Genomic DNA, 55,152 nt, shown 5'->3' with positions numbered 1-55,152 from the left:
TGCGTCCAGTCACGCCACACAACATCGCCGCTCATGCAATTCACGTTCGGGCAGTCACCAAAGCTTGGGAGTCGAACCCCGGGGAACAACTTGTCCCAGTTTGGTAACTCCAGCGTGGGTCCTCCCAGATCCCCTAGGGAAATTTTCGGCTGATCGGCCCCGTCCGCTCGCGCGCGGGCCGGCGCTGACAGTCCGTTGAATGAGTAGAGGATCCCGCGGTCAACGCCCAAGTCCTCAAGTTTGCCTGCAAACTCATCGACTTTGCCGATGCCAATCTTCTTCGAGTATCGCTTGCACTCGATGGCAATAGTGAAGTTCTCGCCAGCCACCGTTCCCGTCACCAACACATCGACCTGACGGTTCGTATTGCTCCTCCGTCCGAGGAGCTCCACGTCGTGCTCCACTTTTGCGTTGCTATCGAGTTTCTTGGCGTGCTTCTCGACGTCGAGCTCGTAGGCCCTCCAGAGTGGGGGACTTATTTCCTCGGTGGCATTTTCGTCGTCGGTCGTGGATTCTGTTTCCTCAGTCACTGCACTATTCTGCGGCATCGCGGGACGCGGACAGGCTTGGACCAGCTCTATTGGCTGAGCTAAGCGTTCTCGCCGCCCAGTGAACGTCTTTGTCCCGCTGTTCCAGCGCAGCCTCACCCTGGACACAACCGCGGTTTGCGGTTTCGTTCGCGTGATCATGCCGCCGCTAGGCTGACACCCATGACGAGTCCGACACCCCAGGAAGATGCACTGCTGACTTTGGCCTTCTCAATGAGGGCGAATCCGGGCGCCTACGCCGTTCTGGTCGGGGCGGGTGTCTCGGCGCCAAGCGGCATCCTGACGGCATGGGGTGTTGTCAACGACCTGATCTCGAAAATCGCATTCTTGACCGGCGAACCGGAACCAGCAGATCCCGCCCGGTGGTACCTGGACCGTTACGGGGAGCCTGCTCGCTACGAGAGCCTTCTCGAGAAACTTGCACCCTCTCCGCTAGAACGGCAGCGGCTGCTCCGGGAGTATTTCGAGCCCGCCGATCCCGAATCTGGAAGCGAGGACAAGAAGCCCACCCTCGCTCACAAGGCCATTGCCCGTCTGGTAAAACAGCGCATCATACGTGTCTTGGTCACGCTCAACTTCGACCGCCTCCTGGAGCAGGCCATCAGGGCGCAGGGGATCGAGCCGACAATCGTTGCGTCTGCCGGTGACGTCCACGGACTTGCACCGTTGCACACGCTTGACTGCTGCATCGTCCACCTGCACGGCGACTACCTGAACCCCAGCTCCATGCGGAACACAACGCTCGAGCTGGATGCATACGATCCGGAGATGCTCGATCTGTTGCACCGAATTCTCAAGGACTACGGACTCATCATCGCCGGCTGGTCCGCAACCTTCGATCCGGCCCTAATGGACGCGATCAAGGCTCACTACCCCGCGCGTTACACGCTGGCCTGGGTCGAACCGAGACCCCAGTCTGAGCCCGCAAAAGAGTTCCGTACCCTAATGAACGGACATCTCGTCCCCACCGACGCGGATACAGCCTTCGGGCGATTGGTAGACGCAGTAACGTCGTTGAGCACCCGGCGTGCCCGCCATCCGCTCACGGTGCCAGTGGCAGTAGACACAGCCAAGAGGGAATTGTCAGGCCGCTGGGTGGCGATCGGGCTTCACGACACGTTGGCGGCTGAGTTCGAAAGACTCCGCAGCCTCCCTGAACTCAACTTGTCGAACTACGGGCAGGAGGCGCCCGACGGTTACGCAGCCATGGTTCAGCGGGTCGAAGAAGGCAGTAAAGTGCCGGTCGCTCTGGTCGCCGCCCTCGCCTACTGGGGCGATGAGAAGACGGACGAGTGGTGGGTTGATGAGATAGAACGTTTTTCCCGTCAGGTCCGCGCATCGGGTATCACACGGTTGATAACGTTGCCGATGGTGGCCGGGTCCGCGCTGTTTTACGCCGCCGGAATCGCGGCCCTGGCTGGCAGACGCTACCGGCTGCTGAACCGACTGCTCAATCTCCGGCGGCAAACCCCATACCGCGGCGAATACGAACCGTTGGCCGAGGTTCTTGAAGCCGATAGCGCCTTGGAGGGCGTCCCTCAGCGCCACTACGAGTTCCTACGTCCCCTCATGCTGGAGGCACTCTCACTTGGGTCGGAGCCGCTCGATGACTTCTGGCAGCAGTTTGAAATCCTGCGGACAGCGAAATTGCTCGCGGTCGACTCAAGCTTCCGTTCACTTGTACCGGTCCTGAGGCGGCAAGATGATGCCCTGAGCGAGGCCAAGGACGCCTACGACGAGGCTGGGGCGGCCGGAACTCCACTGGACGACGTTCGAGTCGCCCGCGCCGAGGCGGCCCGTGGACAGGGTCGCGTGCTCGGACAGATTGCGAATAGCGTCCATCTTCATAGGCCGCATCTCTTTGTGACAGACGCCCGCGGCGATTTTCGATGGCATAGCCCCGTAGCTGAGCGTCTCGTGAGAGAACTGGACGCCGAACGCGAAAATCATCCTTTAGTCCAGGAGAGTCTGGGCAGCGCCAACGACCTTTCCATGGCGATCCGCGCTGTGAGCGCTGCTGCTGGTCAGGTGGGACACAACCTTACGTTTGGCCGATCCGGTGCAGTGCCAGACCAGATATGGATTGATACGGGCAAAACCCCGCATGAATTAGCTCAAGAACGGTAAGATCACCCTGCGCCCCTTGAACTTGACGTGCCCCTGAGTCGTCCTAAGTGGCATCTCCATGCCTGTCGCGCCGTGTGACAGTCATGCCACCGGACGCGGCGCGCCAAGTCCCAATTGCCACTCACTTTCGGGCGCCCGGACTGGTCAGTCCCTTCTAGAGGCGAATGCCGCGCGGACCAATAATCATTCTCGGTGGCGTCGGTGGCGTCGGTGGCGTCGGTGGCGTCGGTGGCGTCGGTGGCGTGGGTGGCGTGGGTGGCGTGGGTGGCGTGGGCGGTCTCGGGGTGGCAATACGTGTTTTCGGGTTGCAGAAAGGGCGAAAAACCCTGAAATCTAGCGGTTTTTGCCTAGAACGACACGCCGCGAAGGGGGTTCAAATCCCCCCTCGCGCACGCATCAGAACCCCGGGAATCATTGATTTCCCGGGGTTCTTTTTTTGTCTCCGGAGGGTCGCCGCATTGCCGCCCGCCCGCGCTCTGTACTCTGAGGTCCGTCGGCGTGCCTACGCCTGAGCCATTGCGGGCGAGCCTGCCCCGGACCTGGAGGAACCTTGCAGACTTACCGCTCCATCGAGCCCACGCCGGCCAGCCGGCGTCGGAACACGATACTCTCCGCTTTGGCCGCCACCGCCCTGGCCGGCGTCGTGGCGGTTTCCGTCTGGTCCGGCCCGCCCGCAGCCGCCGCCCTCACCGCCTCAAGCGTCGTGGACGCCACGCCGGCCGCGACCGGTTGGCTGCACACCGACGGCGGCACCATCCGCGACTCCAACAACAACCCGTACACGATCAAGGCCACCTCCTGGTTCGGGCTGGAGACCCCGGACTGCGTCCCGCACGGCCTGTGGGGAACCCTGACCATCGACGAGGCCCTGGCCAACATCAAGTCGATGGGCTTTAACACGGTCCGGCTGCCGTACTCCAACGAGTGCCTGGCCGCGACGTCCATCAATGGAAATGTGAACTACTGGGCCAACCGCGCCTATAACCTCCAGGGCAAGACGCCGCTGGATGTCATGGATACGGTGATCGCGCGGGCCAAGGCCAACGGCCTCCAGATCATCCTGGACCGGCACCGCCCGTCCTCGGCGGCACAGTCGCCGCTCTGGTACACGACGACGGTCCCGGAGTCGAAGTGGATCTCCGACTGGAAGATGCTGGCCGATCGGTACAAGAACGACCCGACGGTGATCGGCGCCGATCTGCACAACGAACCGGCCGGGGCCGCGACCTGGGGCGGCAAGGCGGCGACGGACTGGCAGGCTGCGTCCACCCGCGGCGGCAACGCCGTCCTGGCTTCCAACCCGAACCTGTTGATCATCATTGAGGGGATCGAGAACCAGGCCATCGCCGGCGGCACCTGGTGGGGCGGCGGACTCGCCGACGTCGGCGCGAACCCGGTGGTCCTGAACACCGCGAACCGGGTGGTCTACTCCCCGCACGACTACCCGGCGTCTCTGTTCGCGCAAAAGTGGTTCAGCGACCCCGCGTACCCCGCCAACCTGCCGGCCGTCTGGGACCGGAACTGGGGGTACCTGCAGAAACAGGGAATCGCCCCGGTCCTGCTCGGCGAATTCGGCTCCGCGCTGGCCACCGACTCGGACAAGGCCTGGATGAAGTCGATCGTGGGCTACCTGAAGACGAACGGCATATCCTACGCCTACTGGGCCTTCAATCCAAACTCAGGCATCACCGGGGGCCTCGTCCAGGCTGACTGGCGGACACCGGAGCGGGCCAAGCTCGATGCCCTCGCCCCGATCCTCACGGCCGCCCCGGTTGTAACCGTCCCCGTTCCGACGCCGACCGTCAGCCCGACGCCGACTCCCACCGTCACGCCGACGGCCAGCCCGACGGCCACTCCCACCGTCACGCCGACGGCCAGCCCGACGGCCACTCCCACCCACGCCGGCGACCCCGCGATCAGCGCCATTTGGCGGCTCACCAGTTCCTGGACCGGCGGCTACGTCGCCAACATCGACGTCACCGCGCTGCGTGCGGTGCCGTCCTGGTCCGTCACGTGGAGCGACCCGAACGTCACCTCGATCGCCAACTCCTGGGGCGTCAAGTGCACCGCAGTTCCGAAGACCTCGGTTACCTGCACCGGATCGGACTGGACCACCAAGCTCACAGCCGGGCAGAAGGCCACCGTCGGCCTGCAGGTCAACTCGCTGAAGGCGCCCGCGATCCCGGTGCTGGCCACCAAGTAGCGCGCGGGTGGGTCACTCAACGAACGGCGGGCCCGGTAGGCACTGACCCGCCGTCACGGACCAGCCGGAACGGTTCAGTGTTGGTCCCCCGCGGCGCCGGTAACCGCCGCATCCGCATCCGCGTCCTCGGCCAAGGCCTTACGCCGGCGATAGAGCTGGGCCGCCATCACCGCAGGGATCGCGGCGAACGAGACTGCCCGCATCCAGGGCCGGTCCAGGACATGGCCGGTGAGCGCGTCCAGGGAGTAAAGTCCCGGACCGCCAATGGTGAACGAGGCTGCCGCCAAGCCCAGCACGGCGGGGTACTCAAAACCACCCTCCGTTGCGAAGAAGCCGTTGTGGGCGTGGAGGCCGGCTGCGACGCCCATGGTGGTTGCGGCGACCGCGCCCGCGGCCGGGGTTGCCAATCCGAGGGCGAGAGCGAGACCAGCCCCTGCTTCGCCGGCGCCGGCGAGCACGGCACTGGGCGTGGCGGGCCGGAAGCCCATCGCGTGCATGCCCTTGCTGGTACCTTCGATGCCTCCTCCGCCGAACCATCCGAAGAGTTTTTGGGATCCGTGGGCGATGAGCACGCCGCCGAGGGCAACCCGGAAGAGGGTTTGTGCGGCAGCAGCAGCCTCCGCGCTGGTCTTTGCCTGGCTCATGAGAGACCTCCTGGGGTTGGCTGTGCCGAGGCGCTGGCTGGCGCTCTCTGTCCACCACGATTCTACGTCGGTGACACGACCGGATCACGGGGGAGTCGGTGTCACTTTGCCGCTCCGAGGTCAGGGTCCAGGCGTACCTCTTCGGCAGTTCCCGTAATATCTTTGGCCTCGGAGCCCTACGTCCGGAGCGCCCCGAATCCCGCAATGAGCGCCTCGAGGCCGAGGCTGAAGGCCACATCCGCCTGGTGTGCGTAGCCCTGCTCGCCAAGACTGTCGACGGCGGCGGAGAAGTTCGGCGTCGACGCCGCCATGCTGCCGGAAGCAAAGATGTCCGCCGGGGCGTTCACGTCGTAAGCGGAGCCGAAGATAAAAGACTCGAGGGCCACGATGGCTGCAACGATGCGTTCCTGCGGGAAGCCCGCCCGGCGCAACCCCGTGCTGACGGCCTCGTACATGGCGAGGGTCTTCGGCGCATCCGCCACCGGGAGCACGGCAATGACAGGGATCAGCGGAGTGTGCCGCGCGAACACGGCCCGGTAGCTCCAGGCCCAGTCCCGCACGGCCTGCTCCCAGGGCGCGGTCCCGAAGGCGGACACGTCCACCAACGAGGTCAGGTGGTCCTGGATGAGGACCAGCACCTCCCGCTTGGACGATACGTGGTTGTACAGGGCCGACGGCGCCACATTCAGGGCACGGGCCAAGGCTGCCATGGTGAACGCGTCGTAGCCGCTCTTACGCACCAACTGCAGGGCGGCGGCGGTGATGCCGTCCTGGTCGAGGACGGCCGAGGGGGGCCGGCCCGCACGCCGGCGCGGCTTGGCGTCGGGGCGGTGCGGATCCGCGGTGGCGCTGGTGGCTGCCGGCATTCCGGGCCTTTCTACTGGGCTGTCCCAAGGATTATTCCACCGCGGGCAAAGTTTTCCTGCGGGTCTTCCCTCCATTCAACGTTACCGCTATAGTCGTCACAAATGAATGGCATTCATTTAGTGGTACGCATCACTGCGGCGGCCACGGAAAGGACATCATGCTGGAACTTGACCGCGACGTCGTCATTGTCGGAGCCGGGCCCGCAGGCCTCACCGCAGCCCGGGAACTCCGGAAAGCGGGGCTGAGCGTGGCCGTGCTGGAGGCGCGTGACCGCGTGGGCGGCCGGACCTGGACGGACACGATCGACGGCGCCCTGCTCGAGATCGGCGGCCAGTGGGTCTCGCCGGACCAGACGGCGCTGCTCGAGCTCCTCGATGAGCTCGGCCTCCAGACCTACAGCCGCTACCGCAAGGGACAGTCCGTCTACATCGGTGCCGACGGCAGGCGCACCCTGTACTCCGGCGACTCCTTCCCGGTCAGTGAGGCCACCGCCGCCGAAATGGATAAGCTGACGGCGCTGCTGGACTCGCTCGCGGCGGAAATCGGCGCTACCGAACCGTGGGCGCACCCGAAGGCCCGCGAACTGGATACGATCTCCTTCCACCACTGGCTGCGTGAACATTCCGCCGACGAGGAAGCCTGCAACAACATCGGCCTGTTCATTGCCGGCGGCATGCTGACCAAGCCCGCGCACGCCTTTTCCGCCCTGCAGGCCGTCCTGATGGCGGCATCGGCCGGTTCCTTCACCCACCTCACCGATGAGGATTTCATCTTGGACAAGCGCGTCGTCGGGGGCATGCAGCAGGTCTCGCTGCTGCAGGCGGCGGAACTGGGGGACGACGTCGTGCTCTCCAGCCCGGTGCGCACGATCAACTGGGAAGGCGACGCCGGCGGCGGAACCACCGCCGAAAACACCGGCGAAAACGCCGGCGGTGACGTCGCCGGACAGCGGGTGACGGTGGTGTCGGACCGTGCCACCGTGAACGCGCGTTTCCTGATCATGGCCGTGCCCCCGAACCTCTATTCCAGGGTCTCCTTTAACCCACCGCTGCCGCGCCGCCAGCACCAGATGCACCAGCATCAGTCGCTCGGCCTGGTCATCAAGGTGCATGCCGTCTACAGCACGCCGTTCTGGCGCGAAGACGGCCTGTCCGGAACCTGCTTCGGCGCTGACGCGCTGGTCCAGGAGGTCTACGACAACACCAACCACGCGGATCCCCGCGGCACCCTCGTGGGCTTCGTCTCGGACGAAAAGGCCGACGCCATGTTCGAGCTCAGCGCCGGGGAGCGCCGCCAGGCCATCCTGGCGTCCATCGCCGATTTCCTGGGCGAGGAGGCCCTCGAACCGGAGGTCTACTACGAGTCCGACTGGGGCTCCGAGGAATGGACCCGCGGCGCCTATGCCGCCAGCTACGACCTCGGCGGCCTGCACCGCTACGGCAAGGACCAACTCGCCCCCGTGGGGCCGATCCACTGGGCGTGCTCCGACCTCGCAGCCGAGGGCTACCAGCATGTGGACGGCGCCGTACGGATGGGGCGCCGGACCGCGGCCCGGATTGTCGCGGCCGCCGACCGCACCCCGGCTGTCTAGTACTGCTTCCCCTGACCAGCAATCCCTAACCAACCAGAGAGGTCGGCCAGATGCGTTACGTAGTGGGGTATACCGCCAATGCGAGGGGCCGTGATGCCCTCAACCTGGCCGTCTCGCTGGCCCGCGGCCGGGGAGCGGCCCTGGACCTGGTGATGGCCATCCCGGACGCCGGGGTGTTCAACGCGGCCCATGCACCCGCGGCCGGCTATGACAGCTATCTCCACCGGCAGGCGTCGGAGTGGCTCGATGAAGCGCTGGCGCTGGTGCCGGCGGATGTCCCGGCTAAAGCCCACATCCGCAGCGGTGAATCCGACGCGCAGACCCTGATCGATGCCTGCGATGAGTTTCAGGCGGACATGCTCATCATCGGTGCCACCAGCAGCGGGCTGTTCAAGCGCTTCACGGTGGGCTCGGTGGCCGGCGCCCTGCTGCACGCGGCGACCGTCCCGGTGGCGCTGGCCCCGCACGGCTACCATCGCCGCGAGGCCTTGACCAGGCTCAGCTGCGGCCTCGGGGACCGCCCGGGCGCGGAAGAGCTGCTCCAGGTCGCCGTCTCAATGGCCAAGCACCGGGAAGTGCCGATGCGGGTAGTCTCGCTGCTGACCCTTGACGGCGGCGACTCGGCGGCCGCGGCCGACGCCGCCCGCGACTACGCCGCGCAACGGGTCACGGCGGCCCTGCCGGGCGACCCGTCAGGGGACCCGGCCGCCGCCCAGCTGGCCGACAAGATCGAAGTCGTCGTCGCGCACGGTGGCAGCGTCGAGGAGGCGGTGGACCGGCTGGACTGGGAAGACGGCGAGGTTCTGCTGATCGGATCGAGCCGCCTCGCCCGGAGCAGCTCCATCTTCCTGGGCAGCACGGCAAACCGCATCCTGCGGGCCCTGCCGGTGCCGATGATCGTGGTCCCCAGCGACTACGAGTTCAAACAGCCCAACCATTCAACGTCGAATGAACCCTCCCGAGAGGCACAAGCATGAGCACCGAACAAGCGACCTCCACGGCCCACGCCGAGCAGCACGGCCTGAGCGAGAAGGGACTGAAAGCCGGGTCGGTGGGGCTGATCGGCGCCGTCGTCATCGGAGTATCCTGCATCGCACCGGCCTACACCCTGACGGCCGCCCTGGGCCCGACGGTTTCCCAGGTCGGCGTGCATCTGCCGGCGATCTTCCTGGTGGGCTTCATTCCCATGCTGCTGGTGGCGTTCGGGTACCGCGAGCTGAACAACGCCATGCCCGATGCCGGCACCTCCTTCACCTGGGCGTCGCGGGCGTTCGGCCCGTGGATCGGCTGGATGGGCGGCTGGGGGCTGGTAGCGGCGACCATCATCGTGCTGTCCAACCTGGCGGCCGTCGCCGTCGACTTCTTCTACCTCATGCTGGCCCAAGTGTTCGGTAATCCGGAGCTGGGAGACCTATCCAGCAACCTGCCGTTGAATATCGCCACTACGCTGGTTTTCATCGCCCTGGCGTGCTGGGTTTCCTACCGCGGGATGGAGACCACCAAGACCGTCCAGTACGTTCTGGTCGCCTTCCAGTTGCTGGTCCTGGGCTGGTTCGCCGTCGCCGCGTTCAGCCACGTCGCGAACGGGACCGCGTTTGACGCCACCGCCATCGCCCCTGACTGGTTCAACCCGTTCGCTGTGGGGTCCTTCTCCGCTTTCGCCGCCGGCGTCTCGCTGTCCATCTTCATCTACTGGGGCTGGGACGTCACCCTGACCATGAATGAGGAAACCAAGAACCCGGAGAAAACCCCGGGCCGCGCGGCCACCGTGACCGTGCTGGTGATCGTGGTCATCTACATGACGGTCGCACTGGCCACCCTGGCCTTCGCCGGCGTCGGCACGGAAGGCCTCGGTGCCGGGAACCCCGAAAACCAGGGCAGCATCTTCGCGGTCCTCGCCGGACCGGTGATGGGCCCGTTCGCGATCCTGATGTCGCTGGCCATCCTGAGCAGCTCGGCGGCGTCGCTGCAGTCCACCTTCGTGTCCCCGGCGCGGACCCTCCTGTCCATGGGCCACTACAAGGCGCTGCCGCACAAGTTCGGCAACATCAGCCCCAGCTACAAGTCCCCGAGCTACGCCACCATTGCCTCGGCGGTGGCCGCCGCCGTCTTCTACGTCGTGACCCGCACCCTGTCCGAAAATGCCCTGTGGGACACCATCACGGCGCTCGGCATGATGATCTGCTTCTACTACGGCATCACCGCTCTGGCCTGCGTCTGGTTCTTCCGCGCCCAGGCCTTCAGCGGGGCGCACTCCTTCTTCTTCAAGTTCCTCGCACCGCTGCTGGGCGGCGTGATCCTGCTGGTGATGTTCGTCAAGACCGCCTACGACTCGATGGACCCGGCGTACGGCTCCGGGTCATCCGTCGGCGGCCTGGGCCTCGTGTTCATCCTGGGGATGGGCGTGATCCTGCTGGGCGTGGTGGTCATGTTGGTCATGGCGAAACTCCGTCCGGAATTCTTCAAAGGCCAAGTCCTGACCCGCGGAAACTGAGTCCCGCCGGCCGGCCATCGAAGGTCCTCCGGCCGCCAGATCCTGGAACGTGCTTGAAAAGTAAGCACGCTTATCAATAGGCTGGCGGCAGGAGGACCTTCCTCCGCTGGACCAAGGACGAGGTGAGCGCATGTCGGACGCACAGGACATCAGCAAGGTAACCGGGATCATTAATGATTCCCGGATCGGGATGGTCACCACCATCAACGGGGACGGTGCCCTCGTCAGCCGGCCGTTGGCCGTTCAGGACGTGGAGGACGACGGCGACATGTGGTTCTTCACCTCGAAGGACACCTCGCAGGTGGCCCACGTCAGGGCGAATCCAGCCGTCAACGTGTCCTTCGGCAAGGGCACGGAGTGGGTGTCGGTGGCCGGCCAGGCAGAGGTGGTCACGGACCGGCAGCAAATCCGCGACCGCTGGAACCAGGCGGTCGAGGCATGGTTCCCGGACGGCCCGGAGACCCCGGAGGCCGTCCTGCTGCACGTGGATTCCGATTCGGCCGAATACTGGACCAGCCCGGGCGGAACGGCCGCGACGGTGTTGCAATGGGTGAAATCCAAGGTCACGCACAGCCGGATGAGCGTCGGCGAAAGCGGCACCGTCGAACTCTAGGCCTGACCTGCCGCCCGGTGGATGATGTCAGTCGATGACCTTCAGGGACGTGCCCCAATTAAAGGACGCATAGGCCGGGTTTAGTTGCAGCCCGATCAGCAGCAGCTGCATCCCCTCCAGCTCGCGGGCATGGCGCAACGCCCCGACCTGGAGAGGCCGGAGGCCCGCCGCGGCGACGAACGAGGCCACCTCGTTCCGGGCCGGCTCCGAGTCGGAGGCGATGAAGACGTCCAGCGGCAGGCCGTTCGCGGCGCCCTCGGCCAGGGGGCCCGCGAACGTCGTGTTGAACGCCTTCACTATGCGGGCCCCGGGAAGCAGCCGGGCCACCTCCTCCGCCGCGGAACTCCCCGGTTCAACCAGCAGCGAGTCGCCGGTCTCCATGTTGACCGGGTTGCTGATCTCGATCACCGTCTTGCCGCTGAGGGTGTCGCCGTAGTGCGTGGCGACCTCCTTGGCCGGTTCGAAGTAGAGGGCCAGGACCACAATGTCGCCCTCGGGCACGTCCCCGAGGCTTCCGGATGCGGTGGCGGGACCAAGTTCCGCCGCGAGTTTGGCGGCGTTGGCCGGGGTCCGGTCCAGGATCTGGATGCTCCGCCCCGCGGCTACTGCGCGGAGGCCGATCGCCCGGGCCATGCTGCCGCTGCCGATAATCGTGATGTCAGTCATCGTGCCCCTTCAGTGGTTTCGTACAGCTCAATGGACATCTGCCCCTCCTTGGAACCGTGCAGCGCGCCCGCCGCGCGCTCCGCCTCCGCCAAGGCGCGTTCCAGCCGCTCGACGGCGGCGCTGTAGCCGGATCCGGCCCGGGCGCCCGGGCTCAAGTCACTGACTTGGCCGGCCGCCTTCATGGCCTTGAGGAACGCGGCGGTCTCCGGGCGGCCCGGATCGCTCATGGCGGGGAAGTCGATGCAGAGGGCGGGATCGAGCTCGTAGCGCTGCCACCGGCCAAGGACCGCGCGGTGCCGGAGCGCGGCGGCCGCGTTGACGGCAGCGGCATCCCGGGCGTCCTGCCGGGCGTCGTGCCAGCGGAGCAGCCCCGGCGTCCAGCGGTAGCAGGCGGCCGCCGTCGCCGCGGCCAGGGCGGCGAGCATCAGCCCGGCCCATGGGGACACCAGGGACGGCAGCAGGACTGCGGGACCGATGACGGCGAGTCCGGCGAAACCGTCCCAGAATACGGCGTCGGGCAACCCGCCGTCGGACGCCTGGTGCTTCCGCGCGAGGTAGACCGAGCCGGCTGCCGCGGCCACAACCAGAAGGGCCGGAACCAGGAACTGCCCGGCGCCGAGCGGGCCGGCCCCTGCGAGTGACGGCATTGCGCACCTCCTGCGGAGACCGTCCGGGCGGACGTTGTTCCGCTGATTCCATTGGAGTCCCTCGGCGGCGGGCCGTCAATGGCCGGTTACCGTCCGGGGCCGCCCCGGCGTAGCCTAGGGCCCATGCGATTGAAAATGTGCAGTATCCACGTCAAGGACCCGGCCACCGCCCACGAGTTCTACACCGGAATTCTGGGCTTCGACACGCTCATGGCGCTGCCCGAGCACAACCTCTACATCATCAAAGACCCGGAGGGAGGCGGCTCGGCCGGGCTGCTGCTGGAACCCAGCGACAACCCGATCGGCGCCAACTACATGAATGCCTGCCACGACGCCGGGCTGCCCGCGATCGTGTTCGGCGTGCCGGACGTCAGGGCCGAATATGACCGGCTAACGGCGAAAGGTGTCATGTTCCAGGGCGAACCGTCCGAGGGGCCCGGCGGGATCTCCGCGGTGCTGGACGACGGCTGCGGCAACTTCGTCCAGCTGCACCAGGACTGACGGGCGGCTCCCGGCGGGATCTCGCCGTTTCGACGGTTCCCTGCCGGCTAGACGGTTCGCGGCGTCGAGTGCGCACGGAACCGTCGAAACGGCCGCGGAGGACCCCCGGAGGGGCTACTCCGCCTTGGCCCGGGCCTTCTTGGCGTCCTTTTTCGCCGCGTCGTCCTTGACCCGCTGAGCTTCGGCGCGCACGGCGGCGTGGGTGGCGCGCTCGGCCACCAGCCAGGCCGGGGGAGCCTGCAGCAGGGAGGTGATTTCCGCCGTCGTCAGCGCTTCCTCGACGCCGCCGCGGGCCAGACCGGCGATCGAGACGTTGAGTTTCTGGGCGACGACCGGGCGCGGGTGCGGGCCGGTGCGGCGCAGTTCGGCAAGCCACTCCGGCGGGTTGGCCTGGAGCTCGGCGAAATCAGCGCGGGTGATAACAGAATCCTGGAACTCCTGGGGTGTTGCGGGCAGGTAGATGCCAAGCTTCTTGGCAACGGTGGCCGGCTTCATGGACTGGGAGTTTGCAGAGGTCATGCTTCAAGGGTATCCGGCGGCCAAGCCGCGAGGCACCAAAACAGCACCAAACCAGCGCCAAATCAGCGCCAAATCAGCACCAAGCAGCCGCCAACCCGGCGCCGCCCGGTGGGACTGACGGTACTGTGAACGTGTGTCCGCAGAAGAAGAAGCAGCCCAGCCCTCCGACGATTCGGTCCCCGCGCCGCGGGAGCTGCGGTTCGCGTACGTGCCCGGCGTGACGCCCGGCAAATGGATCCGCCGCTGGGAAGAGCGGATGCCCGACGTGCCGCTGCACTCCTTCATGTCCGACGACGGCGCCCAGTTGGCGGTCCTGCGTGACGGATCCGCGGACCTGAGCTTCGTCCGGCTGCCGGTGGAGCGCGAGGGCCTCAACGTCATCCCGCTGTACGAGGAACAGCCCGTGGTGGTGGCGCCGAAGGGCCACGAAATTTCCGTTTTCGAGGAGGTGGCGCTGGCCGACCTGGCCGCCGAGACCTTCCTGGATGTCGCTGGACTCGGTGGACCCGAACCGGCGCTGCAGGTGGTTGCCAGCGGCGCCGGCCTGGTGATCCTTCCCATGTCCGTGGCCCGGCACTTCAACGTCAAGGACACCGTGGCCCGGAAGCTCACCGGCGCACCCGCCACCGGAATCGCCCTGGCCTGGCCGAGCGGGTCCACCGACGAGGTGATCGAGGAGTTCATCGGGATTGTTCGCGGCCGGACCGCCGCGAGTTCCCGGCAGCCTTCGGCGCAGCAGGAGAAGCCCAAGCGCGAACCGAAGCCGGACCGCCGCGGTCCGGCCGTCAAGAAACCCAAGGTGGCGCAGCGCTACGCGCCGAACCCGGACAAGGGCCGCGGCAAGGGCTCCAGGAAAAAGGGCAAGCGCTAGCGTCTGGCCCAACTAGCTCGCAGTTGTGGCCGTTTTGGGCGCCCAGAACGACACCTAGTGCCAGCTACTTGGGGTGCCCGCTACTTGGCGCAGGCGTCCTGGAGCGCCTTGACCGAGTCGGCCGGCACCCGGTCGCCTGAATCCGCGATTTTCTTGAGCGGAGCGGTGATCTCCGTGGGCAGGCCGGCGGTCTGTGCGCCGGAGACCAGCCCGCCCAGCGCCTGCTTGTCCGAGGCGCTGACCAGACCGTCCGCCACGAGGGAACACGCCTGCTTCTTAATCTCGGCCCCGGCCGCCGTGGCGACCTGCGACGCGCCGTCGTTGACTGCCTTCCCGGCTGCCTGTTGCACCTGGCCGCACCCGGAAATGGTGAGCATCAGGAAGACGGCGGACAGGGAGGCGGCGGCGAGGCGTCGTTTCATCCGATCAGCCTAACAAGCAGCGGCCGCCCCGTTCGCGGACGGCTTCTTGCCCGGTCGTTCCGTGCGGTCGTGCGCGGCTCCAGGTGGCAGGATTTGAAACACTCGCGGTTTCCTGACAAGCTGTCAGAAAGATGCCGACAGCTAGTCAGCAACTTCATTCATCCTCCTCTGAACCTAGGACTGCCAATGTTCCTTGCACTCCGCGAATTGATCTTCGCGCGTGGCCGCTTCAGCCTGATGGGCGGTGTCATTGCACTCATCGCCGTACTGATGGTGATGCTCTCCGGCCTTTCCTCGGGCCTCGTCAACGACGGCGTGTCGGGCCTGAAGTCGATGCCGGTGACCGCGTTCGCCTTCGACGAGGGCACCAAGACCGACAACGCCTTCTCCCGCTCCGTGATCGATGACCAACAGCTCGGCGCCTGGCGCGGCGTCGAGGGCGTGGCCGCCGCCGAGAAGATGGGCGTCGGCATGGCCAATGCCACTACGGAGTCCGGCAAGCAGGTTGATCTCACGCTTTTCGGCATTGAGCCCGGATCCTTCCTGGAGCCCTCCCGCTCCGAGGGCACCGGACTGGGCGCCGCTGACGGCCTCGTCGTGTCCTCGACCGTAAAGGCTGAAGGCATCGAACTCGGCACGGTCGTGACCCTGGACCGGATCGGCACGAAGCTCAAAGTCGTGGGCTTTACCGACGGCCAGGCCACGTTCGGACACGTCGACGTGGCCTACCTGCCCCTGAAAACCTGGCAGCTGATCGCGTCCGGCCAAGCCGCGGCCGGTTCCCCGAGCGCCGCGCAGCTGTCCGCCCTCAATTTTGATACTGCCAGCGTCGTTGCCGTCCAGGCCAAGCCCGGCGCCAAGCTGGACCTTGCTGCCGGCGACACTGCCGCCGGGACGTCCAGTAAGTCCCTGTCCGCTGCCTTTAATGCATCTCCCGGCTATGAGGCAGAGACCATGACCCTGAGCATGATCCAGGTCTTCCTCTACGCGATCTGCGCCTTGGTGGTCGGCGCGTTCTTCACCGTGTGGACCATCCAACGCAAGCACGAAATCTCGGTACTGCGGGCGATCGGGGCCTCGACCGGCTACCTGCTGCGGGATGGGCTGGCCCAGGCCGCCATTCTGTTGGTGGGATTCACCGCGCTGGGCGTGGCCGCAGGCCTGGGACTGGGCGCGGCCATGCCGGATGCCATGCCGTTCGCTCTCGAGGGCGCACCCATCGCCATCGCCACGGCACTCACGATCGGACTGGGCCTGATCGGCGCCGCCGTGGCCGTAGTGCGCATTTCCCGGATCGACCCGCTCAACGCCCTTGGAGGACAGCGATGAACACCCCCACGTTCCCGGCAGCCGTCGCAGGCCTCGCCGACACGCACCGAACCACCGGCCTGTCCATCCGCCACGCGGTGATGGAACTCGGCGACGGCGACACCCGGGTGACGGCCCTCGACGACGTCAGTCTCGACGTTGCGCCGGGCGAGTTCCTGGCCATCGTCGGGCCGTCCGGTTCCGGCAAATCCTCGCTGCTCGCCGTCGCCGGCGCCCTGGCCTCCCCGGATTCCGGGAAGGTCACGGTCAACGGCCAGGACGTTTCGCAGTTGAGCCAGGGCAAACGCGCTGCGTTCCGGCTGGCCAACATCGGCTTCGTTTTCCAGTCCGGCAACCTCATCCCGGCCCTGACCGCGGCGGACCAGCTCCGGCTGGTAAACCGGCTCGCCGGGGGCCCGAGGACCTTCGACCCGGTTGCGCTGCTGGAATCCGTCGGCATGGCCCACCGTGCGGCCAACCGCCCCGGCCAGCTTTCGGGTGGCGAACGCCAGCGCGTCGGCATCGCGCGGGCACTCGTCACCGGAGCGAAACTCCTTCTCGTGGACGAACCGACCGCGTCCCTGGACCGGGCCCGCAGCCGCGAAGTCGTGGAACTCCTCGCACGGCAAAGCCACGAGCATGGTGTCGCAACCGTCATGGTCACCCACGACCACGACGTCCTCGGCTACTGCGACCGCGTCGTTGAGATGGTGGACGGCCGCTTGGGCGTCCCTGCCCCGGTCCGCTAACTCGCCCGCCCCGGCACGACGACGGCGGCCTGCTCGGCAGGCCGCCGTCGCGCGCCGTACTCTTGATGCGTAGGTCAGCCAGTGTCAAAGGATCCCGCAATGCCAAGAATCAGCGCCGCCACCGTCGCGGAGCACCGCGCCGCACAGGAGCGCGCACTGCTGGACGCCGCCCACGAACTTCTGCAGGAAACCTCGGAGGCGCCGACCATGGCCGACGTGGCCTTGCGGGCCGGCCTGTCCCGCCCCAGCGTCTACCAGTACTTCGACTCCCGGCAGGACCTGCTCCAGGCCTTGGTCCGGGACATCTTCCCGCGCTGGACCGAGCGTGTCACTAGGGCCATGGCCGATGCCCCCACCAAAGCGGACCGTATCCTGGCGTACGCCACGGCCAACGTTGACCTTGTCGCCGAAGGAGCCCACGCCGTCGGAGCGGCATTGGCCGCGCTGGCTCCGGGGGCCGAACTCGACGAGCAAGCCACCCGGATGCACCGCCAGCTTCAGGAACCGCTCATCGAGACGCTCACAGAGCTTGGTGTTGCCGATCCTGCGTCCCTGGCCGAAATGATCAACTCCGTTGTCCACGCCGGCACCCGCATGCTCGAATCCGGGCAAACGCTGGAACAAGTCCACTCCCATCTCCGGACCTTGCTCGGGCCCTTCGTGACAGAACGCCAACGCGCCTGAGCGCCGTACCCGGATAATCGCGCCGCGAATCAGGAAGTCGGAACGTTTGCCGTACGTTTGGGGTCCGGGGCGGACCGGTCAGGTCGGTCTGCCAATGGCGCGGCTGTCTCGGTGACGGGAGGCGTGGTTTGGCGCTTGAAGCGATTCCTGAGGATGCTTCCCCCGCCGCCGCGGTTCTTGTTGAAGATATCGAAGCCGACGGCAATCAGCAGGACCAGTCCCTTGATGAGCTGCTGGTAGTCGGTACCGAGTCCCAGGATGGACATGCCGTTATTGAGGACGCCCATGATGAGGCCGCCGATCATGGCACCCGCCACGGTGCCGATGCCGCCGGTGACCGCGGCGCCGCCGATGAAAGCAGCGGCGATGGAATCGAGTTCGAACCCGGTACCGCCCGCGGGCTGGGCGGAGTTGAGCCGTGCCGTGAACACCAGGCCCGCCAGGGCGGCGAGGATGCCCATATTCACGAAGAGCCGGAAAGTGACGGCTTTGGTCTTGATGCCGGACAGCTCGGCGGCGTGCAGGTTACCGCCGATCGCGTAAACGTGGCGGCCGAAGACGCTGTTGTTCATCAGGGCGCTGTAGACGATCACCAGGACCGCGAGCACGATCAGGACGATCGGGGTGCCGCGGTAGCTGGCCAGCAGGAAGGTGATGACCAGCATCAGCAGGGCGATGAAAGCGGTCTTGATCGCAAACCAGGCCATGGGCTCGTTCTCGAGCTCGAATTTGGCGCGGATCCGGCGTTCCTTGATGGACGAGATTAGCAGGGCCAGCGTGGCTCCGACGCCGAGGATCACAGTGAGCCATTCCAGCACCGAGGTCCCGCCCGAGAGATCGGGCAGGAATCCTCCGCCGAGGGCGCGCAGTTCCGATGGAAACGGCGTAATTTGCTGGTTCTTGAGCGTGATCAAAGTCAAGCCACGGAAGATGAGCATGCCGGCGAGAGTGACGATGAACGCGGGGATGCCCACGTAGGCAATCCAATAACCCTGCCAGGCGCCCACCAGCGCGCCGACCACGAGGCAGGCAGGGATGGCAGCCCACCAGGGCCAGCCCCAGTGGACGATCATGACGCCGGCGACGGCGCCGATGAAACCGGCGACCGATCCAACTGACAAGTCGATGTGGCCGGCGATGATCACCATCACCATGCCGATCGCAAGGATCAGGATATAGCTGTTTTGAACGACGAGGTTGGTGACGTTCTGGGGCTCCAGGAGGATGCCGTCGGTAAGGATCTGAAACAGCAGGACAATCAGGATCAGGGCGACGAAAATGCCAACCTGGCGGAGTCGGCTGGTGAGGAAGCCGAGAGATTCTCGTAGGGCGGACATGTTCGCTATTCCTTCTCTTGGGTCATGTAGTGCATGAGGGTTTCCTGCGATGCTTCGGCGATGGGCAGTTCTCCGGTCACGCGGCCCGCGGAGAGCGTATAGATCCTGTCGCAAATACCCAGCAGCTCAGGCAGTTCGGAGGAGATGACGATGACCGCCTTACCTTCCGCGGCCAGCTTGGCGATGATCGTATAGATCTCGAACTTGGCGCCTACGTCGATTCCGCGGGTGGGTTCGTCGAGGATGAGTACATCCGGGTCGGAGAACATCCATTTGCTCAGCACGACCTTCTGTTGGTTGCCGCCGGAAAGTTTGCCGGTAATCGCACCCACCGAGGGAGCCTTGATGTTCATGCTCTTGCGGTAGCCGTTGGCCACCACGGTTTCCTTGTTCTTGTCCACCCAGCCGCCCTTGGCGAGTTTGCGGAGTGCGGCCATGGAGATGTTGCGCTTAATGTCCTCGATGAGGTTCAGGCCGTACTGCTTGCGGTCCTCTGTGGCGTAGGCGAGGCCGTGCTTGATGGCTTGGGCGACCGTGGAGGTATTGATTTCCCGGCCGTGCTTGAGCACCCTTCCGGACGTCGCCGTGCCGTAGGTGCGCCCGAAGACGCTCATGGCGAGCTCCGTCCGGCCAGCACCCATAAGCCCGGCCAGCCCCACCACTTCGCCCTTGCGTACGCTGAGACTGGCGTTGGTGACCACCATGCGGCTGGGGTCCTGGGGATGCCTGACCGACCAGTCCTCGATCCGGAAGACTTCTTCGCCGATCACCGGCGCGCGGTCCGGGTACAGGCTGTCCAGGTCGCGGCCCACCATCCCGCGGATGATGCGCTCCTGGGTGACTTCGCCGTCGTTGAGGCGGAGGGTTTCGATCGTCTTGCCGTCCCGGATGATCGTGACCGCGTCCGCGACTTTGCGGATCTCGTTGAGCTTGTGGCTGATGATGATGCTGGTGACGCCCTGCCCCTTCAGGTGCAGGATGAGGTCCAGCAGGTGGCCGGAATCCTCATCGTTCAAGGCCGCCGTCGGCTCATCAAGGATGAGGAGTTTGACCTTCTTGGAGAGTGCCTTGGCGATTTCGACCAGTTGCTGCTTGCCGACGCTGATCTGCTGGACCGGAGTGACGGGGTTTTCGCTCAAGCCAACCCGGGCCAGCAGTTTGGCAGCTTCGAGGTTGGTCTTGCGCCAGTCCACCCAGCCGTTCGTGGCCTGCTCGTTCCCGAGGTAAATGTTCTCGGCGATGGAAAGGAAAGGACTGAGCGCCAGTTCCTGGTGGATGATGACGATGCCGCGCTTCTCGCTGTCCGAGATGTCGGAGAAGTTGCATGGTTCGTTTTCGAAGGAGATATCGCCCTCGAAGGAGCTGTGCGGGTAGACGCCGGACAGCACCTTCATGAGGGTGGATTTGCCGGCTCCGTTTTCGCCGCAGATGGCGTGGACTTCGCCGCGGTTCACCTCCAGGGTGACATCCTGCAATGCCTTCACGCCCGGGAAGGTCTTGGTGATTCCGCGCATTTGAAGAATGGGTGTTTTCATCGTCAATTCCCACTGACTGGTCGAAACTGGGCCGCAGTGCGGCTAAAAGGGGCCTCGGTGCAGGGGTGCGGCCGGTGGTCCCGCCGCACCCCTGCCGGTCGGCTATTTGACGTCGGCGTCGGTGTAGTAGCCCGAGTCGATGAGTTCCTTCTTGTAGTTGTCCTTGGTGATGATCACGGACTTGAGCAGGTAGGCCGGAACAACCTTGACCTTGTTGTTGTAGGTCTTGGTGTCGTTGGTTTCCGGCTCCTGGCCCTTGAGTACGGCGTCGACCATCTTTACGGCCTGGGCGCCGAGCTGGCGGGTGTCCTTGAAGATTGAGGAATACTGCTCCCCGGCGATGATGGACTTCACGGATCCCTTTTCGGAGTCCTGCCCGGTGACGATCGGCAGGCTGCCCTTGGCGTAGCCGCCGGTGCTGGTCAGAGCGGAAATGATGCCGATGGACAGGCCGTCGTAGGGGGAGAGGACGCCGTCCAGCTTCTTGCCGGAACTGTAGGCCGCGGTGAGGATGTCCTCCATCCGCTTCTGCGCGACGGGGGCCTGCCAGCGGAGGATGGCTGCCTGTTCAAACTTGTTCTGGCCGCTGGGAACCTTGAGGGTTCCGGCGTCCAGGTACGGCTTGAGCGTGTCCATGGCGCCGGTCCAGAAGAAGTTAGCATTGTTGTCATCCGGGCTGCCGGCGAAGAGCTCTACGTTGAACGGGCCTTTGCCGTCAACCTTCTTGCCGCTCGCATCGAGCAGTCCCAGCCCGGTCAGCAGCGAGGTGGCCTGCTGGACTCCCACGGTGTAGTTGTCGAAGGTGGTGTAGTAGTCCACGTTGGGGGTGCCATTGATCAGCCGGTCGTAGGCAATGACCTTGACGTTCTGCTCCTTCGCCTTCGCGAGCACATCGGTCAGCGTGGTGCCGTCGATCGCGGCAATGATCAGTGCCTTGGCGCCCTTGGTGAGCATGTTTTCGATCTGCGAAACCTGCGTGGGGATGTCATCGTTGGCGTACTGCAGATCGGCCTTGTAGCCGAGCTTCGTGACAGACTCCGAGACGTTTTTGCCGTCTGCGATCCATCGCTCGGAAGTTTGGGTGGGCATCGAAATGCCGACCAGGGCGCCGGCGGTATCCGCCCCCGAGGACGGAGCGGCCGCGGCGCCGCCGCGGCTGCCGCAACCGGTCGCTCCCGCAGTGATGGCCAGGACGACGGCGAACGCGCCCAGGAGTTTCTTGATTCTCACGATATTCTCCTTACGCGGACAGCGCAGTCCGCGAACTGATACGGGCTCCTGAAGCAGCTGCGCTTCGGGCGGCCCAGTATGAATGAGGTCCGGTTAGCCAACTCCCGACGAGCCTAGATCATGCTCGTTTGTGTTAGCGCTAACAAGTCTGTTCGACGAAAATAGCATCGGCGCATCCTGTGAGTCAAGTCACAGGATGGTGTGGCGCGGATCCGGTTCCGTTCCGGCCGTAGGATGTTGACAGCACATTTGCACAGGGAGTGGAAGATGCCTCAGCCGGGGAATGCCAGTAACCGACGACCGCCACGCCTTGAGGATGTGGCCTCGCTGGCCGGCGTGTCCCACCAGACGGTGTCGCGGGTGGTCAACAACCATCCGAATGTCAGCGAGTCCACCCGGGACCGGGTCGAAACGGCCATCGCCGAGCTCGGCTACCGGCGCAACACCGCGGCCCGGAGCTTGGTCACCCGCCGCTCCCAGACCATCGGCGTCCTGGGCGTAGAACTCGCGCAGTACGGACCGGCGAACACCCTGGTGGGGGTCCAGCAGGCCGCCCGGGAGGCCGGGTACTTCGTCAGCATCGCGGCCCTCAAGGACTCGTCGGCGGAATCCGTCGCCGATGCCGTCCGACATTTCACCGACCAGGGCATTGACGGCATCATCGTCATCGTTCCCCACGGCGGGACCGTACAGACTCTTGAGAGCCTGAATCTGCAGGTCCCGGTCGTTGTGGTGGGCCCCGGCAGCCCCGGCCGCTTCAGTGGTGCAATGGTGGATCAGAAGCTGGGTGCTCGGATGGCCGTAGGGCACCTAATCAGCGAGGGTCACCGCCGGATCGGTCACATTTCCGGACCGCGGGACTGGATGGACGCCCAGGCCCGCGCCCAGGGCTGGCGCGAGCAGCTGGCGGAAATGGGACTCGAAGCGGACCTTGAACTCGAAGGGGACTGGAGCGCGGGCAGCGGCTACCGGCTTGGCCGCAAAATCGCCGCCAACCGCACCGCCACCGCCGTCCTCGTGGGCAATGACCAGATGGCACTGGGGCTGCTCCGCGCCCTCACCGAGGCGGGCATCCGGGTGCCGCAAGACGTCTCCGTGGTCGGCTTCGATGACCAGCCCGAAGCCGCGTACTTCACGCCGCCCCTCACCACGGTTCGGCAGGACTTCCGCGAGCTGGGCCGCCGCTGCGTGGACGTGATGCTGGCCCAGATCGAGCACGGGGCACCCAGCGGCAATACCGTCATGGCCCCCGAACTGGTCATCCGCGCGAGCACCGCGAGCATCCCCTAGTCCGCGAGCACCGCGAGCATCCCTTAGCCCGCGCAGCCCGCGAGCAGCGGTTGCGTCCCACGACGGCACGTCCAGGCTGCGGCACGTCCATGCTGCGACCCTCCTTGACAGCAAAAGTGTTAGCGCTCACAATTGAGCTCAGCCCGCGGTTTGGCGGGCACGTTATTGGAGGATTGCATGGACGTCAGAGCAGACGGCACCGAAAACTTTGTCATCGGGGTGGATTACGGCACCCTCTCCGGCCGGGCCGTGGTGGTGCGCGTGCGCGATGGCAAGGAACTCGGGAGCGCAGTCTTCGACTACCCGCATGCCGTCCTGACCGACGCTCTGCCAGCGGAGACGAGCGGTATTGAGCCCGCCCGCCTGCCGGGAGACTGGGCGTTGCAGGTCCCCAACGACTACCGCGACGTCCTCCGGCAGGCAGTGCCGGCCGCCGTCGCCGACGCCGGAATCGATCCGGCCGCCGTCGTCGGTATTGCCACCGACTTCACGGCCTGCACCATGGTGCCGGTCAAGGCCGACGGAACTCCGTTGAACGAGCTGGCGGAATTCGCCAACTGCCCGCACGCCTACGTCAAGCTCTGGCGGCACCACGCAGCGCAGCCGCAGGCGGACCGGATCAACGCCCTGGCCAAGGAGCGCGGCGAAGAATGGCTGCCCCGCTATGGCGGGCTGATCTCGTCGGAATGGGAGTTCGCCAAAGGACTTCAGCTTCTGGAAGAGGCACCCGAGGTATACGCGGCCATGGACCGCTGGATCGAGGCGGCCGACTGGATTGTCTGGCAACTCTGCGGAAACTACGTCCGGAACGCATGCACGGCCGGCTACAAGGGCATATACCAGGATGGAAAGTACCCGTCCGAGGACTACCTCGCAGCCCTGAACCCGGATTTCAGGAACTTCGTCAGCAGCAAGCTGGAGCACACGATCGGCCGGCTCGGCGACGCCGCGGGGTACCTCACGGCCGAGGCCGCTGCCTGGACCGGCCTGCCGGAGGGGATCGCCGTTGCTGTCGGCAACGTGGACGCCCACGTCACCGCCCCCGCCGCCCGCGCCGTCGAACCCGGACAGTTGGTCGCGATCATGGGCACCTCCACCTGCCACGTAATGAACAGTTCCGGGTTGAGCGAGGTGCCGGGCATGTGTGGCGTGGTCGACGGCGGGATCGTGGACGGACTCTGGGGCTACGAGGCCGGCCAAAGCGGAGTGGGCGACATCTTCGGCTGGTTCACCGGCAACGGAGTCCCGCCCGAATACCACGAGGAGGCGACCCGCCGGGGGCTCGGCATCCACGAGTACCTCACCGAGCTCGCCTCGGGACAGGCGATCGGCGAGCACGGCCTGATCGCCCTGGACTGGCACTCCGGGAACCGTTCCGTGCTGGTCGACCACGAGCTGTCCGGCGTTATTGTCGGCCAGACACTCGCCACCCGCCCCGAAGACACCTACCGGGCCCTGCTGGAGGCGACGGCGTTCGGCACCCGCACGATCGTGGACGCGTTCCGGAATTCCGGGGTCCCGGTCCGCGAATTCATCGTGGCTGGGGGACTGATCAAGAACGAGTTGCTGATGCAGATCTACGCCGACGTCACCGGCCTCCGGCTGTCCACCATCGGATCCACGCAGGGTCCCGCTCTGGGCGCGGCGATTCACGCCGCAGTAGCGGCCGGCCGCTATCCGGACGCCAGGTCGGCGGCCGAGGCCATGGGCGCCGAACCGGGGGCGGTCTACACACCGATCCCGGCAAACGTTGCAGCCTACGAGGAACTTTTCCGCGAATACCGGACCCTGCATGACTACTTTGGCAGGGGAGCCAACGAGGTCATGCACCGGCTCAAGGCGATCCAGCGCGAAGCCAAGGCACCGCTGTTGCCAGCGCGGGTGCCGGTATGAGCGCCGAACCAGAGGAACTGCCGGAAGCCATCGCCAGGATCCGCCAGGAGGTTTGTGCCCTGCACGCCGAACTGACCCGGTATGGACTGGTGGTCTGGACCGCGGGCAATGTTTCCGCCAGGGTCCCCGGCCATGACCTCATGGTGATCAAGCCCTCGGGGGTCTCCTACGATGAGCTTGTCCCTGAGCTCATGGTGGTCACAGACCTGCACGGCACCCCGGTGACCGCCACGGACGGTTCTGCGGCCCGATGGCAGAACCCGGAGCTCACGCCGTCGTCGGACTCCGCCGCGCATGCCTACGTCTACCGGCACATGCCGGAGGTGGGCGGCGTGGTTCACACCCACTCCACCTACGCGACCGCGTGGGCGGCAAGGGGCGAAGCGATCCCGTGCGTCCTGACCATGATGGGCGATGAATTCGGTGGCAGCATCCCGGTGGGGCCCTTCGCCTTGATCGGCGATGACTCGATCGGCCGCGGGATCGTCGAGACACTGGCTGGTTCCCACTCACCGGCCGTGCTGATGCAGAACCACGGGCCTTTCACTATCGGCAAGGACGCCCGCTCGGCCGTGAAGGCCGCCGTGATGTGCGAGGAAGTGGCCCGCACCGTGCACCTCTCCCGACAGCTTGGCGAACCGTTGCCAATCGCCGGGGCCCAAATCGAGGCCCTCTATGCCCGCTACCAGAACGTCTACGGCCGCTAGGCCCCGGACCAGCCGACGAATTTCCAGGAGAAACCGATGACCCACGCCCACAGCACCTCCCTTGAGTCCTACCAGGTCTGGTTCCTCACCGGCAGCCAGCACCTTTACGGCGAGGCCGTGCTCAAGCAGGTGGCCGAGCAGTCGCAGGAGATCGCCCGCCAGCTCAACAGCTCCTCCGACGTCCCGGTCCGTGTGGTCTGGAAGCCCGTCCTCACCGACGCCGATGCGATCCGCCGGACCGCCCTCGAGGCAAACGCGGACGACTCCGTAATCGGTGTGACCGCCTGGATGCACACCTTCTCACCGGCCAAGATGTGGATCCAGGGCCTGGACCTGCTGCGCAAGCCGCTGCTGCACCTGCACACCCAGGCCAACGTCGAACTTCCCTGGTCCGAGATCGATTTCGACTTCATGAACCTCAACCAGGCGGCCCACGGCGACCGCGAGTTTGGCTATATCCAGTCGCGGTTGGGCATCCCGCGCAAGACGGTGGTGGGCCATGTCTCCAATCCGGAGGTCACCCGCCAGGTCGGGGTATGGCAGCGCGCTGCTGCCGGTTGGGCCGCGGTGCGGACACTCAAACTGACCCGCTTTGGGGACAACATGCGCAACGTTGCCGTCACCGAGGGCGACAAGACTGAGGCCGAGCTGCGTTTCGGCGTCTCGGTCAACACCTGGTCCGTCAACGAGCTCGCGGACGCCGTGCACGGCGCCGTGGAATCCGACGTTGACGCCCTGGTGGGAGAGTATGAGCAGCTATATGACGTGGCCGCCGAGTTGAAAACCGGGGGAGCGCGGCACGAATCGTTGCGCTACAGTGCCCGGATTGAGCTGGGGCTGCGCAACTTCCTCGAAGCCAACGGGTCAGCCGCGTTCACCACTTCCTTCGAAGACCTCGGCGCCCTCCGGCAGCTCCCGGGCATGGCTGTGCAGCGGCTTATGGCTGACGGTTACGGCTTCGGCGCCGAAGGGGACTGGAAGACCGCGATCCTGGTCCGAGCGGCCAAAGTCATGGGCGCCGGGTTGCCAGGCGGCGCCTCGCTGATGGAGGACTACACCTACCACCTCACAGCCGGCCAGGAGAAAATCCTGGGCGCCCACATGCTGGAGGTCTGCCCCTCGCTGACCGCTTCGAAGCCGCGCGTCGAAATTCACTCGCTCGGCATCGGCGGCAAGGAAGACCCGGTCCGGATGGTCTTCGATACGGATGCCGGGCCGGGCGTCGTGGTGGCGCTCTCCGACATGCGCGACCGCTTCCGGCTGGTCGCGAACGCGGTCGACGTCGTGGACCTGGACGAACCGCTGCCGAAGCTGCCCGTAGCGCGCGCCCTCTGGTCGCCCAAGCCCGACTTCGCCACCTCGGCCACCGCGTGGCTCACCGCCGGAGCAGCCCACCACACGGTGCTGACCACCGCCGTCGGCATGGACGTGTTCGAGGACTTCGCCGAGATCGCCCGCACCGAACTGCTCGCGATAGACGAGGGCACCACGATCAGGCAGTTCAAGAAGGAACTGAACTGGAACGCCGCGTACTACCGGCTGGCCGGCGGCCTGTGAACCGGACCGACTATCGGATCCAGGCCGACGGGTACGTTGCCGTCTTCGCCGCGCGGGCCGGCGCCCTGGGACAGTTGAGGCACGGGGACCGCGACCTGGTGCTTCCGCTGCCGGGCGGCGGACCGACCCCGGACTTCCGCGGCATCATCGCCGCCCCCTGGCCGAACCGGATTGCCGATGGCCGCTACAGTTTCGACGGCGAGACCCACCGGTTGCCGGTCAACGATCCGCTGCGGGGATGCGCCCTGCACGGACTAAGCCTCCGAGAGGACTGGCTACCGGAAGCCCACGCTGAGTCCTCGCTGGTACTTTCCTGCAACGTAGGCCCGGTTGCGGGCTATCCCTTCGCGATCCGGCTCCGCGCCAGCTACCGGTTGGACGGGAACGGACTGCACGCCGAGGTGACGGCAACCAACACCGGACACCGGACCGCGCCCTACGGCATCTGCCCCCATCCCTACCTCCTGGCTGGCCCGGCACCGCTGGATGAATGGACCCTGGAGTTCCAAGCCGACATCTTCCTGGCGGCTCACCCCGAGCGGCGACTGCCCGGGGGGCCGCAGGCGGTGCGCGGTCACGAGTACGACTTCCACGCGCCCCGCGTTATCGGTACGACCATGATCGACAACGCCTTCACCGGGCTGGGGTTTGACGACGGCGGCCGCGCCCGGCTGACCGTTCGGGATCCCGGCGGCAGCGGCGTCGGGATGTCGTGGGATCGGACGCTGCCCTGGCTGCAGCTGTACACCGGCGACAGCGAGCCGCCCGCGCCCCACCGGGCCGGACTCGCCGTCGAGCCGATGAGCTGCCCGCCGGATGCCTTCAACAGCGGACAGGACCTGGTGCGGCTCGAGCCGGGGGAGTTCCACCGGACCACCTGGAGCATCTTCGCCGCCTAGCCGGTAGGTAGTCGACAGTCCTGGTTCCACACCAGCCTCCCCGATATCCGTCCCTCCAAGTTTTCGTCCATCCAAAGGATCACACCATGACCGGCAGCCCCAGTCGCTCCGATGCCACCGCGTCGCTGACGGAGGTCAGCAGTACGCGCCTGGCGGACGGGCGGGAACTGCTTTACTTCGACGACGGCATCAGCCCGCCCCCGTGCCGGCCCGAAGACACCCGGGACCTGCCGGGCCGAGGGCCGTCGGGGGAACTGCGCTACGACGCGCTGAGCGGCGAGTGGGTTGTGGTGGCGGCCCACCGCCAGCACCGCACACACCTGCCGCCGGCGGACGAGTGTCCGCTCTGTCCGAGCACGCCGGAGCGTTCTTCGGAAATTCCGGCGGAGGAGTACGACGTTGTCGTCTTCGAAAACCGCTTCCCCTCGCTGGGGCCGGACCTGGCGGATGTGCCGCCGGCGCCGGGTTGGGGGACCCGCGGGCCCGCCGGCGGCCGCTGCGAAGTCGTGGCGTTCACCAATGACCACACCGGCACCTTCGCCGGGTTGGACACCAGACGGGTCCGTACCGTGATCGACGCGTGGGCGCACCGCACCGAAGCGCTCAGTGCGCTGCCCGGGGTCCAACAGGTGTTCTGCTTTGAGAACCGCGGCCAGGACATCGGCGTGACCCTGCACCACCCGCACGGGCAGATCTACGCCTACCCGTACCTCACACCGCGGGCCGCCGTGATGGCCAGGGCCGCCGACGCCTTCCTCGCGGAAACGGGACAATCCCTCACCGGGCACATCTTGGCCGGCGAACGTGCGGACGGCTCGCGGATGCTGGTCGAAGGCGAGCATTTCAGCGCCTATGTGCCCTTCGCGGCGCGCTGGCCACTCGAAATCCATCTCGTCCCACACCGTCAAGTGCCCGATATCGCGGCGCTCAACGGAGCCGAACGGGACGAACTTGCCGTGCTCTACCCGGACCTGCTTGGCCGCCTCGATGAGTTGTACGGCAGTCCGACGCCGTACATCAGCGCCTGGCATCAGGCCCCGGTGGACCCGGCACTGCGCCGCTCAGGCTACCTCCACCTGCAGATCACCTCGCCGCGGAGGGCGGCGGACAGACTCAAATTCCTCGCCGGCTCCGAAGCAGCCATGGGCGCGTTCATCAATGACACGACGCCGGAGCAGGTCGCCGCCCGGTTGCGGGAAACCTCCGTGCGCAGAACAGGAACATCATGACACCGACGCGCACTCACGGGACCGGCGGCACAGAAACCCTGGCCGGGGCGTTCGCCGCGCACTTCGGTCACGCCCCGGACGGGCTCTGGCAGGCGCCGGGGCGCGTGAATCTGATCGGCGAACACACCGACTACAACGAGGGCCTGGTGCTGCCGTTCGCCATCGACCGAACGACGACGGTCGCGGTGGCAGCACGCAGCGACCGGCGGATGCTGCTAACCTCGACCTTCACCGGCGCTGCGCCGGTCGAGTTTGACCTGGACACCTTGGACCCGGACGCCTTTGATCCGGGACCTGCAGGGGCGTGGTCCGCCTACCCCGCGGGCGTCGCCTGGGAGCTTGGACGGGCCGGGGTTTCGGTGCCGGGATTTGAGTTGCTTGTGTCTTCGGACGTCCCGGTCGGCGCGGGACTCTCCTCTTCGGCCGCGCTCGAGTGCGCCGTCGCGTCAGCCCTCGCCGAGCTGGCCGGCGCGGAGCTTAACGCGACCGAACTGGCGGATCTGGGGCGCCGGGCGGAGAACAACGTCGTCGGTGCCCCCACCGGGATCATGGACCAGTACGCCTCGATGCTTGGCGCCGAGGACTGCGCGGTCTATCTGGACTGCAGGGACGGCAGCTTCCGCCGTGTTCCGCTGGGCCTCGACGAGTCCGGCCTGGTGTGCCTGGTGATCGACACCAAGGTCGCGCACGCCCACGCCCACGGCGGCTACGCGGCTCGGCGGGCCTCCTGCGCCCGGGGCGCTGAGCTGATGGGCGTGAACGCCCTGCGGGACCTCGACACCAACGATCTTGCCCGGGCCGAACATATTCTCGACGGGGAAACCTTCCGAAGGGTCCGGCACATCGTTCACGAAAACGACCGGGTAGCGCGGACCGTCGACATGCTGGAGAGCCGGGGGGCGGCCGCGATCGGCGCGCTGCTGGACGCCAGCCACCGCTCCATGCGGGACGACTTCGAAATCTCCTGCGCAGAGCTGGATCTCGCGGTGGACACCGCCCGCGCCTCCGGCGCCATTGGTGCCAGGATGACCGGAGGGGGCTTCGGCGGCTCCGCCATCGCGCTGGTCCCCGAAGCCGATACGGGACGTGTGGAGGATGCCGTGCGGCGGGCCTTTTCAGACCGGGGGCTCCGGACGCCGGACACCTTTGCTGTGCGGCCAGCAGCCGGAGCGCACCGGCTCTGAGGCCGTCCGCCGCGCCCGCTCACCCGTCGTGAACGGCGCTTTGCTTCGCTTCCGAGCGGTCGAGGTAAGCCAGCAGAAGGTCCGCGGCGCGGTCCGGGTCGCCGGCTTCCAGCACGGCGCAAATGTTCTCGTTGTCGGACAGGTAGCCGCGGTAAAAGTGCGCGTCCACGGTGGCCTGATGGAAGAACAGGCGCATCTCGGCCAGGACCTGGGACATGATCGAATCCAGCCGAGGGCTGCCCGCCAGGGCCACAATCGCGCGGTGGAAGTGCTGGTTCGCGGTACCTAGCGCTTCCTCGTCATCGTCCCCGGCCGCCGCTTTGCCTTCCTCCACCGCGGCTCGGACCGCTGCCACCCGTTCCGGGCTGCCCCCGCCGCGGAGGGCAGCGGTCTCGATGGCACGCCGCACCGTGTACACATCGTGGATGTCGCCGGGGGCCAGGCTCGCCACAAAAACCCCGCGGTTGGGGTGCCGGACCACCAGCCGCTCAGCCGCCAGTTCGGCAAAGGCCTCGCGGACGGTGTTGCGCGAGACGCCCAGCTCCGCTGCAATGGTCGACTCGGTCAGCCGGGTGCCCGGCAGCAGCACGCCGTCGGCCAATTGCAGGCGGAGTTCGGCCGCGACCCGCTCCGCCACCGACGGGACGGCGACCCGCAGCCGCGCCGCAATCGGCAGGACGTGGGCACCGGCGTCGGAAGTCGTCATGCCGCCGAATCTACACGAATGTTCCCGAAAAGAATCGCCGGATCGTTGAACAATCCCCGGGAAGGGTGCATCCTGACAGTGAGCCAAGAAACCGGGACGGGATGAGCCATGGCAGTCAGCAGGCTGGACAGCATCGATCTGAACAGCGACGTCGGTGAGTCGTACGGAAGCTGGAGCCTCGGCGACGACAGTGCCATGTTCCGCTCCGTTTCGAGCGCCAACGTGGCCTGCGGTTTCCATGCCGGAGACCCGAGCGTCATCCGGACGACCTGCCGCGAGGCGGTCGCCGCCGGCGTCATGATCGGCGCCCATGTGGGCTACCGGGACCTGGCAGGCTTCGGCCGCCGCTTCCTCGACATCAAACCGACGGACCTGGCCAACGACGTCGTCTACCAGATCGGTGCGCTGCAGGCCCTGGCCGCGGCGGAGGGCGGCAGGGTGGCCTACGTCAAACCTCACGGCGGCCTGTACAACGCGATCGTGGCGCACACCGCGCAGGCGAAGGCCGTCGTCGAAGCGGTGAAGTCCGTGGACCCGGACCTGCCGATCCTGGGCCTGCCGGGCTCGGAAGTGCTCCGCCTCGCCGAAGCGGCCGGCCTGCGCGCGGTCACCGAAGCGTTCGCCGACCGCGCCTACAACCCGGATGGCACCCTGGTCTCCCGCGTCCTCCCCGGCGCCGTGCTGCACGACCTCGACCAGGTCACCGAGCATGTCCTCCGGATCGCAGCCGACTCCGCCGTCCGCACCATCGACGGCTCTATCCTGAAAATCCGGGCGGAAAGCATCTGCGTGCACGGGGACTCGCCGGGAGCCGTCGCCATGGCGGCCGCCGTCCGTGAAGCGCTCATCGCCGCCGGCATCAGCACGGCGCCGTTTGTCTAACCCCGTGGCCAAACCACAGCCGGCCGGCCCGGCCGCGGGCGGGAGGAAGCTGCCGGCGAGCTCAGTACGGGCGGTGCGGGCGGTCGGCACCCGCGCGGTGCTCGCCGAACTGACCGGCACCCCGGATGTGCTGGCACTTCAGGCCCTGCTCCGGGAGCAGCCACTGCCCGGCCAGCTCGATGTCCTGGCCGCGGCCCAAACCGTCCTGGTCACGGCCGACTCGCCTGCCTCCGTTCGCCGGATCGCGGCCGAGCTGCTGCGGCTCGACCTCGCCGCCGCCGTGCAGCCAGAGGGCGGCCTCGTCGTCATCGACACCGTCTACGACGGCGAGGACCTCGCCGAGGTGGGGGAGCTGACCGGGCTGGGCGCGGACGGCGTGGTGGCCGCGCACTCCGGCCAGCTGTGGACGGTGGCCTTCGCCGGGTTCGCCCCGGGCTTCGGCTACCTGGTCGGCGAGAACGCTGCCCTCACTGTGCCCCGCCGCGGTTCCCCGCGCACCGCCGTGCCCGCCGGATCGGTGGCCCTGGCCGGGGATTACTCGGCGGTCTACCCGCGCCGCTCGCCCGGGGGCTGGCAGCTGATCGGCCACACCGGCGCCCGGATGTGGGACCTGGACCGCGAGCAGCCCGCCCTGGCGGCCCCCGGCACGCGGATCCAGTTCCGGGCGGTCCGAGCCGCCGTTTCGCTGGCACCCGAACGTCGCGCCCAGCCTCCTGCCCCCGGGTATGAGTCGGGGCTCCGGATCCTCGCACCCGGCCTGCAGAGCCTGGTCCAGGACCTCGGACGCCACGGCCACTTCGGCCTCGGCGTACCCGTTGCCGGGGCCGTCGACCGGGCCTCGCTGCGCCGCGCCAACCGCCTTGTCGGGAACGCGCCGTCGGCCGCGGCGATCGAGACCGTCGCCGGCGGCCTCACGGTCCAGGCCGTCGGGGACCAGACCCTGGCCGTCGCGGGGGCGCCGTCGGAGTTGACGATCAGCTCCCCGGCCGGCACAGGGGCCGAGCCCCGCCGCCGCACAGCGGCAGTGGCCGCACCCTTTGTCCTGCTCGACGGCGAAACGCTGGCCGTGGGCGCGCCGGAGAGCGGTTTCCGCAGCTACCTCGCCCTGCGGGGCGGAGTGGACGCCGGCCTGGTCCTCGGCAGCCGGTCCACCGACACGATGTCCGGGATCGGACCCGCACCGCTGTCCGCCGGGCAGCTACTGGCCGCCGGGGACGACGCCGAGTCCGGTGTCGTGGGAAGCCCCGAACTGCAGCCCGATTTCCCGGAAGCAGGGGTGACGGTGCTGGACATTGTCCCGGGCCCGCGTGCGGACTGGTTCGACCGGGCAGCCCTGGATTCCCTCACCGCGCAGCAGTGGCAGGTGACGCCGCAATCCAACCGGGTGGGAATGCGGCTGGACGGGACGCCGCTGCGGCGCGCCCGGGACGGGGAACTGCCCAGCGAAGGGACGGTGTCAGGCGCTTTGCAGGTGCCGCCGGAGGGCCTGCCTGTGCTCTTCCTGGCCGACCACCCGATCACCGGCGGCTACCCCGTCATCGCGGTCGTCGTCGATTCGCAACTGGATCTCGCCGCGCAGATCCCGATCGGCGGAACCGTCCGCTTCCGCTGGGCGGACCGCGGGACATGCTCGTGCCTCGGGGCGGGGAATGGACATGATGCCACCATGTCCATTCCCGGGGACCAGGACTGGACATGTCCAGCGGGCCAGGGCCAGGAATCCACCCAGCGCCCGGGTTAGCGCCGGGCTTGAAACGCACGGTCCGCCCGGCTGAAACCGGACGGACCGTGGTGCGGACGAGGGCGTTCAGCTAGCCAACGTGGTTGGCGAGTGCAACGAGGACGCCGGCGGTGGCGAAATACTTGTTGCTGCCCAGATCGCGGATCGTCTTGATGCCCATGTTGGCGAGGAGTTCATCGTGCTTCTCCGTGAGGCCAGCCAGGGCCGACGGAGGCGCGCTGAGGACTTCCTCCAGGCTCTTGTTTTCGTAGTCCTTGTCGAGTTTCTTGCCTAGCTCAATTGAAATAGCCATGATCATCCTTTGCTCGAAACGGAACAACAATCACCATCTGCGGCGCGAGGACTAGCCACGGCCGCGGGTTCGGGGTCCCGGATGCTCCCCGTCGCCCTTGGTGGCAACGTTAGCGTAGCGCTCCGGGACTTGGCGCGAAATCGGAAGCATCTTTTTTGGGCCTTTCCACCGATCGTTGCCGTCGGTGCGGGCGGGTAAATCGGCCCTACCGACCGCACATACGCCGGACCCACAATCAGGCGTATCAACCCGTGCAGAAAATGGAGGCGATCGCTGTGTCGGTTTACACGCTCGGAATCTGGCTGGTCCACCCCGGCCGCGAGAACGATTTTGTGCAGGCCTGGCGGGATTTGGCCCGGAAAACCCAGGAGGACTACCCCAACGCCAAGGGAGTCTTGATGCACGACCACGACGTGCCCAATCGGTTCGTCAGCACCGGCCCGTGGGAGTCTCTCGAGCAGATCGATCAGTGGCGGACTTCGGCCACCTTCACGCAGGCGATCGAGGGGATGCGTGAGATGCTGGAGCACTTCGAATCGCGCACGCTCGACGAGGCTGCCAGCATCGGCTGACGCCGGCGCAGACGAAGACGGCGACGACGACGACGCTGACGCCGACGACGGCGGCGAGACCAGCGCCGCCGCCGTCGTCCGGCTGACGTCCGTCAGCTTCCGTTCAATGGGCTGTCAGATCAACCGGCCGTCAGGGCGTCCAGCACTGCGGCCAGCAGCGCGCCGTCGCGCCCCCAGACCGGGTCGAAGATCTCGACATACCAGGACTCGGCCAGCACCAGCGCGAGCGATTCGTTGGCTTCGTCCGCCCAGTCTTTGAGCTGGTCCGCTTCGATCGGGCTTTCGCTGGTGCCCAGCACGGTCACTATCTCGCCGTCCTGCAGGGTCACGGGAATCGAAGCGCTGCTCATTTCCCCCGGAGCGTGCCCAACTGTCACCAACTCGGTCCGGGAGGAGAGCGCCAGCAGGCTTCCGGCCGACTCCGGGGTGCAGAAGCCCGTCACGTACGCGCGCTGGACGGTGCCTGCCTCCCGGAGCCCGGGCTGGGATTCCTTGGTGAACAGCCCGTTCCGGTTGAGCAGCGCGAGTTCCCCGGCGATTGCCTCCGTCTCTCCGTCAATGCCCCGGGTGAACGTACCGGGCTGGTACTGGCTCCGGCCCTCCAGCCAGCGGGCCGTCAGTTCGCCGGCAGCGGGGATGGTCGTCGCCTGCCGCCAGACCTGCCGGTCCGCCAACAGCCTGCCGAAGCTGTCGCGTTCAGTCGTGTACTGGTCGTCCATCAGCGAGGTCCACTCCCTTGGTGCCGGAATGTTGTTGGAGCAGCGACCCGAGGCGTTCGCTGCTGAGCTTGAGGGCGGCCAGCTCCCGCTGACCGTAATCGTCGATGCTCCGGTGGATCCACGAGGAGAGCTCCGCCGCACCGTCTTCAACTTCATATTCGTGACTCAGGGTCACCACGGCAAGGCCCTGGTCGTCGTCGGCGCCCGCCGAGACGGCCCAGCCGCCGGCGAGCCGCAGGAGCGGAGCCTCCGGCGCGGACTGTTCGAACAGAATGCGCAGCCCGGCGGGGTCCAGGAAACGGCGGCAGTGACAGGAGCTGAGGGCGCCATTGGTCACCACGGAGATCCGAAGTTCGTGATCTAAGTCCTCGCCACTGACGCGTTCGGAGTAGACGGTCAGACCGTCCAGAAGCGGCCAGTGCGACGTGTCACGAAGCACGCTGAAGACCAGATCCTCCGGGGCGTCGATGGCCAGCCGGTGCGTTGTTCCGCGCGTCGTCAGTGACACCGTGCTCCTCCGATCGTCTGCTGTCTCTATGCAGGCTAGGCGAGCGTGAAGTCCGTCGTCAGGAAAATCGTCCCGCTGCGTCACGCGAGGCAACCTGGGGTAACACTGTCCGATTCCGGCGCTCTCCCGGGGAACAGGAACGCCCCCGGCGCCGGGATCAGCCTTCGCGCAGCGGGCGGCGGGCCAGCCAGGCGGCCACGATCGCGCCGGAGACGTTGTGCCAGAGCGAGAACACGGCGGACGGCAGCGCGGCAAGCGGGCTGAAGTGTGCGGTGGCCAGGGTCGCGGCGAGGCCGGAGTTCTGCATCCCCACTTCGAAGGCCAGGGCGCGGCGCGCCTTGTCGTCCAGGCGTCCGAGCTTGCCGGCGAGGTAGCCCAAGCCGAGCCCGAAGCCGTTGTGCAGCACCACGGCAAGGAACACGATGCCGCCGGCGGCCACGATCTTGTTGGCGCTGCCGGCCACCACGATCGCCACGATCAGCGAGATGACCAGCGCGGAGGCCCATGGCAGGGCCGGGAGTACCTTGGCGACGAGCCGCTTCAGGAACAACCGGGCCAGCAGGCCGGCGATCACCGGCAGCAGCACGGTCTTGACGATGTCCAGCACCATACCTCCGGCGTCGATCTGCAGGTAGGAGCCGGCCAGAAACAGCACCAGCAGCGGGGTGACGATCGGGGCGATCAGTGTGGATACGGACGCGACGGCGACGGACAGGGCCACATCGCCCTTGGCCAGGAACGCCATCACGTTCGACGCCGTGCCCGACGGCGCGCAGCCGACCAGGATCAGGCCAACGGCGAGCTCCGGCTCGAGATGCAGAGCCTGGGCGATCAGCCACCCTGCGCCGGGCATGATGAGGTAGTGCGCCACGATTCCCAGCACGACGGCCCAGGGACGCTTCGCCACGGAGGCGAAATCCGGCGGGGTCAGGGTCAGCCCCATGCAGAACATGATGATGCCGAGGAGGTACGGCACGTTCGGTGCGAGCGGCTTAAAGGCGCCCGGCAGGAGGAATCCGACGACGCCGGCGACCACCACAAGGACCGGAAACACGGTTACCGCAATGCGGGCGATCTTCGCCTCTGCGGCTAGGGCCGGATTAACCGGGACGTCCGCGCCAGTGCGGGATTCAGGGGTTTTGGTTGCCTCAAGCATCCAAACATGGTGCCACCGCGGTCTCCGGTCCGGCGACTTTGTGACCGGCAGCCGGAGCTCTATGTCAGATTTAAGCCGGGAATCCCGGGGACGGCGGGCTTGGCGCCGGGCACTAGGAGACTGGCTTCGACGCTTTCCCGTCCAGCCAGAGGATGTCGGACTCATCGCTGTGTGCACCCGTGGTCCCGACGTGCTTGGTGCTGATGCCCGGTCCCTGCCGGATGACGTGGACCAGTGCCATGCCGTGGCCGCGGCCCAGGCCGTAGTCGGCCTTCAGCCAGTCCAGGATCTCGCCGGCCTTAACAGCGGTGTCGTCGAAGCCCTTCTGCTGGGCGATTTCGAGGAGCTGGCGGGGAGTAAGGCCGGTCTTGTCCTCGATGGTGTCGAGGTACGCCTGGAATGACATCCTTGGATTCCTTTCAGCGGTTCGTGGTTCCCGGCCACTCTATGGACCCGGTTCCGTTACCGCCAGAGACGTGCGGCCCTAACTTGCGCATGCGGACCTTGTGCCTTCAACGGCTTCGCCGGAGCGGCTAGGCTCTGGACCATGGCGCAGACGTGGGAGCCGGGCCAGTCCGGTGTGCTGAGTCTTCCTTCCGGAAGGCTCATCCGCGGCCGGGGCGTTTTGGTGCCTGCTCCCCCCGGACCGGGGCCCGAATTCGGGCTGTATCTGCTGGGGCGCCGGCCGCGGCCGGTCGCGTGGGACTCCCGGTGGGTCCGCTGGCGGGACCTGCACGTGCCCGCCGACGACGTCGACGCCCTCGACGCCTTCCGCGAGGCCTGGCGCCGCGCGGAATCGGAACGGGTTGAAGTGGCTTGCTGGGGCGGCCGGGGTCGAACCGGCACCGCGCTTGCCTGCATCGCGGTCCTCGACGGCGTCCCTGCCGCCGAGGCCGTCGACTTCGTGCGGCGAAATTACCGCCGCGGCGCGGTGGAGACACCCTGGCAGCGGCGCTACGTGGCCCGGTTTACCGGCGTCGAACCCTGACCCGGTGATCAGAGTATCGAAAGACGTCCCTCGGCCGACGCCGGCAAGCGCACGTTACGACATGGCAAGGGCGGGGGTGCTGATCTTCTCAGCACCCCCGCCCTAGCAATACTGCGTCTCCGGCAGGAAACAGTCCGAGGTCCAGGAGCCCATACCGCGGCATCCGCACCACCGGACCAGAAATGTCCCGGACTAGACGCGGGACCGGCCCCGGCCCCGGACGAAGTGGAAAATCAGGACGACCACGGCAATGACCAGAAGCAGGTGAATGAACCCGCCGCCGATGCTGCCCAGCAGGCCAAGGAGCCAGAGAACGGCGAGAATAATAGCGATCCAAAGCAACATGGTGACTTCCTTCGTTCTTCTTCGGATGAAGATGTTGATAAAACAATTTCAAGTCCCGGCCCAAACGGACCGCTTCCCAGAAATACTAAGCGTACTTGTCATATTGTGCCAACAGGCGCGCCGGACTTGACGTGCAGCCCTCCAGTTCCGATGACGGTGTGGACAGCGCGTGCCGGGCGCTATTCGCCCGGATTCGCCCGGATTCGCCCGGCTAGAACCGGTGGGTACCGCGGAGCCCGCGGGGTCGGCCGTCCGGGTCCACGATGAGGCGATTGATGGGATCCGCCCAAAGCCGCTGGAGCCGGGTAACGGGTTCAACAGAGTGGTGGCGCACCTGCCCGGCGGGGCGGGGCATGCCGCGGCCGGCGTCGTGCCAGTGATCAAGTGTGCCGGCGGTGGTGTTCCAAAGTTTCAGCCCGGCGGCGGGGTCGTCGAGTCGGGCATCATCTTGCTCCAGCCCCAGGTGTTCGGCCCAGAGTTGAAGCCGGAGCGTGTGGGCCAGCGGCCGGGCCGTCGCGTGGTCGGTGGGCGCGCCGGTCGGTTGCTCATTGCCGGCGCTGGTGTCCAGAACGGCGCAGGTCAGCTCGCTGTCGGTGGTCCAGGACCGGCGGTTGAAGTTGTCCGAGCCGCAGGTGAACCAGGTGTCGTCGATGATGCAGATCTTGGCGTGAACGTAGATTGGAGTGCCCGCGCTGTTCTCCAGGTCGAACACGCCGACCCGGTTAGGCGCCACCCGGCGCAGTTTTTGGAGGGCCCGCAGTTGGCCGATTCTCCGGGGCGGCCCTCCGAGAGCGCCGTCCGAGTCGGGGTAGCGGGGCACGACGGCGATCACGTTCAGGTCGGGATTCCGTTCGAGGGCCTGCGCAATTCCGTCAGCCACTTCGGTGGACCACAGGTACTGATCCTCGATGTAGATCAGCGAGCGGGCGCGCGCGAAAGCCTTAGCGTAGGCGCGGGCAATGCTGCGCTCCCCATTGGGAGCGAACGGGAATGGCGGACGCTTCACACCGTAGGTGCGCAGCAACTGAACGGCGTGAGGGCCCGCTGGTGGAGGGGGCGGCGCGGCTTCGGGGAGCGGCTCGGGGTGCCGTGGCATCCGGGCCAGACGCTGCAGCAACATCCGGTAGGGGGTGCGGCGATCCAGGGGATGGGGGTCGTTCCACCGTTCAGCGAAGACCGCCAGCACATCTGCCACCACCGGGCCGCGCAGTTCGAGGGCGGCGTCATGCCACGGTGGCCGCTTGTCGTATCGGGAATCCATCTCGACCGCCTGCGGGTCGCCCGCATGGTCGGCGTCGTCCCGACGGCTGTGGGACAGGTCCAGCCCGCCAACGAACGCAACGTCACGGGACGGGTCGTCACGACGGCGGATGACGACGATTTTCTGGTGGTGGGAACCGAACAGGCGCACGCGCTGGTCCAGCAGCACCTCGCCGCCGGCGTCGTTGATCTCACGGCCCAGGAGCTCGTTCGAACGGCCGCTGATCGGCGCCGAAATACGCTCGCCGTGGGATCGCCAGACCAGGCCCCGGACCTCAACGCCCGCGCGCGCCAGCCCGGCGAGCAGGTCACCGATCGAGGGCCCGTCCGCCAGCAGCCGTTCATCGGCGTCGCCGCGCCAGTCGGTGAACCACACCCGGTCTCCCGCCCGCAGCGACGCCAGCTCCTCATGCAGCCGGGCGAAGTAGGTCGCCCCATGAATCACGGGCCGGACGAGGTTACCCTCCGACCACGACGGCGACCCGGCACCGCCCGCTTGCACATCCGTGGCCGGATTGCCGCGCTCCGCGCCACTCAGGAACCACGTACCGGTATCACTGTCCACTCGGTCCTTCTTTCAGGTCTTGAGCCGGGTCGAACTCCTACCCCTGGGTGAGCCGGTAGCGTTCGATCTGCTTGAGCCGGCGCAGCAGGCTGTCGCGCCGGGGGTGCGGGACGGCGTCGGCCGGTTCCGCGGTGAGGTCAATGTGGGCAGTTCCGTACTGCCAGAGCAGCAGGTCGTCCAGCAGCCGGTCCGGCCCGGGGGAGTAGCGGTGGTCCAGGGCCTTGCGGACCTCGGTGATGCGGTTGGCGCTGAGCAGACCGGCGAGCTGGACGGTCTGGTTCAGGCCGTGCGCCGCCATCAGTTCAGCCGCCCAGCCCCAGTCGTCGTCGACCTTCCGGTCCACGTGCGGCAACAGCGTCCGCCAGACGTCGCGGATCCGGTTAGGGGTGAGCTGCGCGGCGCCTTCGCCCTCCATATCCCAGTAGCTCCGGACTTCCTCGTAGCGGTCGTGCAGGTCCGAGAAGGCCCCTTCCACGGTCTCCAGCATGGCGGCCGTGGCCGTGAACTGGCGGTCGAAGTGCGGCGTCCAGGCGCGCGGGTCCTCGGCCTTGAAACGGATGTCGTGCTCAATCTCGCTCCACGCATGCGCGAAGACCGTCCGGATCTGGCACTCGAAGAAGTAGCTGCCGTTGGCCGGCACGTCAGGGTTGAAGCCCTGCTGGTACTCCTTGACGGCCTCGTTCTGGATGGTCCGCAGGATCAGGTGCCGGCTGGAATAGCCGTAGGTCCCGGATTCGATCGAGCCGATGTCCTTCTCGCGGTCACCACGGCAGTCGAAGAGCTGGCGCTGGCGTTTGATCAGGTTGGCCACCACGGCGTTTTCGGCCGGGAGCTTGGTGATGACGCGGATGCCGACCATGTCATTGAGTGTCCGGAACGGGTCCGGAAATTTCAGCACCGGCGGGCCGCCCGGCTCCAGCGGCTCCTCAGTGCGGGAGATCTTCTCGCGGAAGGACTCCACGGTCTTGGTCCGACCCGTCACGAACAGCGGGGTCACCTCGGTGCCCTTGAGCATGGCCCGCAGCGTCAGCAGCACCTCGCGGGTGACCAGTTTCAGCGCAGGACGCACCCGCTCGTAGAGTTCGACATTGTCCTGCACGGATTCGCGCAGCGCGGGGTCCAGCCGCTCCCAGTTGCTCGCCATGGGCCTAGCTTACGGCGCCGGTCTGACTGGCAGCGGGCTTCCGGGGCGCCGCGGGGCGCCCAAGGTAGGCTCTGCACATGGCTGATGTGCGGCGTCGGGCTTGATTCGCTGCAGCGGCGGTGGCACCGGGGGCGGTCACCGCCAGTTCACCGGGCCCCAAGGAGGACACAGTGAAGCGGCAGAAGTACCACTACGGCGACGACCCCAGCCAGTGGGGGGAACTTTTCCTTCCGGACGCGGCCGAGCCCAAAGGGGTGGTGGTGGTCATCCACGGCGGCTATTGGCGTTCGCAGTACGGGGCCGAACTCGGCGAACCCCTGGCGAAGGACCTCGCTACGCATGGCGTGGCCGCCTGGAACCTGGAATACCGCCGGGCCGGCAACGGCGGCGGCTGGCCGCACACCTTCGCCGACGTCCTCGCCGGGATCGATAAACTCCGGGACGTCGCCGGCGACCACGGACTCGGCCTGGACCGCGTCGTGGCCCTCGGCCACTCCGCCGGCGGGCATTTGGCCGTGTGGGCGGCCGGCCGGAACCGTCTCGGCGAGCTCGGCGCGCCGGATGCGGACCGCCAGCTCGAACGCAAGAACGGCGGCGCCGCGGTGCACCTCACCGGTGTGGTCAGCCAGTCGGGACTGCTGAACCTGGCCGAGGCGGAGCGGCTCAATCTCAGCAACGGAGCCGTGAGCAACTTCCTGGGCGGCTCCTCGGATAAATACCCCAAACGGCATAGGTATGCGGACCCGATGAGCGCGGCACCGCTGTGCGTCCCCGTCTACGCGGTGCACACCACCGAGGACGACACAGTGCCGCTGAGCCAGTCGGAGGCCTACTCCGCGGCGGCCAAGGCCGGCGGCGCTCCCGTCCAGTTCCTCAAGGTTCCCGGCGACCACTTCGCCCTGATCGATCCGAAGGCCCCCGCCTACCGGAAGTGCCGGGAACTGGTCCAGCTGCTGCTGGGCTGAGCCGGAGGCGGCAGCGGCAGCAGCGCGGGTAAACTAAGGACAGGTGCGCCGGGAAGTCTGGTCGGCATAGTTCAGTCGACCCAAATTTTAGGACTTCCGCATGAGCCACCCTCATCCTCCCGCTCGGCCGTCACCCACCCCGCGCGCCACCATCCTGGGCCGCGGCAGCTACGCCGAATCCCTGCGCATCGGCGAAATCCTGCGCAAGGAGACCGTCGGAGGCGCACTGCTCGTGATGGCAGCCGCCGTCGCGCTCATTTGGGCTAACTCCCCGGCGTCGGAGAGCTACTTTGCCCTGCGCGACTTCAAGGTCGGCTACGAACCCTGGCAGCTGAACCTGAGCCTGGGGGCATGGGCCGCCGACGGTTTGCTGGCCGTCTTCTTCTTCCTGGTCGGGCTGGAGCTGAAGCGCGAATTCGTGGCCGGGGATCTCCGCCAGCTGAGCAAGTCGGTGGTGCCGGTCGCCGCGGCCGCAGGCGGGGTCCTCATCCCCGCTGTGATCTACGCCGTCGTCAACTCCGGCAACCCGGAATCCGTGCGCGGCTGGGCCATCCCCACCGCCACGGACATCGCGTTCGCCGTCGCCGTCCTCGCGATCATCGGATCGCACCTGCCGAGCGCGCTGCGGATCTTCCTTCTCACCCTCGCCGTGGTGGATGACCTCATCGCCATCACCATCATTGCCATCTTCTACTCCGGCGAGCTGCAACCGGTCCCGCTCCTGCTGGCCGTGCTGCCGCTGGGGCTATACACCTACCTGGCGCACCGGCACCGCCGCTTCTTTGGGCTGAAGGCCCCGGCGGCCTGGCTCATCCTGCTTCCCCTCGGCCTGGCCACGTGGGCGCTCGTGCACGCCTCCGGTATCCACGCGACAGTGGCCGGAGTCCTGCTCGGCTTCGCTATCCCAGTGCTCCGCTCCCAGGCCAGCGGGGGACCGGAGGCCGGCCCGGGGCTCTCGGAAATCTTTGAGCACCGATTCCGGCCCATCTCGGCCGGCGTCGCCGTGCCGGTGTTCGCGTTCTTCTCCGCCGGCGTCGCGGTGGTCGGCTGGGGCGGGCTGGGCATGGCGCTGACCGACCCGGTGGCCGTGGGCATCATCCTGGCGCTCGTGCTGGGGAAACCGGCCGGCATCCTCGGCACCACGTGGCTGCTGACCCGGCTGACCCGGGCTCGGCTGGACAGCTCATTCAAGTGGATCGACATCTTCGGCGTCTCCATCCTGGCCGGGATCGGCTTCACCGTGTCGCTGCTCGTGGCTGAACTCAGCTTCGGCCAAGGCAGCCCCCGCGACGACCACGCCAAGGTCGGCATCCTGGCCGCGTCGCTGCTGGCCGCACTGCTGGCCAGCGTGGTGTTGCGGACCAGGAACCGGCAGTACCGCCGGGCCGAGGAAGCAGAGCGGCGGGATTCGGACCACGACGGGATTCCGGACGCCTACCAGCACGACCCCGGCTCCTAGCCCGTGCGGGAGGCGGGGCCTCGACACAGGGGGCGCCGGGCCGTGTTCTCTGGCAGAGTATGACCATGCTCACAGTCATAGGTGAGGCCCTGGTGGATGTTGTCCAGCGCTCCTCAGGAACCCAGGCCCACGTCGGCGGCAGCCCCCTGAACGTTGCAGTGGGGCTTGCACGGCTGGACCACCCGGTGCAGTTCATCGGCCGCTACGGCCGGGACGCCTACGGTGAATCCGTCGCGGCCCATCTCAGATCCAGTTCGGTGCTGCTCCCCGTGGGCCCGGACGAGCTGCCGACGTCGGTTGCCTCGGCCCTGATTGACGACGACGGCGCCGCCACTTACACCTTCGACCTCGCCTGGCAGCTCCCCGGCCTCGCGGACCGGCTGCCGTTCATGCTGCAGGGCAGCACCCTGCTGCACACCGGCTCGATCGCCACCATGCTGGCGCCCGGCGCCGCGGAGGTGCTGGCCGCCGTCGAACATGCCCATCCGTTGACCACTGTCAGCTTCGATCCCAACTGCCGCCCCAGCATCATCACCGACGCCGACTATGCCCGGGCCCAGGTGGAAAAGTTCGTTGCCCTAGCGGACGTGGTCAAGGCCTCCGACGAGGACCTCGAATGGCTTTACCCCGGCGTGGACCCGCTGGATTCGGCCCGCCGGTGGCTGGCGTTCGGCGGCTCGGAGGGCCCCGCCCTGGTGGTGGTCACGCGCGGCGCCGACGGCCCGTGGGCCGTGAACGCCGCCGGCGAGACCCACGTCCCGGCCCCGCCGGTAAAAGTCGCGGACACCGTTGGTGCCGGTGATTCCTTCATGGCGGCGCTGCTGTCCGGCGTCGTGGACCGGGGGCTCAACGGGGCGCAGAACCGCACGGAACTGCGTGCGCTCTCCACCGGTAGCCTGCGTGAACTCCTGGCCCACGCGGCCGCGGCCGCCGCCGTCACGGTCTCCCGCGCCGGCGCGAATCCGCCCACTCGTGCCGAGCTGAGCCGGATGGAACACGACCCTGAGAGTGCCGTCAACAGCAACTGAGAGGAAGCCATGGCCACCTTTACGCTTCGCAGCGAGACCTTCGAGGACGGCCAGGTCCTGCCCGCAGCCCACCGCGGCGCCGCGACCGGACTGGGCGGGAAGGATGAATCGCCGCCGCTGGGCTGGAGCGGCGCGCCGGCCGGCACCCGGAGCTACGCCGTCACGGTGTTCGACCCGGACGCGCCGGGCCGCGGCGGCTTCTGGCACTGGACCGTGCTGGACATTCCGGCCGACGTCACCTCACTGGCCGCCGGGGCCGGATCACCCCGCGGCGACGGCCTTCCACCTGGCGCCTTCCAGCTCCGGAACGACGGCGGCTCCGCCGGCTACCTAGGCGCGGCCCCGCCCAAGGGTCACGGGCCGCACCGTTACGTGATCACCGTGCACGCCCTGAATGTGGAGAAGTCCGGCCTGGACGCCGGTGCGTCCCCGGCCAAGCTGGAGGCCAAACTCGGCCCGAACGTCCTTGCCCGGGCAAGCCTGACCGGCATCTACGAACGGCACTGACCGCCGTCGAAAGAGCGCGGGCGCTGCCAACGTAGACTGGCAGCATGCGGCTGGTAGCAAGTGATATTGACGGAACGATCCTGGGCCACGACGGCAAGATCAGCGACCGGACCGTGCGTGCTTTCCACGCCTGCCGCGACGCCGGGGTGGAACTGGTCTTCGTCACCGGCCGCCCGCCGCGCTGGCTGCACCCCCTGCAGGACCAGCTGGGACACGCCGGAACCGTGATCTGCTCCAACGGGGCCGTGGTCTGGGACCTGGAGGCAGACCGGCTGGTGTCCGCCCGGGCCCTGGGGCTCGACGCCATGTTCGAAGCCCGCCGAATCATCCAGCGGTTGCGGCCCTCCGCGCTGTTCGCCGCGGAAACCCTTACCGGGTTCCACCTGGAACCGGGATTCCTCGGCACAGGCTCCAGCGGAGTGCTCGCCGAATTCACGCCGGCCCCGCTGCGCGAAACGCTCACCTCGTCTGACGCCGTCGTGAAGTTCCTCGCCCTGGTGCGGGAGGGAACTGCGGACGAGTTCCTGGCCGAGGTGTCACCCGCCGTCGCCCATCTCGCGGCCGCCACGCATTCGGCCCCCAATCTGGCGATGCTGGAACTCTCGCTGCCCGGCGTCAACAAGGCCGTGACGCTCGCCGAATACGCGGCGTCCCTGGGCGTGCAGGCCCACGACGTGGTGGCGTTCGGCGACATGCCCAACGACATCGAGATGCTGCGCTGGGCCGGTCAGGGCTACGCGATGGCCAGCGGCCACCCGGAGGCCATCCGCGCGGCCAGCCGGCAGGCACCACATTTCGACGACGACGGCGTGGCCCAGATCCTTGAAGCCAAGCTCGCCGAGCTGGGTGTCCGGCTGCCGTAACCGGCGCCGCCCCGGCCGCCCGTCAGTCATTGGATTCCCAGCTGACGGACAACTGCCGTTCACCTTGGCCTCTTAGGCTGGCACCTCCGGATGGATCTTATGACTGAGGTGGGCAATCATGGCCAGGAGCGGTAACCGACACAGCGATGAGCAACCGCTCCGGCGCGTGGCGCCGGATGCGCACTGGCAGAACCTGCGCCAGGGCGACAGGGTGCGGGTCCGCCTTGCGCCGGGGTACGAGACCGGGGGCTTCGTGGACGCCTTGACCACTGACCACACCACCGTCTGGGTTGACCTCGACGGCGGCGGACGCACGCTGCTGCACTGCAGCGACGGAGTGGAAATCCTGCCGCACGGCGCCTGAGTCCGGCGCCCGCACTTCCCGGCCCAAGTAGCTCGCACTTGTTGGCGTTTTGAGCCCTCAAAACGCCACCTACTGCGAGCCAGTTGGGGTTGGGCGCCGCTCCGGTACGCTTCAGGTGTGACCGTCCCGCACCCTTTCCTCGCCCCCGCCGGAGTTGCCGGCGGCCCTGTGGCGATGGCCCACCGCGGCTTCTCGCCGGTGGGCGCAGAGAACTCCATGGCCGCGTTCCGCGCCGCCGTCGCGCTCGGCTACCGCTACCTCGAAACCGACGTGCACACCACAGCCGACGGCGTGCTGCTGCTCTTCCACGACGACACCCTGGACCGCGTCACGGACGGCCACGGCCGGATTTCAGAGCTGGCCGCCGGGGCCGTGGCAACGGCCCGGATCGGCGGCGCCGAGCCGATCCCGCGGCTGTCGGAGCTCGTGGCGGAGTTTCCGGAGGTCCGGCTCAACCTCGACATCAAGGACTGGGACTCGGTGGAAACGCTGGCGGCGGCGATCGAGGAGTTTGGCCTGCATGACCGCGTGCTGATCGCCAGCTTTTCGGACCGGCGGCGGCGTGCGGTGCTGCGCCGGCTGAGCCGACCCGCCGCGAGCTCTGCGGGGATGGCCGCCAACGGCCTGTTTGTGCTGCTGGGACCGCTGCTCCCGGCTTTCCTGCTGCGCCTCGCGACCGGTCGTGCGCTCCGCGGCGTGCACGCCCTGCAGGTCCCGGTCCGGTACGGGGCGGTGCCGGTGGTGACGGCGGGGTTCGTGCGGCGCGCCCATCGTCACGGCCTGCACGTCCACGTCTGGACCATTAATGACGTGCCCGAAATGCACCGGCTGCTGGACCTGGGCGTCGACGGGATCGTCACCGACCGCGCCGACCTGCTCAAGGCGGTCCTGCAGGAGCGCGGACAATGGGCGCCGTAGTCAGCGCCGCCGGCGTGACCGCGGGGGTCTGATGACGGACGGGCTCCGCGTCTTCAAGGCCGGATTCAGCTGCTGAGTTCCACCATCAGGGCAGGCAACTCGTCGCAGAGTTCACGCGCCAGATAGCCGAGGCCTCCCAGCCGGCTGGCGAGCCGGTCCCCGGCTGCCGCGTGCAGGTGCGAGCCCCAGCAGGTGGCTTGCGTATCGGTGGTGCCCCGTGCCCGCAGGCCAGCGATGGCACCGGCCAGGACGTCGCCACTGCCGGAGGTGCCCAGACCGCTGTGGCCGGTGGTGATTGTCCAGAGGTCCCCGCCGGGCTCCGCAATCACCCCCTGGCAACTCACCACAGCCTGGTAGGTTTCGGCCATCTTCTGCGCGTCCCGTTGCAGATCCTTTAGGTCCCGGCCCAGCAGGATGCCGCCTTCGGTGGCGTTCGGCGTCAGGATCAGCCGGCCGGCCCAAGGCGTCAACTCGTCGGCCAGGTCGGGCAGGCAACCCAAGGCGTAGGCATCGAGGATGATCGCAGGTCCCCGCGGGCTGGCGCTCCGGCCGGACGACAGCAGCCCGCGCAGCAGAGCGAGAGTCTCGTCCTTGTCGTCCAGGCCCGGCCCCACCAGGATGGCATCGGCCGCACCGACCTCGTCGGTCAGTAGCGCCGCCGCGGAGCCTTTGACCGATCCATGCGCTGTTTCCGGCAGCCCCACGACCCCGGACTCCGGAAAGCCGACGGCCAGCTGTACCGCGGTCGATTCCGCCACCGCCAGGGTCAGCCTCCCGGCACCCGAGCGCAGCGCAGCGACGCCGGCGAGCAACGCCGCACCCGGCGTCTTGCGCGCGCCGCCGACCACCAACACCGAGCCGCGGTCATTTTTGCTGGACCCGCCGCCAGGCAGCGGCCAGCCGCGCAACAGCGTCGGGGTTATCTGTACCGGGGGAGCCGGTTCAACGGGGGCGGACATCCGCGTCCCCTGCGTGTTCCGTGACTGCCACGCCCTGCTCCGCCAAGTGGTCGGCCAGATTGAAACTCTCGAGCTGCCACGCGCCGGTCCCGGCTGGCCGCACAAACCGGCTGATTGAGGCATTCAGGACGCTGGTCGTGGCGGCGATGTCCAGCAACTCGGTCTCCGTGAAGCCCTCCAAAATGTAGCGGAAGAGCAGGATCAAGGCGTCATGGCAGACCAACAGGACTTCCTCGCCGGGGTGGTCCCGGTCCAGGTCCGCAAGCAGCGACCGGAGCCGCAGCACAACGTCGGCCCACGATTCGCCGCCCGGCGGCCGGTAGTAAAACTTCCCGAGCCACCGCCGTCGTTCGGCCTCCTGCGGCAGCCGCGCCTCGACCCCGGCGGAGGTCAGCATGTCCAGGATTCCGAGCTCACGGTCGCGGAGCCGTTCATCCAGCCGGATCTGTTCCCGCCACCCGCCGGCCTGCAGTGCCAGTTCGGCCGTCTGGCGGGCACGCGCGTATGGGGAGGACCACACGGCGCCGCGGCTCTGCTGGGGGACGCCGGCCAGCCGCCGGCCCAGGGCAAGTGCCTGCTCCCGGCCGGTGTCCGAGAGCCCGACGTCGGCGTCCCGCGCCGGGACGTTGATGACTTGCGCCCCCGTCTCCCGCGCGCGGGTGGCGGCCACGTTGCCTTCGCTCTCCCCGTGACGGACCAGAACGAGTCCCGTGATGCCGTGCCGGTTGCCGCCGGTGCGTCCGTTTGCGTCCATTCCGCTCACCGTTACCTCCTGTGCGCCGGCCCGCGGGGGCCCGGATCTGGTCCGGCCGTCCACGGGGGGTCCCGGGGGACCGGAAAGGCCCACGTTACTACCGTTCCCCTGACCTGTCGCGGTACGGAATTGACGGACCCGGCTGGCAGGATGGAGCCATGCGTATCCTGATCGCCCCGGACAAATTCAAGGGCTCCCTGACCGCCGTCGAGGCTGCCGCAGCTATCGCCGAAGGCGCGCTCCGCGTCTACCCCGACGCCGAGACCGTCCAGTTCCCGGTCGCCGACGGCGGCGAGGGGACCCTCGAAGCGGCCGTCGCCGCCGGATACGAGGAGCGCCTGAACGCGGTCGTGGGTCCGATCCTGGCCCCGGTTGGCGCGGCCTGGGCAATCCGCAAAGATTCCTTCGGCGGTGCAACAGCGGTCATCGAGACGGCCCAGGCCTCCGGGCTGGCCCAGATGGAACCAACACCCGCCAACGCCCTGCGGGCCCACAGCTACGGGTGCGGGCAGCTGATCGCGGCCGCTCTGGACGCCGGCGCCACCGAGATCGTGCTGGGCCTGGGCGGCTCGGCCATGAGCGACGGCGGCAGCGGCGCCCTGCGCGCGCTCGGCCTCAAACCCCTGGACGCCGCCGGCAACGTGGTGCCCCTGGGCGGCGGCTCGCTCGCCGAGGTGGCCGCCGTCGACGTCAGCGGCCTGGATCCCCGGCTGGCGGCCGTGACGTTCAGGATTGCCGTGGATGTGCAGAATCCGCTCTACGGGCCCGACGGCGCCGCCCACGTCTTCGGCGCCCAGAAGGGCGCCGACGCGGACGCCGTGGAAGTCCTCGATGCCGGGCTGCGCAATTGGGCTTCGGTGCTGCGGCAGACCACCGGCCGCGACGTCAACGTGCCGGGCGCGGGCGCGGCGGGCGGCTTCCCGGCGTCGTTCCTGGCCTTTAGCAACGCTTCGCTGGAGGGCGGCTTCCAGCTCGTCGCCGGGCTGACCGGGCTGGCCGGCAAGCTGGCCGACGCGGACCTGGTGATCACCGGCGAGGGATCGCTGGACTCGCAGTCGCTGGCCGGGAAGGCGCCGATCGCCCTCGCCGATGCCGCCCGCGAACTCGGTATCCCGGTGATCATGGTCGCCGGCCGGATCCTGGTCACCCCCGAGGACCTCGCGCGGCACGGCGTGGTCGCGGCCGCCCAGCTCCTGGACGTTGCCCCGAGCCCGGCGGACGCTGTCGCGAACGCCGCCAAGTACCTGGCCTGGACCACCAGCCAGGTCCTCGAAGGGGCCTGACGAACCCGCACGCGCAGGCGCCGGTTTCGTAGCGCGGTTCGGCCTATTCCGGGCCGGCCCCGCGGCGGAGCCTGCTGGGAATCAGCACGAGCAAGACCAAGAGCACGGCCAGCAGGACCGCGCCGGCGGTAAGGCCGGCCGCCCGTCCGGCGCTTACGTCAAAGACGAGCGCGGAAGTTCCCACGCTCAGGAGAGCGACGCCGGCCAGGGCCGCCTTTGCGATCCGGTCCGCGCTGGACACCAAGGTCGCCTTCAGGCCTTGCCGGAAGAGCCGGCGATGTGCGCTGACCGGCAGCAGAATCAAGGCGGTGGTCAGGGCCGCGAGGACGACGTTGGACAGGTAGAGCGACAGCTCGAATCCGTCGAGTGTTTCGAAGCGGGACTGGAAGGGGAGCGTCAGCAGGAAGCCGGCCAGAATTTGCACACCGGTTTGGAGCACCCGGAGTTCCTGCAGCAGTTCCGCCCAGTTGCGGTCCATCTTCTCGTCGAAGGTCTCGTTCCGCCCCGTGGTGCTTTCCCCATCCCTGGAATCCCCGGCCTGTGACATGGTCGCTCCTAGTCCAAGTTCACGTTAGTACTAAGCTTACTGACGATTTTCGGGTACGGTGGAAGAATAGACCGACACGTTTGGGCAGGTGGACTAGTGAGTGATTCAAAGCAGCCAGACCAGCCGACGGACTAGGGGTGGCAGGGCCTCTGGTGCCCTCCGCTCCCAGACCCGACGATCCAGATTCGACCGACCAAATGCAGAAAGCAGGAGGAACGACATGACTCAGGACAATCAGCAGGCCAGATCCGTCGAGGAAGAGGCGGGCGGCTACGGGACCCCCACCGCGGAGCAGGAACTACCCGGTGGGGACGCGAAAGCTTTCACGCAGCCTCGTGTCGAAGAGGCCTTCGACGCGGCGGGACTCAACCAAGACAGCTCCGACGGCGAAACATACCCGGCCGGGGCGCCGGATTTGAGCCAGTTTGGTGCGGAAGACCAGGACAGTGCAGGAGAACCCGGAGCCGGACGCTTCGGAGGAACGGAGAAACAAATGAACGCGGAAAACGAAAGCACTGAAGCAGGATTCGAGCAAGGCAACGAGGCGGCAGCCGAAAACGGCGGAGCGGTGCCCTCTTCGGAAGCGGAGATGGATGAGGCAAACACGGAGGAACCGGAGCCGGGCCGCCCCTTCTCCTCCGAGTCCGGCCAGGAGGCCGCAGGCATCCCCGACGGCAGCGGCACCGACCTGCCGGAGGACAAGTCGCCGAAGGACCGCGGCCGCGACGACGCAGAGTCGTTCGACGCCGGCTAGGTAGCCCCAAGTCGAAGGCAGGCGCCCCGTCACCGAACGTGGGAGGGCGCCGGCCTTTTGCGCGCCGCGGGCGGGACGGTCGGCGTCCGGCTGCGCGCCGCGTGCGGGACACCGGCGGGGCGTCCGGTTGCGCGCGGCGTGCGTCCGGCCGGGTTCGGCTAGCGGCGCTTCTTCGGTGCGCGCTTCGCCGCGGCGTTAACCGCGGCCCTGACGGCGGCGACGGGCACGGGTTCTTCGGTTTCCGGTTCGGCCACGGTGCCGCGGGCCTTCGCGATGGCCTTCATGCCGTGGTAGATCACCAGCGCAGCCGCCGACCCGAGCGCGATGCCGGTGAACTTGAGGTCGCCGATGGTCCAGGTGTAGTCGGCGATGCCGATAATCAGGGCCACGGCGGCGGTGGTGAGGTTGATCGGGTTGGAGAAGTTGACCTTGTTCTGCACCCAGATCTTCACGCCCAGGACGCCGATCATGCCGTACAGCATGGTGGCGGCGCCGCCCAGCACTCCGGCGGGCACGGTGGCGATCAGTTCGCCGAACTTCGGCGAGAAGCTGAGGACGACGGCGAAGATGCCGGCCACCCAGTAGGCCGCGGTCGAATAGACCTTCGTGGCGGCCATGACGCCGATGTTTTCCGCGTAGGTGGTGGTGCCGGAGCCGCCGCCCAAGCCGGCGAGGACGGTCGCGGCGCCGTCGGCGATCAGCGCGCGGCCGGAGACGCCGTCGAGGTTCTGCCCGGTCATCGCGGAAACTGACTTCACGTGCCCGATGTTCTCCGCCACCAGCACCAGCACCACCGGCACGAACAGGCCGACGACGCCGAGGTGGAATTCGGGAGTCTGGAAATGCGGGAGTCCCACCCAGCCGGCGGCGTCGACCTTGGCGAAGTTGACCTCGCCGCGGATCACGGCGGTGAGGTAGCCCGCCACGACGCCGACCAGGATGCTCAGGCGCCCCAGGATGCCGCGGAAGAAGACGCTGACGACGATGATCACGGCGAGGGTGACAAGGGCGGTGACCGGGGCGGCGTCGAAGTTGTTCTTGGCCGCCGGGGCCAGGTTCAGGCCGATCAGGCCCACGATCGCGCCGGTGACGATCGGCGGCATGAGGCGGTTGATCCAGCCCGCGCCGAACTTCTGCACGACGGCACCGATGATGGCCAGTCCGACGCCGGCCAGGACCACGCCGCCCAGGGCTCCGGGGATCCCGTACTGCTGCTGCGAGGCCGTGATCGGTGCGATGAACGCGAAGGAGGAGCCGAGGTAGCTGGGGACCCGGCCTCGCGTGATGACCAGGAACAGCAGGGTGCCGATGCCGGAAAAGAACAAGGTCGTGGCTGGCGGCATGCCGGTGATGATCGGGACCAGGAAGGTGGCGCCGAACATGGCGACCACATGCTGCATCCCCACGCCGATGGTCAGCGGCCACGCGAGGCGCTCATCGGGCCGGACGACTTCGCCCGGGCGGATGGATTTGCCGTTTCCGTGGATCTTCCAGTTGGTGCCGAGCATGCTCATTGCAGCGGGCCTTTCAAGGGTATGTGGCGGGGCCGAGAAGGAAATCTTCCGGTGCCACTTTACCGCCGGTGGCCCGTGCCCGGCGCCGATAAGGCCAGCGGTGAGAACCAGCCCGCTGTACCGTGTGGTCCGATGACTATTTCGAAGCTCCTTGCGGCGTACGACCAGCAACTCCGGACCGATGCCGAGACTCCCAGTGCGATCGCCGTCGAACAGTTGGGCCCCCTGCGTCTGGTGACGTTCGCAGGCGGCCGCGGATTCGTGACCTATCAGGATCTGGCCGGAGCGGGCGCGGCCACGATCGCGCGCTGGGTGGCCGAAACCCTGGCCTTCTACCGTGCGGATCCGGCGATCGTGCGGGTCGAATGGAAGACGCGGGGCCATGACCACGCGCCGGGACTCCACGAGGCGCTGTTGGCGAGCGGGTTTGAGCCGGATGAGACTGAGTCCGTGATGATCGGGGCCGCCAGCGCGCTGGATGTGGAGGTGGACCTCCCGTCGGGGGTGAACCTGCGGCGCGTGACGGAAGAGCCGGACATCCGCGCCATGAGCGCCATGCAGGACGAAGTCTTCGGCAGCCCTGCCGCCGACGGCAACGCGGACGGAATCCTGCGCCGGCTGGCACTCGACGACGGGATGCAGCTATGGGTGGCCGAACACGACGCCTTGATCATTAGCGCCGGGCGCCTGGAGCCGGTTCCGAACACTGACTTCGCGGGAATTTGGGGCGGGGCCACCCGCGTAGAATGGCGCGGCCGGGGGATCTACCGCGCTGTCACAGCAGCGCGGGCGCGGGCAGCGGTTGTACTGGGAAAGAAACTCATCCACAGCGACTCCACCGAGTATTCGCGACCAATTCTTGAACGCTATGGCCTCACCCGGGTGTCGACGACGACGCCGTACCGCTGGCGGCGCTAGCGATCGTCGCGGGTTTGAAATTCCTCGTCGAGCTCGTAGTGCCGGAATTCCGTCTCCGGATTCGGCTCGCCCTCCGCTACGACCTCATAATCGAGTTGGCGCTGGATCTGGCTATCAAGGACCTGAAGTTGCTGGTCTGCGACGTCGGCCAGGTCCTCCGGGAAGGCGTCCTCCGGGGTGAGGTGCAGTTTCTCGTTCATCATGCCCTCCGGGCCGCTATGCCGGGGTTTGCACGCCGGCTTCGAATGCTTCATTCTACAGGTGGCTGCGGGAAACGGCGCCCGCTAAAACGTGGCCCGTGGCAGACCGGCCGTGGCAGACCGGCCGCGGGAGTTGGCGCGGCGTGCGCAGGCATATTCGGGCTGTGACCTGGAGGGACTATGCAATGGATCCAACTATTGAATTGGTGCCCCCTGATCCGCAGGGCTGGGCTGCCCGATTTGCCGCCGTCAAGCAGAGGCTGACCTTGATGCTGCCGGGCGCGGCCGTGGAACACATCGGGTCGACGTCCGTCCCCGACCTTCCCGCCAAGGATGTGATCGACGTCTTAATTGGTGTGGATTTGAGTGACTGGTCGGCCGTGCTCGACCGGCTCATCTCCGAAGGCTTCGACTGTGAGGGCAAACGGGACGGGCACGCGTGGTTGAGCCTGCCGAACAGGAACCGGCGGACGACGGTGGTCCACCTGGTTCACATCCACGGGCGTCACTGGAACAGACGCATCGCCTTCCGCGACATTTTGCGTCAGGACGCGGGAGCACGGGAACGATACCTGGGGGTCAAGCGGGAAGCAGCGGCCTCCACCTCCGACTGGGGTGCCTACACGGCGCATAAGGCCGCAGTGGTCGCCGCCATTCTTGAGGTGTGAGACAGGCTAATGGCCCGGACGGAGTCCTCGAGCTCGGCGCGTGACGCGCGGCCCCAGTCGTTCGTCACTGGACCTGGCGCACATCATGATCGGAAGTAGTGGTTTCGTCTGGGTTGTTGGCGGGGGTCGAGGTGGGGTGGCGGGATGAACCAGGGGATGCCGGCGCGGGGTTGGATGGTCCAGTGTTCCTTGTGGATCAGGTGGTGGTGGTGGGAGCAGAGCAGGACTCCGTTGTCGGCGGAGGTGGTGCCGCCGCGG

At 67.4% G+C, this 55,152-nt stretch carries 58 protein-coding genes (1 of these 58 only partly in view); 33 read left to right on the top strand and 25 right to left on the bottom strand.

Annotated features, from left to right (window positions below):
* Positions 1–530, bottom strand: partial view of a restriction endonuclease gene (locus tag AC1DGI_RS03630; protein ID WP_476897805.1) — the 5' portion only. It extends 181 nt beyond the left edge of the window; 530 of the gene's 711 nt are visible here — the first part of the coding sequence; its start codon is at positions 528–530; the stop codon falls past the left edge of the window.
* Between the two features lie 180 nt (positions 531–710).
* Here AC1DGI_RS03630 and AC1DGI_RS03625 point away from each other — a divergent pair, with 180 nt between their 5' ends.
* Positions 711–2,675 carry an SIR2 family protein gene (locus AC1DGI_RS03625; protein ID WP_476897804.1) on the top strand — a complete coding sequence of 655 codons (1,965 nt, stop codon included), beginning with the start codon at positions 711–713 and terminating at the stop codon, positions 2,673–2,675.
* A gap of 550 nt (positions 2,676–3,225) precedes the next feature.
* Positions 3,226–4,878, top strand: a complete 1,653-nt coding sequence (locus tag AC1DGI_RS03620) for a cellulase family glycosylhydrolase (RefSeq protein WP_476897803.1) — start codon at positions 3,226–3,228, stop codon at positions 4,876–4,878.
* Between the two features lie 74 nt (positions 4,879–4,952).
* Here AC1DGI_RS03620 and AC1DGI_RS03615 read toward each other — a convergent pair whose 3' ends face one another.
* On the bottom strand, positions 4,953–5,522 hold the full coding sequence (locus AC1DGI_RS03615; protein WP_476897802.1) for a DoxX family membrane protein: 570 nt from the start codon (positions 5,520–5,522) through the stop codon (positions 4,953–4,955).
* A 176-nt stretch (positions 5,523–5,698) separates the two neighbouring features.
* Positions 5,699–6,388 (bottom strand): TetR/AcrR family transcriptional regulator, encoded by a 690-nt coding sequence (locus AC1DGI_RS03610; protein ID WP_441399608.1) that lies wholly within the window; start codon positions 6,386–6,388, stop codon positions 5,699–5,701.
* 158 nt (positions 6,389–6,546) lie between these two features.
* Here AC1DGI_RS03610 and AC1DGI_RS03605 point away from each other — a divergent pair, with 158 nt between their 5' ends.
* The 4 genes from AC1DGI_RS03605 (at position 6,547) to AC1DGI_RS03590 (ending at position 11,087) form a co-directional block, all read left to right on the top strand.
* Positions 6,547–7,980, top strand: coding sequence for a flavin monoamine oxidase family protein (locus AC1DGI_RS03605; protein WP_476897801.1), 1,434 nt, complete (start codon positions 6,547–6,549; stop codon positions 7,978–7,980).
* 50 nt (positions 7,981–8,030) lie between these two features.
* Positions 8,031–8,957 carry a universal stress protein gene (locus tag AC1DGI_RS03600; RefSeq protein WP_476897800.1) on the top strand — a complete coding sequence of 309 codons (927 nt, stop codon included), beginning with the start codon at positions 8,031–8,033 and terminating at the stop codon, positions 8,955–8,957.
* A complete protein-coding gene (locus tag AC1DGI_RS03595; RefSeq protein WP_476897799.1) occupies positions 8,954–10,474 on the top strand; it encodes an APC family permease in 1,521 nt (506 codons plus the stop codon). Before AC1DGI_RS03600 ends, AC1DGI_RS03595 begins: the two co-directional genes overlap by 4 nt.
* Before the next feature lie 130 nt (positions 10,475–10,604).
* Complete coding sequence (locus tag AC1DGI_RS03590) at positions 10,605–11,087, top strand: pyridoxamine 5'-phosphate oxidase family protein (protein WP_476897798.1); 483 nt, start codon at positions 10,605–10,607, stop codon at positions 11,085–11,087.
* 27 nt (positions 11,088–11,114) lie between these two features.
* Here the strand turns inward: AC1DGI_RS03590 and AC1DGI_RS03585 are convergent, their stop codons facing one another.
* Positions 11,115–11,753 (bottom strand): NADPH-dependent F420 reductase, encoded by a 639-nt coding sequence (locus AC1DGI_RS03585; protein WP_476897797.1) that lies wholly within the window; start codon positions 11,751–11,753, stop codon positions 11,115–11,117.
* Positions 11,750–12,400 (bottom strand): hypothetical protein, encoded by a 651-nt coding sequence (locus AC1DGI_RS03580; protein WP_476897796.1) that lies wholly within the window; start codon positions 12,398–12,400, stop codon positions 11,750–11,752. Before AC1DGI_RS03580 ends, AC1DGI_RS03585 begins: the two co-directional genes overlap by 4 nt.
* A gap of 123 nt (positions 12,401–12,523) precedes the next feature.
* Here AC1DGI_RS03580 and AC1DGI_RS03575 point away from each other — a divergent pair, with 123 nt between their 5' ends.
* Positions 12,524–12,901 carry a VOC family protein gene (locus tag AC1DGI_RS03575; protein WP_441399615.1) on the top strand — a complete coding sequence of 126 codons (378 nt, stop codon included), beginning with the start codon at positions 12,524–12,526 and terminating at the stop codon, positions 12,899–12,901.
* A gap of 114 nt (positions 12,902–13,015) precedes the next feature.
* Here the strand turns inward: AC1DGI_RS03575 and AC1DGI_RS03570 are convergent, their stop codons facing one another.
* Entirely contained in the window at positions 13,016–13,420 is a 405-nt protein-coding gene (locus AC1DGI_RS03570; protein WP_476897795.1) for a DUF5997 family protein, read from the bottom strand.
* Between the two features lie 133 nt (positions 13,421–13,553).
* On the opposite strand from AC1DGI_RS03570, the gene AC1DGI_RS03565 reads away from it, so the two are divergent.
* Positions 13,554–14,291 (top strand): LysR family substrate-binding domain-containing protein, encoded by a 738-nt coding sequence (locus tag AC1DGI_RS03565; protein WP_476897794.1) that lies wholly within the window; start codon positions 13,554–13,556, stop codon positions 14,289–14,291.
* Positions 14,292–14,371: 80 nt separating this feature from the next.
* Here the strand turns inward: AC1DGI_RS03565 and AC1DGI_RS03560 are convergent, their stop codons facing one another.
* Positions 14,372–14,713, bottom strand: coding sequence for a hypothetical protein (locus tag AC1DGI_RS03560; protein ID WP_441399618.1), 342 nt, complete (start codon positions 14,711–14,713; stop codon positions 14,372–14,374).
* A 186-nt stretch (positions 14,714–14,899) separates the two neighbouring features.
* Here AC1DGI_RS03560 and AC1DGI_RS03555 point away from each other — a divergent pair, with 186 nt between their 5' ends.
* The 3 genes from AC1DGI_RS03555 (at position 14,900) to AC1DGI_RS03545 (ending at position 17,454) form a co-directional block, all read left to right on the top strand.
* Complete coding sequence (locus AC1DGI_RS03555) at positions 14,900–16,042, top strand: ABC transporter permease (protein ID WP_476897793.1); 1,143 nt, start codon at positions 14,900–14,902, stop codon at positions 16,040–16,042.
* The gene (locus tag AC1DGI_RS03550; RefSeq protein WP_476897792.1) at positions 16,039–16,770 is read left to right on the top strand and encodes an ABC transporter ATP-binding protein; all 732 of its coding nucleotides are present in this window, start codon (positions 16,039–16,041) and stop codon (positions 16,768–16,770) included. The genes AC1DGI_RS03555 and AC1DGI_RS03550 overlap by 4 nt, the downstream gene beginning before the upstream one ends.
* Positions 16,771–16,869: 99 nt before the next feature.
* Entirely contained in the window at positions 16,870–17,454 is a 585-nt protein-coding gene (locus AC1DGI_RS03545) for a TetR/AcrR family transcriptional regulator (protein WP_476897791.1), read from the top strand.
* A gap of 29 nt (positions 17,455–17,483) precedes the next feature.
* Here the strand turns inward: AC1DGI_RS03545 and mmsB are convergent, their stop codons facing one another.
* The 3 genes from mmsB to chvE all read right to left on the bottom strand — a co-directional run bounded on the left by mmsB (position 17,484) and on the right by chvE (position 21,556).
* Positions 17,484–18,791: a multiple monosaccharide ABC transporter permease gene (mmsB, locus tag AC1DGI_RS03540; protein WP_476897790.1), complete on the bottom strand. Its 1,308-nt coding sequence runs from the start codon at positions 18,789–18,791 to the stop codon at positions 17,484–17,486.
* Positions 18,792–18,796: 5 nt separating this feature from the next.
* The gene (gene mmsA / locus AC1DGI_RS03535; protein ID WP_441399439.1) at positions 18,797–20,326 is read right to left on the bottom strand and encodes a multiple monosaccharide ABC transporter ATP-binding protein; all 1,530 of its coding nucleotides are present in this window, start codon (positions 20,324–20,326) and stop codon (positions 18,797–18,799) included.
* 102 nt (positions 20,327–20,428) lie between these two features.
* Entirely contained in the window at positions 20,429–21,556 is a 1,128-nt protein-coding gene (chvE, locus tag AC1DGI_RS03530) for a multiple monosaccharide ABC transporter substrate-binding protein (RefSeq protein WP_441399440.1), read from the bottom strand.
* 267 nt (positions 21,557–21,823) lie between these two features.
* Between chvE and AC1DGI_RS03525 the strand changes: the two genes are divergently transcribed.
* From AC1DGI_RS03525 to galK, 7 genes are all read left to right on the top strand, one after another.
* Positions 21,824–22,846, top strand: a complete 1,023-nt coding sequence (locus AC1DGI_RS03525) for a LacI family DNA-binding transcriptional regulator (protein WP_441399441.1) — start codon at positions 21,824–21,826, stop codon at positions 22,844–22,846.
* A gap of 177 nt (positions 22,847–23,023) precedes the next feature.
* On the top strand, positions 23,024–24,739 hold the full coding sequence (araB, locus tag AC1DGI_RS03520) for a ribulokinase (protein ID WP_476897789.1): 1,716 nt from the start codon (positions 23,024–23,026) through the stop codon (positions 24,737–24,739).
* Complete coding sequence (locus tag AC1DGI_RS03515; RefSeq protein WP_441399443.1) at positions 24,736–25,446, top strand: L-ribulose-5-phosphate 4-epimerase; 711 nt, start codon at positions 24,736–24,738, stop codon at positions 25,444–25,446. Before araB ends, AC1DGI_RS03515 begins: the two co-directional genes overlap by 4 nt.
* 36 nt (positions 25,447–25,482) lie before the next feature.
* The gene (gene araA / locus AC1DGI_RS03510) at positions 25,483–27,003 is read left to right on the top strand and encodes an L-arabinose isomerase (protein ID WP_476897788.1); all 1,521 of its coding nucleotides are present in this window, start codon (positions 25,483–25,485) and stop codon (positions 27,001–27,003) included.
* Entirely contained in the window at positions 27,000–27,902 is a 903-nt protein-coding gene (locus AC1DGI_RS03505; RefSeq protein ID WP_476897787.1) for an aldose 1-epimerase family protein, read from the top strand. Before araA ends, AC1DGI_RS03505 begins: the two co-directional genes overlap by 4 nt.
* A gap of 86 nt (positions 27,903–27,988) precedes the next feature.
* Positions 27,989–29,131 carry a galactose-1-phosphate uridylyltransferase gene (gene galT / locus AC1DGI_RS03500; RefSeq protein WP_476897786.1) on the top strand — a complete coding sequence of 381 codons (1,143 nt, stop codon included), beginning with the start codon at positions 27,989–27,991 and terminating at the stop codon, positions 29,129–29,131.
* Positions 29,128–30,315: a galactokinase gene (galK, locus tag AC1DGI_RS03495; protein WP_476897785.1), complete on the top strand. Its 1,188-nt coding sequence runs from the start codon at positions 29,128–29,130 to the stop codon at positions 30,313–30,315. The genes galT and galK overlap by 4 nt, the downstream gene beginning before the upstream one ends.
* 19 nt (positions 30,316–30,334) lie before the next feature.
* Here galK and AC1DGI_RS03490 read toward each other — a convergent pair whose 3' ends face one another.
* Positions 30,335–31,021 (bottom strand): GntR family transcriptional regulator, encoded by a 687-nt coding sequence (locus AC1DGI_RS03490; RefSeq protein ID WP_476897784.1) that lies wholly within the window; start codon positions 31,019–31,021, stop codon positions 30,335–30,337.
* A gap of 123 nt (positions 31,022–31,144) precedes the next feature.
* On the opposite strand from AC1DGI_RS03490, the gene AC1DGI_RS03485 reads away from it, so the two are divergent.
* Together AC1DGI_RS03485 and AC1DGI_RS03480 are read left to right on the top strand one after the other, a co-directional pair.
* Positions 31,145–31,903, top strand: coding sequence for a LamB/YcsF family protein (locus tag AC1DGI_RS03485; protein ID WP_476897950.1), 759 nt, complete (start codon positions 31,145–31,147; stop codon positions 31,901–31,903).
* Between the two features lie 4 nt (positions 31,904–31,907).
* On the top strand, positions 31,908–33,644 hold the full coding sequence (locus tag AC1DGI_RS03480) for a 5-oxoprolinase subunit B/C family protein (protein WP_476897783.1): 1,737 nt from the start codon (positions 31,908–31,910) through the stop codon (positions 33,642–33,644).
* Between the two features lie 70 nt (positions 33,645–33,714).
* Here the strand turns inward: AC1DGI_RS03480 and AC1DGI_RS03475 are convergent, their stop codons facing one another.
* The gene (locus AC1DGI_RS03475) at positions 33,715–33,936 is read right to left on the bottom strand and encodes a hypothetical protein (protein ID WP_441399453.1); all 222 of its coding nucleotides are present in this window, start codon (positions 33,934–33,936) and stop codon (positions 33,715–33,717) included.
* Positions 33,937–34,211: 275 nt separating this feature from the next.
* Here AC1DGI_RS03475 and AC1DGI_RS03470 point away from each other — a divergent pair, with 275 nt between their 5' ends.
* Positions 34,212–34,508, top strand: a complete 297-nt coding sequence (locus AC1DGI_RS03470) for an antibiotic biosynthesis monooxygenase family protein (protein ID WP_441399454.1) — start codon at positions 34,212–34,214, stop codon at positions 34,506–34,508.
* Between the two features lie 119 nt (positions 34,509–34,627).
* Here AC1DGI_RS03470 and AC1DGI_RS03465 read toward each other — a convergent pair whose 3' ends face one another.
* The 4 genes from AC1DGI_RS03465 to AC1DGI_RS03450 all read right to left on the bottom strand — a co-directional run bounded on the left by AC1DGI_RS03465 (position 34,628) and on the right by AC1DGI_RS03450 (position 37,297).
* Entirely contained in the window at positions 34,628–35,227 is a 600-nt protein-coding gene (locus AC1DGI_RS03465; protein WP_476897782.1) for a DUF6919 domain-containing protein, read from the bottom strand.
* Positions 35,205–35,735: an SRPBCC family protein gene (locus AC1DGI_RS03460; protein ID WP_441399457.1), complete on the bottom strand. Its 531-nt coding sequence runs from the start codon at positions 35,733–35,735 to the stop codon at positions 35,205–35,207. Before AC1DGI_RS03460 ends, AC1DGI_RS03465 begins: the two co-directional genes overlap by 23 nt.
* 157 nt (positions 35,736–35,892) lie before the next feature.
* Entirely contained in the window at positions 35,893–36,891 is a 999-nt protein-coding gene (locus AC1DGI_RS03455; RefSeq protein WP_441399458.1) for a bile acid:sodium symporter family protein, read from the bottom strand.
* Positions 36,892–37,003: 112 nt separating this feature from the next.
* Positions 37,004–37,297 carry a DUF4287 domain-containing protein gene (locus tag AC1DGI_RS03450; RefSeq protein ID WP_441399459.1) on the bottom strand — a complete coding sequence of 98 codons (294 nt, stop codon included), beginning with the start codon at positions 37,295–37,297 and terminating at the stop codon, positions 37,004–37,006.
* Positions 37,298–37,438: 141 nt separating this feature from the next.
* Here AC1DGI_RS03450 and AC1DGI_RS03445 point away from each other — a divergent pair, with 141 nt between their 5' ends.
* Positions 37,439–37,879: a protein-tyrosine phosphatase family protein gene (locus tag AC1DGI_RS03445; RefSeq protein ID WP_441399460.1), complete on the top strand. Its 441-nt coding sequence runs from the start codon at positions 37,439–37,441 to the stop codon at positions 37,877–37,879.
* A gap of 192 nt (positions 37,880–38,071) precedes the next feature.
* On the opposite strand, the gene AC1DGI_RS03440 is transcribed toward AC1DGI_RS03445, so the two are convergent.
* The 3 genes from AC1DGI_RS03440 to AC1DGI_RS03430 form a co-directional block, all read right to left on the bottom strand.
* Entirely contained in the window at positions 38,072–38,224 is a 153-nt protein-coding gene (locus AC1DGI_RS03440) for a lmo0937 family membrane protein (RefSeq protein WP_441399462.1), read from the bottom strand.
* Positions 38,225–38,435: 211 nt separating this feature from the next.
* Complete coding sequence (locus AC1DGI_RS03435) at positions 38,436–40,049, bottom strand: phospholipase D family protein (RefSeq protein ID WP_476897781.1); 1,614 nt, start codon at positions 40,047–40,049, stop codon at positions 38,436–38,438.
* A 37-nt stretch (positions 40,050–40,086) separates the two neighbouring features.
* Complete coding sequence (locus AC1DGI_RS03430; RefSeq protein ID WP_441401526.1) at positions 40,087–41,193, bottom strand: GTP pyrophosphokinase; 1,107 nt, start codon at positions 41,191–41,193, stop codon at positions 40,087–40,089.
* Positions 41,194–41,363: 170 nt separating this feature from the next.
* On the opposite strand from AC1DGI_RS03430, the gene AC1DGI_RS03425 reads away from it, so the two are divergent.
* The 7 genes from AC1DGI_RS03425 (at position 41,364) to AC1DGI_RS03395 (ending at position 47,297) form a co-directional block, all read left to right on the top strand.
* The gene (locus AC1DGI_RS03425) at positions 41,364–42,158 is read left to right on the top strand and encodes an alpha/beta hydrolase (RefSeq protein WP_441401528.1); all 795 of its coding nucleotides are present in this window, start codon (positions 41,364–41,366) and stop codon (positions 42,156–42,158) included.
* Between the two features lie 100 nt (positions 42,159–42,258).
* The gene (gene nhaA / locus AC1DGI_RS03420) at positions 42,259–43,617 is read left to right on the top strand and encodes a Na+/H+ antiporter NhaA (RefSeq protein WP_476897780.1); all 1,359 of its coding nucleotides are present in this window, start codon (positions 42,259–42,261) and stop codon (positions 43,615–43,617) included.
* Positions 43,618–43,682: 65 nt separating this feature from the next.
* A complete protein-coding gene (locus AC1DGI_RS03415) occupies positions 43,683–44,645 on the top strand; it encodes a carbohydrate kinase family protein (RefSeq protein ID WP_441401532.1) in 963 nt (320 codons plus the stop codon).
* Between the two features lie 9 nt (positions 44,646–44,654).
* Positions 44,655–45,152, top strand: coding sequence for a YbhB/YbcL family Raf kinase inhibitor-like protein (locus AC1DGI_RS03410; RefSeq protein ID WP_441401534.1), 498 nt, complete (start codon positions 44,655–44,657; stop codon positions 45,150–45,152).
* Positions 45,153–45,196: 44 nt separating this feature from the next.
* Positions 45,197–46,015, top strand: coding sequence for an HAD family hydrolase (locus AC1DGI_RS03405; protein WP_441401536.1), 819 nt, complete (start codon positions 45,197–45,199; stop codon positions 46,013–46,015).
* A 118-nt stretch (positions 46,016–46,133) separates the two neighbouring features.
* Positions 46,134–46,379, top strand: a complete 246-nt coding sequence (locus tag AC1DGI_RS03400; RefSeq protein WP_441401538.1) for a hypothetical protein — start codon at positions 46,134–46,136, stop codon at positions 46,377–46,379.
* A gap of 117 nt (positions 46,380–46,496) precedes the next feature.
* Positions 46,497–47,297 carry a glycerophosphodiester phosphodiesterase family protein gene (locus AC1DGI_RS03395; RefSeq protein WP_476897779.1) on the top strand — a complete coding sequence of 267 codons (801 nt, stop codon included), beginning with the start codon at positions 46,497–46,499 and terminating at the stop codon, positions 47,295–47,297.
* A gap of 65 nt (positions 47,298–47,362) precedes the next feature.
* Here AC1DGI_RS03395 and AC1DGI_RS03390 read toward each other — a convergent pair whose 3' ends face one another.
* Both AC1DGI_RS03390 and AC1DGI_RS03385 read right to left on the bottom strand, forming a co-directional pair.
* Complete coding sequence (locus AC1DGI_RS03390) at positions 47,363–48,256, bottom strand: NAD(P)H-hydrate dehydratase (protein WP_476897778.1); 894 nt, start codon at positions 48,254–48,256, stop codon at positions 47,363–47,365.
* The gene (locus AC1DGI_RS03385; RefSeq protein ID WP_476897949.1) at positions 48,240–49,010 is read right to left on the bottom strand and encodes a histidine phosphatase family protein; all 771 of its coding nucleotides are present in this window, start codon (positions 49,008–49,010) and stop codon (positions 48,240–48,242) included. The genes AC1DGI_RS03390 and AC1DGI_RS03385 overlap by 17 nt, the downstream gene beginning before the upstream one ends.
* A gap of 158 nt (positions 49,011–49,168) precedes the next feature.
* Here AC1DGI_RS03385 and AC1DGI_RS03380 point away from each other — a divergent pair, with 158 nt between their 5' ends.
* The gene (locus AC1DGI_RS03380; RefSeq protein WP_476897777.1) at positions 49,169–50,293 is read left to right on the top strand and encodes a glycerate kinase; all 1,125 of its coding nucleotides are present in this window, start codon (positions 49,169–49,171) and stop codon (positions 50,291–50,293) included.
* Positions 50,294–50,336: 43 nt separating this feature from the next.
* On the opposite strand, the gene AC1DGI_RS03375 is transcribed toward AC1DGI_RS03380, so the two are convergent.
* A complete protein-coding gene (locus AC1DGI_RS03375; RefSeq protein ID WP_476897776.1) occupies positions 50,337–50,840 on the bottom strand; it encodes a DUF6328 family protein in 504 nt (167 codons plus the stop codon).
* 220 nt (positions 50,841–51,060) lie between these two features.
* Between AC1DGI_RS03375 and AC1DGI_RS03370 the strand changes: the two genes are divergently transcribed.
* Positions 51,061–51,594: a hypothetical protein gene (locus AC1DGI_RS03370; RefSeq protein WP_476897775.1), complete on the top strand. Its 534-nt coding sequence runs from the start codon at positions 51,061–51,063 to the stop codon at positions 51,592–51,594.
* Positions 51,595–51,752: 158 nt separating this feature from the next.
* Here the strand turns inward: AC1DGI_RS03370 and AC1DGI_RS03365 are convergent, their stop codons facing one another.
* Positions 51,753–53,108 (bottom strand): uracil-xanthine permease family protein, encoded by a 1,356-nt coding sequence (locus tag AC1DGI_RS03365; RefSeq protein ID WP_476897774.1) that lies wholly within the window; start codon positions 53,106–53,108, stop codon positions 51,753–51,755.
* A gap of 132 nt (positions 53,109–53,240) precedes the next feature.
* Here AC1DGI_RS03365 and AC1DGI_RS03360 point away from each other — a divergent pair, with 132 nt between their 5' ends.
* Positions 53,241–54,026, top strand: a complete 786-nt coding sequence (locus AC1DGI_RS03360; protein ID WP_476897773.1) for a GNAT family N-acetyltransferase — start codon at positions 53,241–53,243, stop codon at positions 54,024–54,026.
* Here the strand turns inward: AC1DGI_RS03360 and AC1DGI_RS03355 are convergent.
* Entirely contained in the window at positions 54,023–54,229 is a 207-nt protein-coding gene (locus AC1DGI_RS03355; RefSeq protein WP_441403670.1) for a hypothetical protein, read from the bottom strand. The genes AC1DGI_RS03360 and AC1DGI_RS03355 overlap by 4 nt on opposite strands.
* Before the next feature lie 182 nt (positions 54,230–54,411).
* On the opposite strand from AC1DGI_RS03355, the gene AC1DGI_RS03350 reads away from it, so the two are divergent.
* Positions 54,412–54,894 (top strand): GrpB family protein, encoded by a 483-nt coding sequence (locus tag AC1DGI_RS03350; protein WP_476897772.1) that lies wholly within the window; start codon positions 54,412–54,414, stop codon positions 54,892–54,894.
* Between the two features lie 83 nt (positions 54,895–54,977).
* Here AC1DGI_RS03350 and AC1DGI_RS03345 read toward each other — a convergent pair.
* Positions 54,978–55,152: HNH endonuclease (locus AC1DGI_RS03345; protein ID WP_476897948.1), on the bottom strand; the 175-nt coding region annotated here is incomplete at its 5' end.

The sequence above is a fragment of the Arthrobacter sp. 05N428_2 genome (genome assembly GCF_056397065.1).
The sequence above is the reverse complement of the archived record's forward strand: the minus strand, read 5'-3'. Positions and strand labels throughout refer to the sequence as shown.

Coding starts and splice junctions, on each gene's coding strand:
- AC1DGI_RS03440 (WP_441399462.1), bottom strand. CDS start 38,224: ATGTTGCTTTGGATCGCTATTATTCTCGCCGTTCTCTGGCTCCTTGGC.
- AC1DGI_RS03525 (WP_441399441.1), top strand. CDS start 21,824: ATGCCTCAGCCGGGGAATGCCAGTAACCGACGACCGCCACGCCTTGAG.
- AC1DGI_RS03610 (WP_441399608.1), bottom strand. CDS start 6,388: ATGCCGGCAGCCACCAGCGCCACCGCGGATCCGCACCGCCCCGACGCC.
- AC1DGI_RS03570 (WP_476897795.1), bottom strand. CDS start 13,420: ATGACCTCTGCAAACTCCCAGTCCATGAAGCCGGCCACCGTTGCCAAG.
- AC1DGI_RS03430 (WP_441401526.1), bottom strand. CDS start 41,193: ATGGCGAGCAACTGGGAGCGGCTGGACCCCGCGCTGCGCGAATCCGTG.
- AC1DGI_RS03625 (WP_476897804.1), top strand. CDS start 711: ATGACGAGTCCGACACCCCAGGAAGATGCACTGCTGACTTTGGCCTTC.
- AC1DGI_RS03360 (WP_476897773.1), top strand. CDS start 53,241: ATGACTATTTCGAAGCTCCTTGCGGCGTACGACCAGCAACTCCGGACC.
- AC1DGI_RS03580 (WP_476897796.1), bottom strand. CDS start 12,400: ATGCCGTCACTCGCAGGGGCCGGCCCGCTCGGCGCCGGGCAGTTCCTG.
- AC1DGI_RS03400 (WP_441401538.1), top strand. CDS start 46,134: ATGGCCAGGAGCGGTAACCGACACAGCGATGAGCAACCGCTCCGGCGC.
- AC1DGI_RS03595 (WP_476897799.1), top strand. CDS start 8,954: ATGAGCACCGAACAAGCGACCTCCACGGCCCACGCCGAGCAGCACGGC.
- mmsB (WP_476897790.1), bottom strand. CDS start 18,791: ATGTCCGCCCTACGAGAATCTCTCGGCTTCCTCACCAGCCGACTCCGC.
- AC1DGI_RS03560 (WP_441399618.1), bottom strand. CDS start 14,713: ATGAAACGACGCCTCGCCGCCGCCTCCCTGTCCGCCGTCTTCCTGATG.
- AC1DGI_RS03390 (WP_476897778.1), bottom strand. CDS start 48,256: ATGTCCGCCCCCGTTGAACCGGCTCCCCCGGTACAGATAACCCCGACG.
- AC1DGI_RS03585 (WP_476897797.1), bottom strand. CDS start 11,753: ATGACTGACATCACGATTATCGGCAGCGGCAGCATGGCCCGGGCGATC.
- AC1DGI_RS03365 (WP_476897774.1), bottom strand. CDS start 53,108: ATGAGCATGCTCGGCACCAACTGGAAGATCCACGGAAACGGCAAATCC.
- AC1DGI_RS03575 (WP_441399615.1), top strand. CDS start 12,524: ATGCGATTGAAAATGTGCAGTATCCACGTCAAGGACCCGGCCACCGCC.
- AC1DGI_RS03445 (WP_441399460.1), top strand. CDS start 37,439: ATGGCGCAGACGTGGGAGCCGGGCCAGTCCGGTGTGCTGAGTCTTCCT.
- AC1DGI_RS03605 (WP_476897801.1), top strand. CDS start 6,547: ATGCTGGAACTTGACCGCGACGTCGTCATTGTCGGAGCCGGGCCCGCA.
- AC1DGI_RS03465 (WP_476897782.1), bottom strand. CDS start 35,227: ATGGACGACCAGTACACGACTGAACGCGACAGCTTCGGCAGGCTGTTG.
- AC1DGI_RS03515 (WP_441399443.1), top strand. CDS start 24,736: ATGAGCGCCGAACCAGAGGAACTGCCGGAAGCCATCGCCAGGATCCGC.
- AC1DGI_RS03550 (WP_476897792.1), top strand. CDS start 16,039: ATGAACACCCCCACGTTCCCGGCAGCCGTCGCAGGCCTCGCCGACACG.
- araA (WP_476897788.1), top strand. CDS start 25,483: ATGACCCACGCCCACAGCACCTCCCTTGAGTCCTACCAGGTCTGGTTC.
- AC1DGI_RS03410 (WP_441401534.1), top strand. CDS start 44,655: ATGGCCACCTTTACGCTTCGCAGCGAGACCTTCGAGGACGGCCAGGTC.
- AC1DGI_RS03555 (WP_476897793.1), top strand. CDS start 14,900: ATGTTCCTTGCACTCCGCGAATTGATCTTCGCGCGTGGCCGCTTCAGC.
- nhaA (WP_476897780.1), top strand. CDS start 42,259: ATGAGCCACCCTCATCCTCCCGCTCGGCCGTCACCCACCCCGCGCGCC.
- AC1DGI_RS03350 (WP_476897772.1), top strand. CDS start 54,412: ATGGATCCAACTATTGAATTGGTGCCCCCTGATCCGCAGGGCTGGGCT.
- AC1DGI_RS03455 (WP_441399458.1), bottom strand. CDS start 36,891: ATGCTTGAGGCAACCAAAACCCCTGAATCCCGCACTGGCGCGGACGTC.
- galK (WP_476897785.1), top strand. CDS start 29,128: ATGACACCGACGCGCACTCACGGGACCGGCGGCACAGAAACCCTGGCC.
- AC1DGI_RS03380 (WP_476897777.1), top strand. CDS start 49,169: ATGCGTATCCTGATCGCCCCGGACAAATTCAAGGGCTCCCTGACCGCC.
- AC1DGI_RS03375 (WP_476897776.1), bottom strand. CDS start 50,840: ATGTCACAGGCCGGGGATTCCAGGGATGGGGAAAGCACCACGGGGCGG.
- AC1DGI_RS03475 (WP_441399453.1), bottom strand. CDS start 33,936: ATGGCTATTTCAATTGAGCTAGGCAAGAAACTCGACAAGGACTACGAA.
- AC1DGI_RS03370 (WP_476897775.1), top strand. CDS start 51,061: ATGACTCAGGACAATCAGCAGGCCAGATCCGTCGAGGAAGAGGCGGGC.
- AC1DGI_RS03405 (WP_441401536.1), top strand. CDS start 45,197: ATGCGGCTGGTAGCAAGTGATATTGACGGAACGATCCTGGGCCACGAC.
- AC1DGI_RS03355 (WP_441403670.1), bottom strand. CDS start 54,229: ATGATGAACGAGAAACTGCACCTCACCCCGGAGGACGCCTTCCCGGAG.
- AC1DGI_RS03385 (WP_476897949.1), bottom strand. CDS start 49,010: ATGGACGCAAACGGACGCACCGGCGGCAACCGGCACGGCATCACGGGA.
- AC1DGI_RS03590 (WP_476897798.1), top strand. CDS start 10,605: ATGTCGGACGCACAGGACATCAGCAAGGTAACCGGGATCATTAATGAT.
- AC1DGI_RS03600 (WP_476897800.1), top strand. CDS start 8,031: ATGCGTTACGTAGTGGGGTATACCGCCAATGCGAGGGGCCGTGATGCC.
- AC1DGI_RS03415 (WP_441401532.1), top strand. CDS start 43,683: ATGCTCACAGTCATAGGTGAGGCCCTGGTGGATGTTGTCCAGCGCTCC.
- mmsA (WP_441399439.1), bottom strand. CDS start 20,326: ATGAAAACACCCATTCTTCAAATGCGCGGAATCACCAAGACCTTCCCG.
- AC1DGI_RS03450 (WP_441399459.1), bottom strand. CDS start 37,297: ATGTCATTCCAGGCGTACCTCGACACCATCGAGGACAAGACCGGCCTT.
- AC1DGI_RS03490 (WP_476897784.1), bottom strand. CDS start 31,021: ATGACGACTTCCGACGCCGGTGCCCACGTCCTGCCGATTGCGGCGCGG.
- AC1DGI_RS03615 (WP_476897802.1), bottom strand. CDS start 5,522: ATGAGCCAGGCAAAGACCAGCGCGGAGGCTGCTGCTGCCGCACAAACC.
- galT (WP_476897786.1), top strand. CDS start 27,989: ATGACCGGCAGCCCCAGTCGCTCCGATGCCACCGCGTCGCTGACGGAG.
- araB (WP_476897789.1), top strand. CDS start 23,024: ATGGACGTCAGAGCAGACGGCACCGAAAACTTTGTCATCGGGGTGGAT.
- AC1DGI_RS03545 (WP_476897791.1), top strand. CDS start 16,870: ATGCCAAGAATCAGCGCCGCCACCGTCGCGGAGCACCGCGCCGCACAG.